At 62.3% G+C, this 55,224-nt stretch carries 57 protein-coding genes, 1 tRNA gene and 2 pseudogenes (1 of these 60 only partly in view); 30 read left to right on the plus strand and 30 right to left on the minus strand.

From position 1 onward, the window contains the following. Positions 1-135: 135 nt before the first annotated feature. Entirely contained in the window at positions 136-531 is a 396-nt protein-coding gene (locus PVW51_RS15050) for a RidA family protein (protein ID WP_274575860.1), read from the minus strand. A gap of 86 nt (positions 532-617) precedes the next feature. On the opposite strand from PVW51_RS15050, the gene PVW51_RS15055 reads away from it, so the two are divergent. Beyond that, positions 618-1,337, plus strand: coding sequence for a helix-turn-helix transcriptional regulator (locus PVW51_RS15055; protein WP_274575861.1), 720 nt, complete (start codon positions 618-620; stop codon positions 1,335-1,337). Positions 1,338-1,360: 23 nt separating this feature from the next. Here the strand turns inward: PVW51_RS15055 and PVW51_RS15060 are convergent, their stop codons facing one another. Beyond that, complete coding sequence (locus PVW51_RS15060; RefSeq protein WP_274575862.1) at positions 1,361-2,146, minus strand: 2-keto-4-pentenoate hydratase; 786 nt, start codon at positions 2,144-2,146, stop codon at positions 1,361-1,363. Beyond that, positions 2,143-2,922 (minus strand): hydroxypyruvate isomerase family protein, encoded by a 780-nt coding sequence (locus PVW51_RS15065; RefSeq protein WP_274575863.1) that lies wholly within the window; start codon positions 2,920-2,922, stop codon positions 2,143-2,145. The genes PVW51_RS15060 and PVW51_RS15065 overlap by 4 nt, the downstream gene beginning before the upstream one ends. 99 nt (positions 2,923-3,021) lie before the next feature. On the opposite strand from PVW51_RS15065, the gene ilvD reads away from it, so the two are divergent. The 8 genes from ilvD to PVW51_RS15105 all read left to right on the plus strand — a co-directional run bounded on the left by ilvD (position 3,022) and on the right by PVW51_RS15105 (position 12,512). Continuing rightward, positions 3,022-4,749, plus strand: coding sequence for a dihydroxy-acid dehydratase (ilvD, locus tag PVW51_RS15070; RefSeq protein WP_274575864.1), 1,728 nt, complete (start codon positions 3,022-3,024; stop codon positions 4,747-4,749). Continuing rightward, the gene (locus PVW51_RS15075) at positions 4,746-5,633 is read left to right on the plus strand and encodes an NAD(P)-dependent oxidoreductase (RefSeq protein WP_274575865.1); all 888 of its coding nucleotides are present in this window, start codon (positions 4,746-4,748) and stop codon (positions 5,631-5,633) included. The genes ilvD and PVW51_RS15075 overlap by 4 nt, the downstream gene beginning before the upstream one ends. A gap of 50 nt (positions 5,634-5,683) precedes the next feature. Then, positions 5,684-6,730 (plus strand): TRAP transporter substrate-binding protein, encoded by a 1,047-nt coding sequence (locus PVW51_RS15080; protein ID WP_269365960.1) that lies wholly within the window; start codon positions 5,684-5,686, stop codon positions 6,728-6,730. A 335-nt stretch (positions 6,731-7,065) separates the two neighbouring features. Continuing rightward, a complete protein-coding gene (locus tag PVW51_RS15085) occupies positions 7,066-7,578 on the plus strand; it encodes a TRAP transporter small permease (RefSeq protein WP_269365958.1) in 513 nt (170 codons plus the stop codon). Next, positions 7,578-8,879, plus strand: coding sequence for a TRAP transporter large permease (locus tag PVW51_RS15090; protein WP_269365956.1), 1,302 nt, complete (start codon positions 7,578-7,580; stop codon positions 8,877-8,879). Before PVW51_RS15085 ends, PVW51_RS15090 begins: the two co-directional genes overlap by 1 nt. Positions 8,880-8,881: 2 nt before the next feature. After that, complete coding sequence (locus tag PVW51_RS15095) at positions 8,882-9,424, plus strand: MarR family winged helix-turn-helix transcriptional regulator (protein WP_274575868.1); 543 nt, start codon at positions 8,882-8,884, stop codon at positions 9,422-9,424. Positions 9,425-9,756: 332 nt separating this feature from the next. Further along, positions 9,757-11,880, plus strand: a complete 2,124-nt coding sequence (locus PVW51_RS15100; RefSeq protein WP_274575870.1) for a PAS domain-containing hybrid sensor histidine kinase/response regulator — start codon at positions 9,757-9,759, stop codon at positions 11,878-11,880. 206 nt (positions 11,881-12,086) lie between these two features. Continuing rightward, a complete protein-coding gene (locus PVW51_RS15105; RefSeq protein ID WP_274575872.1) occupies positions 12,087-12,512 on the plus strand; it encodes a VOC family protein in 426 nt (141 codons plus the stop codon). 335 nt (positions 12,513-12,847) lie between these two features. Here PVW51_RS15105 and PVW51_RS15110 read toward each other — a convergent pair whose 3' ends face one another. Both PVW51_RS15110 and PVW51_RS15115 read right to left on the minus strand, forming a co-directional pair. After that, positions 12,848-14,032, minus strand: coding sequence for an aromatic amino acid transaminase (locus PVW51_RS15110; protein ID WP_274575873.1), 1,185 nt, complete (start codon positions 14,030-14,032; stop codon positions 12,848-12,850). Between the two features lie 74 nt (positions 14,033-14,106). Next, positions 14,107-15,144, minus strand: coding sequence for a zinc-dependent alcohol dehydrogenase family protein (locus tag PVW51_RS15115; protein WP_274575876.1), 1,038 nt, complete (start codon positions 15,142-15,144; stop codon positions 14,107-14,109). Between the two features lie 139 nt (positions 15,145-15,283). On the opposite strand from PVW51_RS15115, the gene PVW51_RS15120 reads away from it, so the two are divergent. The 3 genes from PVW51_RS15120 (at position 15,284) to PVW51_RS15130 (ending at position 17,226) form a co-directional block, all read left to right on the plus strand. Continuing rightward, a complete protein-coding gene (locus PVW51_RS15120) occupies positions 15,284-15,763 on the plus strand; it encodes an Lrp/AsnC family transcriptional regulator (RefSeq protein WP_274575877.1) in 480 nt (159 codons plus the stop codon). 240 nt (positions 15,764-16,003) lie between these two features. Further along, entirely contained in the window at positions 16,004-16,405 is a 402-nt protein-coding gene (locus tag PVW51_RS15125) for an SRPBCC family protein (protein ID WP_274575878.1), read from the plus strand. Next, positions 16,402-17,226, plus strand: a complete 825-nt coding sequence (locus tag PVW51_RS15130; RefSeq protein WP_274575879.1) for an RNA polymerase sigma factor — start codon at positions 16,402-16,404, stop codon at positions 17,224-17,226. The genes PVW51_RS15125 and PVW51_RS15130 overlap by 4 nt, the downstream gene beginning before the upstream one ends. Positions 17,227-17,244: 18 nt before the next feature. Here the strand turns inward: PVW51_RS15130 and PVW51_RS15135 are convergent, their stop codons facing one another. The 3 genes from PVW51_RS15135 to PVW51_RS15145 all read right to left on the minus strand — a co-directional run bounded on the left by PVW51_RS15135 (position 17,245) and on the right by PVW51_RS15145 (position 20,273). Then, positions 17,245-18,753 carry a tripartite tricarboxylate transporter permease gene (locus tag PVW51_RS15135; protein ID WP_274575880.1) on the minus strand — a complete coding sequence of 503 codons (1,509 nt, stop codon included), beginning with the start codon at positions 18,751-18,753 and terminating at the stop codon, positions 17,245-17,247. Next, on the minus strand, positions 18,750-19,232 hold the full coding sequence (locus tag PVW51_RS15140) for a tripartite tricarboxylate transporter TctB family protein (protein WP_274575881.1): 483 nt from the start codon (positions 19,230-19,232) through the stop codon (positions 18,750-18,752). Before PVW51_RS15140 ends, PVW51_RS15135 begins: the two co-directional genes overlap by 4 nt. A 66-nt stretch (positions 19,233-19,298) precedes the next feature. Continuing rightward, a complete protein-coding gene (locus tag PVW51_RS15145) occupies positions 19,299-20,273 on the minus strand; it encodes a Bug family tripartite tricarboxylate transporter substrate binding protein (RefSeq protein ID WP_274575882.1) in 975 nt (324 codons plus the stop codon). Between the two features lie 162 nt (positions 20,274-20,435). On the opposite strand from PVW51_RS15145, the gene PVW51_RS15150 reads away from it, so the two are divergent. The 3 genes from PVW51_RS15150 to PVW51_RS15160 are packed head-to-tail and all read left to right on the plus strand — an operon-like array spanning position 20,436 to position 23,226. Then, the gene (locus PVW51_RS15150; RefSeq protein ID WP_274575883.1) at positions 20,436-21,347 is read left to right on the plus strand and encodes a LysR family transcriptional regulator; all 912 of its coding nucleotides are present in this window, start codon (positions 20,436-20,438) and stop codon (positions 21,345-21,347) included. Next, positions 21,344-22,090 carry a sulfite exporter TauE/SafE family protein gene (locus tag PVW51_RS15155; RefSeq protein ID WP_269365931.1) on the plus strand — a complete coding sequence of 249 codons (747 nt, stop codon included), beginning with the start codon at positions 21,344-21,346 and terminating at the stop codon, positions 22,088-22,090. Before PVW51_RS15150 ends, PVW51_RS15155 begins: the two co-directional genes overlap by 4 nt. Continuing rightward, the gene (locus PVW51_RS15160; protein ID WP_274575885.1) at positions 22,087-23,226 is read left to right on the plus strand and encodes a mandelate racemase/muconate lactonizing enzyme family protein; all 1,140 of its coding nucleotides are present in this window, start codon (positions 22,087-22,089) and stop codon (positions 23,224-23,226) included. The genes PVW51_RS15155 and PVW51_RS15160 overlap by 4 nt, the downstream gene beginning before the upstream one ends. On the opposite strand, the gene PVW51_RS15165 is transcribed toward PVW51_RS15160, so the two are convergent. From PVW51_RS15165 to PVW51_RS15195, 7 genes are read right to left on the minus strand one after another with little or no spacing between them, the layout of a single operon-like run. Continuing rightward, positions 23,223-23,888, minus strand: a complete 666-nt coding sequence (locus tag PVW51_RS15165) for a fumarate hydratase C-terminal domain-containing protein (RefSeq protein ID WP_274575886.1) — start codon at positions 23,886-23,888, stop codon at positions 23,223-23,225. The two genes, PVW51_RS15160 and PVW51_RS15165, sit on opposite strands and share 4 nt — an antisense overlap. A gap of 27 nt (positions 23,889-23,915) precedes the next feature. After that, entirely contained in the window at positions 23,916-24,875 is a 960-nt protein-coding gene (locus PVW51_RS15170; protein WP_269365925.1) for a fumarate hydratase, read from the minus strand. Further along, a complete protein-coding gene (locus PVW51_RS15175; protein ID WP_274575887.1) occupies positions 24,872-25,198 on the minus strand; it encodes a hypothetical protein in 327 nt (108 codons plus the stop codon). Before PVW51_RS15175 ends, PVW51_RS15170 begins: the two co-directional genes overlap by 4 nt. Next, positions 25,198-26,952 carry an L-aspartate oxidase gene (locus PVW51_RS15180; protein WP_274575888.1) on the minus strand — a complete coding sequence of 585 codons (1,755 nt, stop codon included), beginning with the start codon at positions 26,950-26,952 and terminating at the stop codon, positions 25,198-25,200. The genes PVW51_RS15175 and PVW51_RS15180 overlap by 1 nt, the downstream gene beginning before the upstream one ends. Further along, positions 26,952-27,293, minus strand: coding sequence for a succinate dehydrogenase, cytochrome b556 subunit (gene sdhC, locus PVW51_RS15185; RefSeq protein WP_274575889.1), 342 nt, complete (start codon positions 27,291-27,293; stop codon positions 26,952-26,954). The genes PVW51_RS15180 and sdhC overlap by 1 nt, the downstream gene beginning before the upstream one ends. Then, positions 27,290-27,619, minus strand: coding sequence for a succinate dehydrogenase (locus PVW51_RS15190; RefSeq protein ID WP_240312953.1), 330 nt, complete (start codon positions 27,617-27,619; stop codon positions 27,290-27,292). The genes sdhC and PVW51_RS15190 overlap by 4 nt, the downstream gene beginning before the upstream one ends. Continuing rightward, the gene (locus tag PVW51_RS15195) at positions 27,619-28,323 is read right to left on the minus strand and encodes a succinate dehydrogenase/fumarate reductase iron-sulfur subunit (protein WP_274576038.1); all 705 of its coding nucleotides are present in this window, start codon (positions 28,321-28,323) and stop codon (positions 27,619-27,621) included. The genes PVW51_RS15190 and PVW51_RS15195 overlap by 1 nt, the downstream gene beginning before the upstream one ends. A gap of 326 nt (positions 28,324-28,649) precedes the next feature. On the opposite strand from PVW51_RS15195, the gene PVW51_RS15200 reads away from it, so the two are divergent. Continuing rightward, positions 28,650-29,477 (plus strand): nitroreductase family protein, encoded by an 828-nt coding sequence (locus PVW51_RS15200; RefSeq protein WP_274575892.1) that lies wholly within the window; start codon positions 28,650-28,652, stop codon positions 29,475-29,477. Here PVW51_RS15200 and PVW51_RS15205 read toward each other — a convergent pair. Together PVW51_RS15205 and PVW51_RS15210 are read right to left on the minus strand one after the other, a co-directional pair. After that, positions 29,474-31,078, minus strand: a complete 1,605-nt coding sequence (locus PVW51_RS15205) for a thiamine pyrophosphate-binding protein (RefSeq protein ID WP_274575893.1) — start codon at positions 31,076-31,078, stop codon at positions 29,474-29,476. The genes PVW51_RS15200 and PVW51_RS15205 overlap by 4 nt on opposite strands. A gap of 346 nt (positions 31,079-31,424) precedes the next feature. Continuing rightward, positions 31,425-31,790 carry a winged helix-turn-helix transcriptional regulator gene (locus tag PVW51_RS15210; protein WP_274575894.1) on the minus strand — a complete coding sequence of 122 codons (366 nt, stop codon included), beginning with the start codon at positions 31,788-31,790 and terminating at the stop codon, positions 31,425-31,427. 107 nt (positions 31,791-31,897) lie between these two features. Between PVW51_RS15210 and PVW51_RS15215 the strand changes: the two genes are divergently transcribed. Continuing rightward, entirely contained in the window at positions 31,898-32,602 is a 705-nt protein-coding gene (locus PVW51_RS15215) for a glutathione S-transferase family protein (RefSeq protein ID WP_274575895.1), read from the plus strand. A gap of 211 nt (positions 32,603-32,813) precedes the next feature. Here PVW51_RS15215 and PVW51_RS15220 read toward each other — a convergent pair whose 3' ends face one another. The 4 genes from PVW51_RS15220 to PVW51_RS15235 form a co-directional block, all read right to left on the minus strand. Continuing rightward, positions 32,814-33,473, minus strand: coding sequence for a glutathione S-transferase family protein (locus tag PVW51_RS15220; RefSeq protein WP_274575897.1), 660 nt, complete (start codon positions 33,471-33,473; stop codon positions 32,814-32,816). After that, positions 33,470-33,949 (minus strand): SRPBCC family protein, encoded by a 480-nt coding sequence (locus PVW51_RS15225; protein ID WP_274575898.1) that lies wholly within the window; start codon positions 33,947-33,949, stop codon positions 33,470-33,472. Before PVW51_RS15225 ends, PVW51_RS15220 begins: the two co-directional genes overlap by 4 nt. Continuing rightward, positions 33,946-34,323 carry an ArsR/SmtB family transcription factor gene (locus PVW51_RS15230; protein ID WP_274575899.1) on the minus strand — a complete coding sequence of 126 codons (378 nt, stop codon included), beginning with the start codon at positions 34,321-34,323 and terminating at the stop codon, positions 33,946-33,948. The genes PVW51_RS15225 and PVW51_RS15230 overlap by 4 nt, the downstream gene beginning before the upstream one ends. A gap of 958 nt (positions 34,324-35,281) precedes the next feature. Further along, positions 35,282-36,112, minus strand: a complete 831-nt coding sequence (locus tag PVW51_RS15235; protein WP_274575900.1) for an alpha/beta fold hydrolase — start codon at positions 36,110-36,112, stop codon at positions 35,282-35,284. On the opposite strand from PVW51_RS15235, the gene PVW51_RS15240 reads away from it, so the two are divergent. Then, entirely contained in the window at positions 36,107-36,523 is a 417-nt protein-coding gene (locus PVW51_RS15240) for a MerR family transcriptional regulator (RefSeq protein WP_274575901.1), read from the plus strand. The genes PVW51_RS15235 and PVW51_RS15240 overlap by 6 nt on opposite strands. 593 nt (positions 36,524-37,116) lie before the next feature. On the opposite strand, the pseudogene PVW51_RS15245 reads toward PVW51_RS15240, so the two are convergent. From PVW51_RS15245 to PVW51_RS15255, 3 genes and pseudogenes are all read right to left on the minus strand, one after another. Continuing rightward, positions 37,117-38,028 (minus strand): annotated as a pseudogene (locus tag PVW51_RS15245) (IS3 family transposase); the annotation flags it as partial. Then, positions 38,029-39,390: an IS110 family transposase gene (locus PVW51_RS15250; RefSeq protein WP_274575902.1), complete on the minus strand. Its 1,362-nt coding sequence runs from the start codon at positions 39,388-39,390 to the stop codon at positions 38,029-38,031. A gap of 228 nt (positions 39,391-39,618) precedes the next feature. Then, positions 39,619-39,855 (minus strand): annotated as a pseudogene (locus PVW51_RS15255) (transposase); the annotation flags it as partial. On the opposite strand from PVW51_RS15255, the gene PVW51_RS15260 reads away from it, so the two are divergent. Continuing rightward, entirely contained in the window at positions 39,808-40,434 is a 627-nt protein-coding gene (locus PVW51_RS15260) for a poly-gamma-glutamate hydrolase family protein (protein WP_274575903.1), read from the plus strand. The pseudogene PVW51_RS15255 and the gene PVW51_RS15260 overlap by 48 nt on opposite strands. 293 nt (positions 40,435-40,727) lie before the next feature. Here PVW51_RS15260 and PVW51_RS15265 read toward each other — a convergent pair. The 4 genes from PVW51_RS15265 to PVW51_RS15280 all read right to left on the minus strand — a co-directional run bounded on the left by PVW51_RS15265 (position 40,728) and on the right by PVW51_RS15280 (position 44,488). Further along, positions 40,728-40,804 (minus strand) — tRNA-Arg (locus PVW51_RS15265). 76 nt (positions 40,805-40,880) lie between these two features. After that, on the minus strand, positions 40,881-42,266 hold the full coding sequence (locus PVW51_RS15270; protein WP_274575905.1) for a sensor histidine kinase: 1,386 nt from the start codon (positions 42,264-42,266) through the stop codon (positions 40,881-40,883). A gap of 63 nt (positions 42,267-42,329) precedes the next feature. After that, positions 42,330-43,748 carry a dihydrolipoyl dehydrogenase family protein gene (locus PVW51_RS15275; protein ID WP_274575907.1) on the minus strand — a complete coding sequence of 473 codons (1,419 nt, stop codon included), beginning with the start codon at positions 43,746-43,748 and terminating at the stop codon, positions 42,330-42,332. Further along, positions 43,745-44,488 carry a TVP38/TMEM64 family protein gene (locus tag PVW51_RS15280; protein WP_274575908.1) on the minus strand — a complete coding sequence of 248 codons (744 nt, stop codon included), beginning with the start codon at positions 44,486-44,488 and terminating at the stop codon, positions 43,745-43,747. The genes PVW51_RS15275 and PVW51_RS15280 overlap by 4 nt, the downstream gene beginning before the upstream one ends. Before the next feature lie 295 nt (positions 44,489-44,783). Between PVW51_RS15280 and rpmH the strand changes: the two genes are divergently transcribed. The 3 genes from rpmH to yidD are packed head-to-tail and all read left to right on the plus strand — an operon-like array spanning position 44,784 to position 45,608. Then, positions 44,784-44,918 carry a 50S ribosomal protein L34 gene (rpmH, locus tag PVW51_RS15285; protein ID WP_037911188.1) on the plus strand — a complete coding sequence of 45 codons (135 nt, stop codon included), beginning with the start codon at positions 44,784-44,786 and terminating at the stop codon, positions 44,916-44,918. A 22-nt stretch (positions 44,919-44,940) separates the two neighbouring features. Continuing rightward, positions 44,941-45,366 carry a ribonuclease P protein component gene (gene rnpA / locus PVW51_RS15290; RefSeq protein ID WP_269365890.1) on the plus strand — a complete coding sequence of 142 codons (426 nt, stop codon included), beginning with the start codon at positions 44,941-44,943 and terminating at the stop codon, positions 45,364-45,366. Further along, positions 45,363-45,608, plus strand: a complete 246-nt coding sequence (gene yidD, locus PVW51_RS15295) for a membrane protein insertion efficiency factor YidD (RefSeq protein WP_114273580.1) — start codon at positions 45,363-45,365, stop codon at positions 45,606-45,608. The genes rnpA and yidD overlap by 4 nt, the downstream gene beginning before the upstream one ends. 443 nt (positions 45,609-46,051) lie before the next feature. Here yidD and PVW51_RS15300 read toward each other — a convergent pair whose 3' ends face one another. Further along, the gene (locus PVW51_RS15300) at positions 46,052-46,954 is read right to left on the minus strand and encodes an alpha/beta fold hydrolase (RefSeq protein ID WP_274575914.1); all 903 of its coding nucleotides are present in this window, start codon (positions 46,952-46,954) and stop codon (positions 46,052-46,054) included. Positions 46,955-47,085: 131 nt separating this feature from the next. Here PVW51_RS15300 and ttcA point away from each other — a divergent pair, with 131 nt between their 5' ends. From ttcA to PVW51_RS15340, 8 genes are all read left to right on the plus strand, one after another. Beyond that, positions 47,086-47,949: a tRNA 2-thiocytidine(32) synthetase TtcA gene (gene ttcA / locus PVW51_RS15305; RefSeq protein WP_269365887.1), complete on the plus strand. Its 864-nt coding sequence runs from the start codon at positions 47,086-47,088 to the stop codon at positions 47,947-47,949. Between the two features lie 104 nt (positions 47,950-48,053). Beyond that, positions 48,054-49,595, plus strand: a complete 1,542-nt coding sequence (locus PVW51_RS15310) for a putative bifunctional diguanylate cyclase/phosphodiesterase (RefSeq protein ID WP_274575915.1) — start codon at positions 48,054-48,056, stop codon at positions 49,593-49,595. 164 nt (positions 49,596-49,759) lie between these two features. Next, positions 49,760-51,583, plus strand: coding sequence for a membrane protein insertase YidC (gene yidC / locus PVW51_RS15315; RefSeq protein WP_274575916.1), 1,824 nt, complete (start codon positions 49,760-49,762; stop codon positions 51,581-51,583). After that, positions 51,580-52,320, plus strand: a complete 741-nt coding sequence (locus PVW51_RS15320; protein ID WP_274575917.1) for an MOSC domain-containing protein — start codon at positions 51,580-51,582, stop codon at positions 52,318-52,320. Before yidC ends, PVW51_RS15320 begins: the two co-directional genes overlap by 4 nt. After that, entirely contained in the window at positions 52,320-52,970 is a 651-nt protein-coding gene (gene yihA, locus PVW51_RS15325; protein WP_274575918.1) for a ribosome biogenesis GTP-binding protein YihA/YsxC, read from the plus strand. Before PVW51_RS15320 ends, yihA begins: the two co-directional genes overlap by 1 nt. A 28-nt stretch (positions 52,971-52,998) precedes the next feature. After that, positions 52,999-53,862 carry an acetylglutamate kinase gene (gene argB, locus PVW51_RS15330; protein WP_205388138.1) on the plus strand — a complete coding sequence of 288 codons (864 nt, stop codon included), beginning with the start codon at positions 52,999-53,001 and terminating at the stop codon, positions 53,860-53,862. Continuing rightward, positions 53,859-54,512: a ferredoxin gene (locus PVW51_RS15335; protein ID WP_274575920.1), complete on the plus strand. Its 654-nt coding sequence runs from the start codon at positions 53,859-53,861 to the stop codon at positions 54,510-54,512. Before argB ends, PVW51_RS15335 begins: the two co-directional genes overlap by 4 nt. Before the next feature lies 1 nt (position 54,513). Continuing rightward, positions 54,514-55,011, plus strand: a complete 498-nt coding sequence (locus PVW51_RS15340) for a SixA phosphatase family protein (RefSeq protein ID WP_274575921.1) — start codon at positions 54,514-54,516, stop codon at positions 55,009-55,011. Positions 55,012-55,180: 169 nt separating this feature from the next. On the opposite strand, the gene PVW51_RS15345 is transcribed toward PVW51_RS15340, so the two are convergent. Beyond that, positions 55,181-55,224 carry the 3' end of an amino acid ABC transporter ATP-binding protein gene (locus PVW51_RS15345; protein ID WP_269365875.1) on the minus strand. It continues 724 nt past the right edge of the window, so 44 of the gene's 768 nt are visible here — the last part of the coding sequence; its start codon lies beyond the right edge, outside the window; its stop codon occupies positions 55,181-55,183.

Consider the following 55,224-nt stretch of genomic DNA (forward strand, 5'->3'; position numbering starts at 1 on the left):
GGGCCAAGGCTTGTGGCTGGCGTCGTGGAAGAACGATTTCGTTGTTTCGGGGGGAGCGGGTGCAGGAACGTGCTTTTTCAGCAGCCTGAGGCACGCCGACCGGAGTCGGCTGCCTGCCCCTGCCTTCAGACTGCCTCAGGCACAGGCGGTTGCCTCGATCTCGAACAGCAGACCGGGGATGGCCAGACGGGTGACGCCAAGCAGGGTCATCGGCGGGGCGCAGCGGGCGGCGCCGAAGCGCGTGCCCAGCAGATCGAAATGCTTCAGCGCCTCATCCACATCGGTGGTGTAGATGGCCAGTCGCGTGACATGGCCAAGCTCCATGCCTGCGCCGGACAGAACCGCTTGGAGATTGTCCAGCGCCAGACCGATCTGGCCGCGCATGTCGCCCGGATGCCGGGGATTGCCTTCTGCATCCACGGCGGTCTGGCCGGCGCAGATCAGCTGGCGCGATGCGCCTTCGATGATTTCGGCCTGGTTATAGCCCAGTTTCAGGGACCAGTCCCAGGGGTTTACGGCGGTGCGTTGCATGTCGGTTTCTCCGGTTTGATGTCATTGGAGAATCCCTATGTTCAAATGGTGCCAAATTTTGTCACCAAATGTGCTAGGCTGCGGAAATGGATATTCGCAGCCGTCATGACGCCATCATCCGCAGCCTGCGCCGCAGGGGGACCGCGACGGTTGACCAGCTGGCCGGCGAGGCCGGTGTATCGCGCCGCACGGTGCTGCGCGACATCGGTGCCCTGCGCGATCAGGGGTTTGTCATAGATTCGGAACCGGGGCGCGGCGGCGGTCTGCAGCTTGACCCGCAATCCATGCAGACAACCGCGCGGCTGGCGGTGACGGAGGTTTTTGCGCTGCTGATCAGCGTGGCGGCGATGCGGGCGGCGGGGCACCTGCCCTTTTCCGATCTGGCCGATGCGGGGCTGGCAAAGATCGAAAGGACCCTGCCCCGCGACAAGCTGCGCGACCTGCGCCGTTTTCTGGACTGCCTGCATGTGGGCAAGCTGTCCCCGTTGCAGGACCTGTCGGACATGGGCACGATCGACCCCGCATTGCTGCCCGCCTTTGAAACCGCGTTCCTGCAGCGCCGCCATCTGCGGTTCGACTACCGCGATGCCAGGGGAATTGAGACACGCCGCGAGGTCGAACCGCAGGCGATGCTGATCCTGCCGCCGCTGTGGTATCTGGTGTCATGGGATCCCGCACGGGGCGATTTCCGGCATTTCCGGATGGATCGCATCACGGGGCCCGTGCTGGTCGAAGGGACAACGTTTCGCCAGCGGCAGGTGCCGTTCGGGGAGGATGTCTGCCCCTACAGCGCATTGCCGCGGTGAGGTTGGCCGGCCGGCCCGCCCGATCAGCTGAGCGTCAGCGCCGCGGTGCCGAGCCGGGACATCTGGACTTCGATCCGGCCCTTGCCCTTGTGATACCAGATCGGGCTGTGGGTGCCGCAGAACACGACCTGGCCCGCCTCAAGCGCAAAGCCGCGCGCGGCCAGGTGGTTGGCGATCCAGGTCACCGCATCCAGCGGGTCCTGCGGGGCGGCGCCGGTGACGTCATGCACGATCTCCCCGTCGATGTGCAGGGTGGTTTGCAGGTCACCGACGTTCAGGTCTTCGGGCGCGAGGCCCGGTCCGCCGACCACCGCGCCGACGTTGGAGATGTTCTGGGCAATGGCGTCGGGGATATGGGTGTTGGGCATGTCGGTGTGCCGCAGGTCCAGAAGCTCGATCCCCGGCACGAAACGGTCGATGGCACCCATGACCTGCGCGCGGGTGAAGGGGGTGTCTTGCGGGCTGAGACCCGTCTTCATCACGGCGACGATCTCTGGCTCAATGGCGAATTCGGTGTAATCGGCCACCTTCAGGGATGCCTCGCCATCAATACGCTGGCTGGCGAAAATGCGGCCGGTTGCAGGTTCGCTCAGCTTGAAACGTGCCATCAGCTGCTGCGAATTCGCGGCGATCTTCCAGCCCGCAACCGGGCCGCGCACCGTGGGGTCGGACAGGGCTGCGGTCAGCGCGTCCTGAATGGCATAGGCCTGTGCCAATGTGCGCGGCGGGTCCTCGGCATAGGGGTCAAAGGCATTGCCCTTCAGCACATCGTCGAAAATCTTCTGCGTCAGCGTCCGGAGGTCCGTCATGCCATCATCCTTTTGAAATCCGTGATCCATTCAAGCGCGTCGCCGGTGTTTTCCAGAGGCCGGTACTCGGCAGAGACCTCTGCATCGTAGCCGGTGTCGCGCAGGGCCGCAAAGGCGGCGGGAAAGTCGATCATGCCGGTGCCGGGTTCGTGGCGGCCCGGCGTGTCGGCGAATTGCACATGGCCGATCCGCGCGCCTGCGCGGCGGATGGCGGCAGGCAGGTCCGGTTCGGTGATGGCCATATGGTAAAGGTCGAACTGCAGCGCCAGATTGGGGTGGTCAATCTCCTCCAGCAGGTTCAGCGCAGGGTCGAGCCCGGAGAGGAAGAACCCCGGCACATCATCGCGGTTCACCGGTTCGACCATGACCTGCACGCCGATTTCGGCCATGACATCTGCGGTATGGACAAGATTGGCCTTTAACACCGCCAGACATTCCGCATGGGAGGCGCCCTCGGGCGGCCTGCCGGAGAGCACATTGACCTTGCGCACGCCCAGTGCCGCGGCCTGTCCGGCGCAGGTGGCAACGGCGGCGCGGAAGGCGTCCTGTTCACCGGGCAATGCGGCAAGGCCGACGGCGTCACCCGGTCCGCGCGGCACGTTGATCAGGGTGATGGGCATGGCCAGCGCCTGAGATGCCTCCTTCAGGGGTTCAATTTCGGCCAGTTCGGGGAACTGGATTTCGACGCCCTGAAACCCGGCGTCCCGCGCGGCGCGCAGCCTTTCGATCAGTGGAACTTCGCAGAACATCATCGAGATGTTGGATATCAGCTTCATGTGTACCGCCCTGGATTCATTGTTGACAGAAAACGGGATTCGGTGGTTTGGTTCAAGCATAAACCTTCTTTCATGAAACTTTCTTTGGAGGCGGCAACCATGGCATCGTCTGACAAAAAGCCACTTCGTTCGCGAATCACGACGGATGGCATCGACCGCAGCCCGCACCGCGCATTCATGCATGCCATGGGGCTGGACGACGCCGCGATTGCCAGGCCGATGGTGGGGGTCGTCAGCCAGAAGGGTGAAACCACGCCCTGCAACATGACCCATTACCAGCAGGTCGAATATGCCAAGGAAGGCATCGCGATGGCCGGTGGCACGCCGCGCGAATTCACCACGATCTCTGTCTCGGACGGGGTGGGGATGAACCATGAGGGCATGAAGTTCAGCCTGGTCAGCCGCGAGATCATCGCCGACAGCATCGAGGCGGTGATACATGGCCATGCCTATGACGGCATCGTCGGCTATGGCGGCTGCGACAAGACTTTGCCCGGCGTCATCATGGGCATGGTGCGCTGCAATGTGCCCGCTGTCTTTGTCTATGGCGGGTCGGCCCTGCCCGGGCGGTTCCAGGGCCGCGATGTCAGCGTTCTGGACACTTACGAGGCGGTGGGCGCGGTGCAGGCCGGCACGATGACCGAAGATGAGCTGACCCAGCTTGAAGAGGCCTGCAAGCCGACCATCGGTGCCTGTGCGGGCCAGTTCACCGCCAATACGATGGCCATGGTGTCAGAGGCTTTGGGCATGACGGTGCCCAATTCCTCGATGATCCCCGGCGTCTATTCGGAACGCAAGGGCGTGGGCCAGCGTGCGGGCGCGCTGGTGATGGAACTGATCGAACGGGGCGGCCCGCTGCCGCGCGAGATCGTCACGCGCAAGGCGCTTGAAAACGCCTGCGCCATTGTGGCGGCGACCGGCGGATCCACCAATACCGCGCTGCACATTCCGGCGATTGCCCATGAGGCGGGCATCAAGTTTACCGCCGATGACGTTGCCGCGGTGCTGCAGCGGACACCTTTCATCGGCAACCTGCGTCCGGGCGGGAAATACCATGCCAAGGACGTCTATGAGATCGGCGGCGCGCATGTGGTGATCAAGGAGCTGATCGCCCATGGGTTCATGCATGGCGACACGCTGACCGTCACGGGCCGGACCCTGGCCGAAGAGGTCGCCCATGCGCCGGCACCGGATGGTGAGATCATCCGCCCCGTGTCCGACGCCATCATGCAATCGGGCGGCGTGGTTGTCCTGAAGGGGAACCTTTGCCCGGATGGGGCGCTGCTCAAGGTGGCGGGGCTGAAATCGCTGACCTTTACCGGCACGGCGCGCGTGTTCGAGAGCGAGGATGACGCAGTGGAGGCGGTCCATTCGCGCGACTACAAGGCAGGCGAGGTTCTGATCGTGCGGAACGAAGGACCCGTGGGCGGCCCCGGCATGCGCGAGATGCTGGGCCTGACGGCGCTGATCTATGGGCAGGGCATGGGAGAGAAGGTTGCCCTGCTGACCGATGGCCGTTTCTCCGGCGCGACGCGGGGCATGTGCATCGGCCATGCCGCGCCCGAGGCTGCGACCGGCGGCCCGATGGGGCTGGTGCAGAACGGCGACAGCATCACCATCGACGGCAAGGCCGCGACGATCACGCTGCACGTGTCAGAGGATGAACTGGCCCGCCGCCGCGAAGGCTGGACGGCACCGGAAACGCGGCATCGCGCCGGTCTGCTGTCGAAATATGCGGCGACGGTGGGACAGGCCCATGAAGGTGCCGTGACCCATGCGGGCAACGCGCAATGGCCGGAAACCCGCAGGAAAGGAAAGACGACATGACCAAGACGGCAACACTGGGCTATATCGGCACCGGTCTGATGGGGGCCCCCATGGCGGCACGGCTGCTGGCGGCGGGCCATCCGCTGACCGTCTGGAACCGCACGGCGGCCAAGGCGCAGGGGCTTGTGGACAAGGGTGCCGCGATGGGGGAAAGCCCCGCCGATGTGGCCGGCCGCTCCGATATCGTGTTCCTGTGCCTTACCGACACAAATGCCGTGGAAGAGGCCGTTTTTGGCGAAAACGGCGTGGCCAGGGGCGCGCGCAAGGGCAGCGTTCTGGTCGATTTCTCCTCGATCCAGCCGGATGCATCGGTCAGGATGGCGGAGCGGCTGAAATCCGAGACCGGGATGGACTGGATCGACGCGCCGGTTTCGGGCGGTGTGCCGGGGGCCGAGGCGGGCACGCTGGCGATCATGGCCGGTGGCGCGCAAGAGGTCTTTGACCGGGTCGAGAGCACCGTGCTGGACATGGCCGCGCGGTTTACGCTGATGGGGCCTTCGGGGGCCGGGCAGACCACCAAGCTGTGCAACCAGGTCATTGTCGGCTGTACCATGGCGGTGCTGGCCGAGGCCGCGCGCCTTGCCACCAATGCGGGCGTGGATGCCACGCGGCTGCCGGAGGCGCTGGCGGGCGGATTTGCGGACAGCAAGCCCTTGCAGATCTTCCTGCCCCGCATGGTCAATGCGCAGCATGAGCCGCCCCTGGGGCATGTCTATACCATGCTGAAGGATCTGGATTCGGTCTGTGCGCTGGCGCGCTCCTGCACCTCGCCGGTGCCCTTCACCGCCATGGCTGCGGAACAGTTCCGCCTGCTGACCGTGCGCGGCGGCGAGACGGCGGATGCCCTGGAAATCTTCAAACTGAGTGGGCCGAGCAAGCTTTGACAATTTTGACGTAAGCGCGGCGAAGGCCGCAACACACAAGGGAGAGTAAGATGAAACACTTTACGACCTGGACATTGGCGGCGGCCATGACTGTCGCGGCATTGCCCGCATTGGCGCAGGACACCAAGACCATGCGGATCGGGTCCTGGCTGCCGCCGCATCACCTGATCGTTTCGGGTATCCTGCAGCCCTGGGCCACGGCCATCGAAGAGGAAACCGGCGGGTCGCTGAAGTTCGAGATCATGACATCGCCGCTTGGCCCGCCGCCTGCGCAGTTCGACCTGTTGCTGGATCAGGCCTTTGACGTCGGCTATGGCGTGTCCGGCCATAACGCGGGCCGTTTCACCATGACACAGGTCATGGACCTGCCGTTCATGTCGCCCGATCCCTGGGCCGGCTCTGCGGCCTCCTGGCTGACCTACCAGAAGTACGGCGCCGAATATGGCGAGCATGAGGGCGCGCATGTGGTGGGGCTGTTCACCCATTCGAACCCCAACATCAACATGGCAAAGGGCCGGGTCGACACGCTTGCCGATCTGGAGGGCAAGACGATCCGCGTTGGCGGCAATGTCACCGGGCGCATCATGTCCGAACTGGGCGCATCGCCGGTGCAATTGCCCCCGACCGAAGCGCAGACCGCCATGTCGCGCGGTGTGGCCGATGGCATCACCTTCCCGTCTGAATCCATCGACTTTTTCGGCATCACCCCGGTCATCTCCTCGATCACGCGGATTCCCGGCGGGCTTTATACCGATACCTTCTGGGTCGCCTTCAACCAGGACAGCTGGGACAGTCTGAGCGATGAGGAACGCGCCGCGGTCGAGAAACATTCAGGCATGGCCATCGCCATGCTCTCTGGCTTTGCCTGGACCAATGGCGACAAGCATGGCGAAGCGAAGCTGAACGAAAACAATGTGGAATTCGTGACCCTGCCCGAGGCAGATGTCGCCGCCGCGCGCGAAAAGCTGAAGCCGCTGGAGGCCGAATGGCTGGCGCAGGCCTCGGAAAAGGGCTTCGACGGGGATGCGATCCTGCAATATGCGCGGGACATGGTCGAGAACTACCGCACGGACAAAGTGGTGAATGTGGTAAAGTAATGTAAGGCTCTGGACCCATTAATTCTATATGCTCAGTTTGACAGATTTTTTTGCAGACCAGGAACATCTGCGCAGGAATAGTGGTTCTATTCCAAGCAGATGTGACGCAGACTGCGGGAAAATCCGTCAAACCCGAAGGGCGGCGATTTCACTTCATTTCAACGTCTTGGGCCGCTTGCAAATAGAACCACTATTGGCTGCACGCCCCAAACCATTGAAATCTCGTGAAATCACCGCTGAGTATATAGAATTAATGGGTCCAGAGCCTAGGCGGCATTGCAGAAAATGCCGCCTTTTTCATTCCGTCATCCGCGCGCCCCGGAGGGAAGATCACCGTGACAGCCGCCATTACCCTTTTTGACAGATTGTGTCTGGCGCTTGCCTGGCTGTCCGGGCTGATCGCCTTTTTCGTGATGGCGGTCACCTTTACCGGTGTCGTGATGCGGTATGGGTTCCGCAGCCCGCTGATGGGCGGGTTCGAGATGATCGAGATCGGCATGGGGCTGATTGTCTTTACCGCCGTGCCGCTGATGGTGCGCAGGCGGGGCAACATCACCGTGACGATCCTGACGGAGCGGCTGCCCCCGAAGGTGCTGGCGGTTGCCACCTTCCTGTCGGATCTTGTGGGTGCGGCGCTGATGGCCTTTGTGTCCTGGCGGGTCTGGCTGCAGGGTGAGCGGCTGCTGACCTATAACGAGGTCACGATGGAACTGCGGGTGCCCAAGGGGTTGATTGCCCAGGGCATGGCGGTGTTTCTGGCGGTTGCCGCCCTCGCCTTTCTCATCTGTGCCATTGATGTGCTGAGGCGGGCGCGCCCCGCCGTGTCCGAGACGGGCGGTGGTTTCTGATGGCGGTCTGGGAAATCTCCGGTCTGGCCTTTGCCGGGGTCTTTGTGATGATGATGGGCGGCATGCCCATTGCGCTGGCGATGCTGCTGGTCGGCCTGTCGGGCATCTGGATCAATATTTCGGACCGCACCGCCATGGGCATGATCGGCCAGCTGCCGATCAACGCCACGATGTCCTATGAGCTGTCGGTTTTGCCGATGTTCATCCTGATGGGGGTCTTCGTGACACGGGCACGGATGTCGGAGGATCTCTACCGGCTGTGTCACGGGTTCGTGGGGCATATGCGCGGCGGTCTGGCGGCGGCGACGATCCTGGCCTGCGGCGGTTTCTCGGCGCTGAGCGGCTCTTCGCTGGCGACGGCGGCGACGATGGCAAAGGTCGCCGTGCCGGAGATGCGCCGCTATGGCTATGCCGATGGTTTCGCGGCCTCTGCCGTTGCGGCGGGCGGCACCCTGGGCATCCTGATCCCGCCTTCGGTCATCCTTGTGCTTTACGGGATCGCGACCGGGACGGACATCGGTTCGCTGTTCATCGCGGGCATCCTGCCCGGTGTGCTGGCGATCCTGCTTTACCTGGCGGCGATCCGGATTGCCGCGCAGATCGATCCTGCCTGCGCGCCTGCGGCCCCGCGCGCGGACTGGGCCGAACGGCTGCGATACCTGCGCAGCGTCGGGCCCATCCTGCTGCTTTTCATCGGCATCATCGGCGGGCTTTACCAGGGTGTCTTTACCCCGACCGAGGCGGGGGGCGTTGGCGCGACCGGCGCGCTGGCCTTTGCCCTGTGGCGGCGCGCCCTGTCCTGGGAGGGGCTGATCGCCTCGCTGGTGGAAACCGTGACCACCACGGCCAGCCTGTTCCTGGTGCTGATCGGGGCCCTGGTCTTTTCCAACTTCATGAACCTGATCGGCCTGCCTGCCGCCCTGTCGGATCTGATCACCTCGCTGGGCCTTGGCCCGATGGCGGTGATCTTTGCCATCCTCGTGATCTATCTGTTTCTGGGCATGTTCATGGAAAGCCTCTCCATGATCCTGCTGACCATCCCGATATTCTTTCCCATCGTGACACAGATGGGGTTTGATCCGATCTGGTTCGGGATCTTTGCGGTGATGGTGACGGAACTTTCGCTGATCACGCCGCCGGTGGGGCTGAACCTTTTTGTCATCAAATCCGTCATCAGCGACCTGTCGGTCGGTCAGATGTACCGGGGGATCCTGCCATTTGTTCTGGCTGATATTGTCCGCATCATTATCATAATTGCTTTCCCATGGATCGTGATGGTCCTTCCTCTGATGGCGCGGTGAATATGGACAAGAAGACATACGATGCAGCTCCGGGGATCAAGGACGGCGACGTGCTGTCCTATGGGTCGGTACAGGCCCCGGACACCGACACATTGGACCATGGCATTTTGCACGAATTCATCGGTATGTATCTGCGCCGCGCCCATGAGACGGCCTATGAGGATTTCCGGGCGCGTCTGGGCGATGATGCCCTGCATCCGGGTTATTTCACCATCCTGACCCTGATCGTGCGCAACCCGCATATCAGCCAGACCCAGATCGGCACCGCCTCGGCGCGCGACAAATCCAGTGTCACCAAGGCGCTGCGGTGGATGGAAGACGAGGGGATGATCGTGCGGCTCAGATCCGCCAGCGACCGCCGGATTCATCTGAGCGTCGCCACCGAAAAGGGCATCAGGCAGCAGGCCATGATGGAAGCGAAAGCCATCGGGCACCTGCAATCGCTGAATGATGCGATCGGCAGCGAAAGATATGCGACCTTCATCGCCACGCTGAAGGATCTGATCCGCAACCTGGAAAGCGCCGCATCCGCAAGGGGCGACTAGGCAGAACGCCGCCGATCACTGCCACCCATGCCCGGTGCAAGCCGAAGGCGCCGGAAGGGACCCATACCAACATTCGCTGCACTGGATGATCATTTTGGTGGCGGTCGACGTCCATCCAGACCCAAGAACTCAGGCAGGGCTGGCTTGTTGACGAGAATGCAAGAAGTTGAGTCTATGCATGCGCCCATGCGAGGTTCACGACAAACCACCGGGGCCTCGAAGGGGCAATGGCCGGGGTGGTCATTGCATCCATTTGAATGTGTCGGCTTGAAGTTGAAAACAAAAATCTCGACTATGCATAATCCCCGCGCCCTCAAACGAGGCTTGAGAACATGAAATTATCGAATTTGCACAGGCCGTTGCTGCTGCTGGCCGCTGTCTGTGTCATTTTCGCGATGGTGTTGCTCGGCCAGCGTTTTGTCTATTATGAGCGTGCATCCTATACATTGCCGCGCCTGTTTCTGCTGCTTGAACGGTCAATCGGCTATGCCGGGTTCATCCATAATTTCAAGAATCACGTGCTGCGCCCCGACGAGACGGGGTATCTGGACGCGGCCCTGGAAGACTACAACATTGCTGTTGTCGCGATCTCAGAGATTGAAGTTCAGGCCGCGAATTTGGGCATTAAGGAACAGATGACCGACCTGAGGTCGACTTTGGCGACCTATCGCGAAATGCTGGATAGGACCCGCGACATACGGGATCAGCTGACAATTGCCGAGGTCGATGCGCGCGTTCGCGTATCGGATACGGACGCCGCGCGGAGCATCAAAGAATTCGAACGCAAGATTCTGGATGTGATGGCACGCCGACGGGCCATCCTCTATGCCGTGGCCCTTCTGTTTGCATCTTCCGTCGTGGCGGGGGCCCTGGCGGTTGCCGTCGTGCAATCAAGACGGCGCCGTCAGGCCGAAACCGACAAGCTGAAGCTGCAGGAGCAGGAAACATTTCTTCTTCAGGCGGAACGCATCGCCCGGCTCGGGCGCTGGAAATCCGACCTCAAGGGCGACCTCTACTGGTCCGAAGCCGTGGGCCGGATCTGCGGGCTTGAACCCGGAAATTTTCCGACGACGGTCGAAGAGGGCTGGGCCTTTGTCCTGGAGGAGGACCGGGCCAAGCTGCGCGCAGCGGTCGATCTGGCGCAGGCGGAAAAGGGGCAGTTTTCAAACCTGCACCGTATGCGGCGCCCTGACGGGTCGATCGTGAATGTCGTCGACAGCGGAGAGGTCATTCTGGATGCCGGGGGAGAGATCATAGGCATGGCCGGCACGCTGCAGGATGTTTCCATGCTGGTCGATATGGAAAACGAACTTCGCCAGTCGCAAAAGATGGAGGCCATCGGCAATCTCGCGGGTGGCATGGCGCATGATTTCAACAATATCCTCGCCGTCATCCTTGGGAATCTGGAACTGCTGCAGACTGAACCCGATCACGCCGGGCATGCGGATTACATAGAAAACGCGATTGATGCGACGCAGCGCGGTGCCGACCTTACCCGGAACATGCTGGGTTTTGCGCGCCGTTCACATCTGGAACCGACCCTGCTGCAGGCCAATGACATGATCCGCGATGTGTTGAACTGGTCGAACCGGCTTTTGCCCGCGAACATTCAGATCGAGACCTCGCTGCTGGCGAACCTGTGGCGGTTTACCGCCGATGAAAGTCTGGCCAAGAACGCGCTTTTGAACCTGATGCTGAATGCGCGGGATGCCATGCCCGACGGTGGCCGGCTGACGATTGAGACCGCCAATGTCCGCATCGACAATGAATACATCGAGGACCGTGGCGAAGATCTGGTGCCGGGGCGCTATGTGATGATAGCGGTCAGCGATACCGGCGTCGGGATCGGGGAAGAAGATTTGAAACGGGTATTCGAGCCGTTCTTCTCGACCAAGCCGACCGGCCAGGGGACAGGGCTTGGGCTGTCCATGGTTCAGGGCTTCATGAAACAGTCGAACGGGACGGTCCGCATCTATTCGGAGAGGAACACCGGCACGACGCTGAAACTGTATTTCAAAGCGGCCCTGGAGGGTGGCAAGACCAGGGCGGCCGCTGCCCTGCCCCGGGATATGTCGCATCTCGCGGGCAAGCGGATCTTGCTGGTCGAAGACAACGCCGACCTTCTGATCGCGCTTGAGGATATTCTGGTGCGGGCCGGCATCGAGGTCACGACCGCGCCCTCCGGCGACGATGCAATGGCCCTTTGGGAAAAGGACCCGAGTTTTGACCTGATCGCGACAGATATTGTCATGCCGGGGAAGTTGCAGGGCACCCATCTGGCGAAAGCCATTCGGGCGATGGACCCTGACGCCGCCTTCATCTTCATGTCGGGCTATGCCAATGAGGCCATGGTCCACGGCAACGGCTTGCACGCCGATGACATCCGCCTGATGAAACCCGTGCGACAGGTCGATTTGCTGAACGCTGTCGCATCCGTAATCGCGAAGCGGGGTTGAAAACAGGCCCTGCCGTTTGTCGGGAAGCTGACCTGCCCTTCTTGACCGGCGCCGGGGCGCTGTCTATCCTTGACGGGTCTGAAACAGGTCAGGCCCGGGAAGGTTGGCCCGGCCCCCGCGCCCAGCGGGTCCTTCTGCTGATTGTCAGCGGCCCAAGACTATCGAGGCGTCTGCATGGTGCGGGTGCCGATAGGAAAGGGCATGACATGAAACCCGGAATATCCGTTCTCACACTTGGCGTCGCCGATCTCGAACGTTCGCTGGCATTCTACCGCGACGGCCTCGGGCTGCCGACAGAAGGCATCATCGGGCAGGAGTACGATCATGGCGCGGTTGCGTTTTTCGACCTGTCCGGCGGCATGAAGCTGGCCCTGTGGGCGCAGGTCGACATTGCCCATGACACCGGGCTGGCGGTGCAGCCGGTCAGCCCGACAGCCGTCACCATCGGGCATAATGTGGCGCGGCGCGAAGAGGTGGATCAGAACCTTGCGGCCGCGGCACAGGCCGGTGCCAGGATAATCAAACCCGCACAGGACACATTCTATGGCGGCTACGCGGGCTATTTCTGCGACCCTGACGGGCACCTGTGGGAAATCGTCTGGAATCCGCAGATGCTGCCGCCGGAGGGGTAACCGGCCCCGCGCCCCGGTCAGCGCCGATGAAAGCGCCCCCGCCTTAGAGCGCCCGACCTTAAACCCGAGACATGAATACCCTGCCGCGCCTGCGGCGCTCTCGGGACATTCATGTCGCTGGATGCTTCAGGGTAAAGGTCGGACGCTTTAAGCTTGAGTAGCCCATACCCTGCCGCGCTGCGCGCTTTCGGGCCATTGGCGATTTGATTTGTCTCAGGGCAAAGCCGCCTCCTGATGCCGGAACGGTGTATCACCGGGGCATGCTGCCCGGATCTGGTGTGACCTGCAAAAGGTTTAGACCAGATCAGTCGCGGCCCGCGCCGGGGATGCACCGGCTACGCCTGCGCCCTCACCGCATGTACGGCACGGATCAGCCCGCCGATATCACCGGAGCCCAGGCGCGCGACGTTGACCCGGCCGCCTTTGACGACGTGAATGCCATGCTCCGCGGTCAGCGCCTTTTCCTGACCCTCTGTCAGCGGCAGCAGGGAAAACATCCCCGATTGCCGGGCGAAATAGGCCAGCTCCTGCGTGCCGAAATCATTCAGTTCGGTCTCTGCGATAGCGGCACGCACCTGTGCCACGCGGGCGCGCATCTGGTCCAGTTCCTGCAGCCAGAGCGCCTTTAACGCCTGATCCTGCAGGATGGTACGCACCACGGATGGGCCGTGATCGGGGGCATGGGACGCGCCGGCGCGCACGATGGCAGAGACGGCGCGGTGCATGCGGGCGCGGTCGGCTTGCCGGGTTTTCACGAACAACGCCCCGGCGCGGTCGCGGTAGATGCCGAACGTTTTGGAAAGCGTGACGCAGACGATACATTCGGCAAAGCGCGCGGCGACCTGCCGGGCCATGGCGCAATCCGCGTCAAAGCCCTGGGCGAATCCGAGGTAGGCAAGATCGATCCATGGGATGATCCCGCGCGCCTCCAGCAGATCGAGCAGGGCGGCAAACTGCTCTGGCGTCATGTCGGCGCCTGTCGGGTTGTGGCATACGCCCTGCATCAGGAAGACATCGCCGGGCCGGGCGGCATTCAGCCCCGCCAGCATCTGATCAAAGGTAATCTGCCGCGCAATCGGATCGTAATAGGGCACGGCGGCAAAGCGGGCACCGGCTGCGCTCAGGATCGGGACGTAATTGCCGTAGGTCGGCGTTTGCAACCATACGTTGGGCGGTTCAGGCATCTGCGCCAGCAGGTCCGCCATGACCCGCAGGGCCACGGCCCCGCCCGAGGTCTGCGCCGCAACCCAATCCGCACCAAAGGCCGCGCCCAGAATTTCCTGCCCCAGCACCGCGCAATATTCGGCGTCGCCGGTCAGGGCGAGGTAGGATTTTGTCATCTGCGTCTCGACCAGCCGCCGCTCCGCCTCCTTCACGGCGCGCAGAACCGGTGTTTGGCCGTCCTGGTCCTGATAGATCCCAACCGTCAGGTTGAGCTTGTCGCGGCGCGGGTCCTGGGCAAAGTAATCCGCGCCGATCATGATGGGATCGACCGGGTACTCCTCTAGTTTCTCGAACATGCCCCAGACCTTTCGCGCTGCCCTGGCGCGGCGGGCATATTGCCGCCGCCGGTGAAACCAATGCCACCCATGGTTCAGAACCGGGTGATGACCGTGGCACCCACGGATTGAAACTTGTCCATGTTCATCAGGGCCTGCGGTGCCTCGGCAAGGCTGATCCGGTCGCCCACCAGCCGCGCGGGATCCAGCTTGCCGCTGGCCACCATGTCCAGCATCGCGCCGTAGCGGTGCGCCTGCATCCCGTGCGAGCCCAGCAATTCGATCTCCTGCCCCACGATCCTGGGCATGGGAATGGCGGGGGCCGCATGATCGCCCAGCATCAGGCCAACCTGGATGTGTTTGCCCCTTGGCCGCAGGCAGAGGATGGAGTTGGTCATGGTCACGGTATGGCCCAGCGCATCGAGGGAGACATGCGCCCCGCCGCGGGTGATCTCCCGGATTGCCTCGGGGACATCGGCCTCGCCCCCGTTGATCACGGCCACGGCACCCAGCTTTTGCGCCAGGGCCAGCTTGGCCGGGTCGAGGTCCACGCCGATCACATTGGCCCCGGCGGCGGTGGCGATCATCACCGCAGAGAGCCCCACGCCGCCGCAGCCATGCACGGCCACCCATTGGCCCGCCCTGACCTTGCCCTGATCAATCACGGCGCGGAAGGAGGTGGCGAAGCGGCAGCCAAGGCTGGCCGCCGTGGCGAAATCCATCGTTTCGGGCAGCGCCACGAGATTCAGATCGGCCTGATGAATGCCGACATATTCCGCGAAAGAGCCCCAGTGGGTGAAACCCGGCTGTTCCTGATGCAGGCACACCTGCTGATGGCCTGCGTGGCATTCCGGACAGCTGCCGCAGCCGCAGATGAAGGGCACGGTCACCTTGTCCCCCACTTTCCAGTTGGTCACATCCTTGCCCACCGCTTCGACCACGCCGGCCAGTTCGTGGCCCGGCACATGCGGCAGATCGACGTCGCTGTCATGGCCCATCCACCCGTGCCAGTCGCTGCGGCAGACACCTGTGGCCGCGACCTTCAGCACCACGCCATGCGTCTGAGGGCTGGGATCAGCCACCGTGACCAGCCTGGGCGCTTCTTGGAACTTTTCGAACAGGACGGCTTTCATGGCGGGGCTTTCGTTTTGATGTGTGAATCGGGGTGATCATAGCGTTCAGCAGGGAAACAACTTTGCCAATCTTGCAGGATTTCTGGTATTCTTGAGTGAGAACCCCTCTTATCCTACAAGTTTCGAAAGGTTTCTGCCCTTGCCCGAGATTGACGCCGTGAACGCCCATTTGCTGTCCCTGCTGCAAAGCGACGGGCGGATGACCAATGCGAAGCTGTCCGAAAAGCTGGGGATGAGCGAAACGCCCTGCTGGCGGCGGCTGAAACGGCTGGAGGAAAACGGGATCATAGAAGGCTATCAGGCCAACCTGAACCGTCGCAAGCTGGGGCTGGGTGTGATGGCCTTTGTGCAGCTGCGCTGTTCCGAACACGATCAGGCCGCAACGGCGGAATTTCAGCGGATCGTGGAAACGACGCCAAACATCCTTGCCTGTCACAACACCACCGGGGCGGATGATTTCCTGCTGATCGTCGTGGCGCGGGACCTGGATGATTACAGCAGCTTTGTCGACAGCACCCTGCGCCGGCTGCCGGGGGTGACGAGCATTCGTTCGAACCTGTCCTTGAAAGAGATGAAAGCCTCCAGCAAATTGCCGATCATACCGCCTGCCGCCCCCTGATTGTGAAACGTCGGGTAAACCACCGTCGATGTTGCGAAACCCGCTGAGGTGTCGATGTCTACCACGCGGACGCAGCGGTCGTTCCGTTAGTGCGATGCCCAGACCCCAAATGCCTCGCCCGGGTGCCAGGCCGGGCAGGTGATCCTGAAAAAACCTGAATCCGCATGTAACACATCGCTGCTTCGCGCCCTCTTCATATGTATCCGCCGCAGTTTCGCGGCGGCAAACATGGAGATCAAAATGAAAAATTTCGACGTACAATCCATCGGCCTTACCGTTTCCGCCCAAGCGGCATTCGACTATATCTCTCAGCCCGCGAACCTGCCGAAATGGACCAACGCGTTTTCCCGCGCCGATGCCACGACAGCCGTTCTGGTGACCCCGAACGGCGAGGTTCCGATCACCTTGCAGACCGTGACCTCGCGCGAGGCGGGCAATGTCGACTGGCTGATGACCTTTCCCGACGGTTCCGTCGCCTCGGCCTATTCGCGGATCACTGCAAATGGCGCAGATAATTCCATATATACCTTTGTATTGATGGCACCGCCTGTGCCGCTTGAGGCTTTGGAAGGCGCGCTGGAAGCGCAAAAGGGCATTCTGGCAACCGAGTTGGAAAAACTGAAAGGGATTCTTGCCGCATGATCCGCTTTGATCCGGTTGACGTGGAGGCCGCGCGAAAGGGAAGTCGCGCGGCCCTTGAAACACTTGTGAACGCGGCGAAAGCCCCGGTTTTCAATCTGGCCATGCGCATGCTTGCCCATCGGGAGGACGCAGAGGATGCAACACAGGAAATTCTGATCAAGATCATCACGCATCTGGGCGATCTGCGTGACACCGAGCTTGCCGGGGCCTGGGCCTTTCGCGTGGCGACCCGCCATCTTGCCCAATCCGCGCGGCTGGGACGGGTCGAGAGGATGCGCCTGACCTTTGACGATTTCGCCGAAGACCTGCACCTGGCCCAGGGGGACTCCGCGCATCTGGGTCTGACGGAGATGGAACATCAGCTTGCATTGAAGGAAGTGAAGGTGGGCTGCACCCTGGCCCTGTTGGTGTGCCTGTCGCGGCCGTTGCGCATGGCCTATATTCTGGGCGACATCTTCGAGATGACCGATACCGAAGCCAGCGACGTGCTTGATGTTCCGGCCGGAACCTACCGCCAGAGATTGCGGCGCGCCCGGTCTGCGGTCAGCGGTTTCATGAAATCGAATTGCGGCATTCAATCCGCGAAGGCCCCCTGCCGCTGCGAGAACCGCATCGCCCCCGCGCTGGGGATGGGGCGCATCGCAAAGGGTGCCGCGCATCTGGACAGCGATCAGGCCGGGCAGTTGTCGCCGGATGAGATCCGCCGGGACGTGGCGGCGCTTGAGACCGCGCAGCGCTCGATCGCGATCATGCGCTCCAACCCGCAGTTTGCGAGTGCGGTCCCGTCCCTGGTGGAACAATTCCTGGACCGGATTTCATAGACCGCCGCGACAAGTGGCTTACCCGGCGCCGGGCTTGCTGCGCATGTTCCGCGTCGCCCGAATGCCGGCACGGATGATCGCGGCAACGGTGAGCAGGGTCAGGAACCAGAAAAACCAGGTGATCGGACCCCGGAACAGGATTTCAGGGGAATTGCCGGACATCAGCATCGCCTGGCGGAAATTGTTCTCCAGCAGCGGGCCGAGGATAAAGGCGATCAGGAAGGGGGCTGCGGGAATGTCGTTGCGCAGCATCACGTATCCGACCCACCCCATGACGAACATCACCCCGACATCAAAGATGTTGTTGTTCACCGCAAAGACCCCGTAGATGCACAGCACCAGCACACCGGGAAACAGCACACCGCGCGGAATGTCGGCCACGTATTTGAATAGCCTGATTGCCAGCGAGCCGATGAAGAACAGAAAGACCGAACTGACGATCAGCCCGATGAACAGGCCGTAGATCAGATCCTTGTTCAGCACGAACATCATGGGACCGGGCTGCAACCCGTGGATCATGAATGCACCGATGATGATCGCGGTGATGACATCGCCCGGCACCCCAAGTGCCAGCAAGGGGATCAGCGTGGCCCCCGCCACACCGTTGTTGCCGGATTCGGATGCGGCCACGCCTTCCACCTCGCCTTTGCCGAAGTTCGCCTTGTTCGGCGATTTCCGGCGCGCCTCGCTGTAGGAGAGGAAGGCAGCCGGGGCCGCGCCGATCCCCGGAATAGACCCCAGGAAGACACCGATGAAACTGCCGCGCACGATGGTCCGGAAGCAGCGTTTGTATTCACCGAAGGTGACGGAATCATTGCCCAGGCCGCGCGCCTTGCCTTCGTGCGGCTTGGGATCCCATACCATCGACATCACCTCGGGCATCGCGAAAAGCCCGATCAGGACGGCGATGAAATTCAACCCGCCCATCAGGTTCGGATCGCCGAAAGTGAGCCGGTTCGTACCATAGACCAGGTCAAGACCGACAGTCGCCAGCAGCAGCCCCAGCATCGCCGACAGCGCCCCCTTGAGCAGGCTGTTGCCCGACACCCCCGCGATGATCGTCAGCGAGAACAGGATCAGCGTGAAGAATTCCGGCGGGCCGAAGTTGAGCGCGAAGGAGGCGAGCCAGCCCGCAAAGAGGATCAGCGAGAGATTGGAGATCAGATCCGCCGTGCAGGATGCCCAGAGCGCCATGCCGAGCGCCTTTCCCGCCTGCCCCTTTTCGGCCATCGGATAGCCGTCCAGCACAGTGGCGCTGGAGGCGGGCGTACCGGGCGTCTTGATCAGGATCGCGGGAATGCAGCCGCCAAAGATGCCGCCCTTGTAGACACCCAGCAGCAGAAGGATCGCCGGAACCGCCTCCATCGCGAAGGTGAAGGGCAGCGTCAGCGCAACCGCCATCGTGGCCGACATGCCCGGAATCGCCCCGGCGATGGTGCCGATCAACACACCGACAAACAGCGCTGCGAAGGCTTCGAAATTGCCGACCAGCGACAGGCCCGCGGCGATACTGTCGAGAAAACTCATGGCAATCTCACGTAATTGCCCTGCGGGATCGCAACGCTCGCGACATGGGCGAAGAATCCGTAAAGCACCAGTGGCACGGTGATGGCGCAGATGATCGCGGTCCGGGGGTGGGAGGTCCGGATCAGGAATGCCGTTGCTGCGAAAATCAGCATCGAGGTCCAGACCATGCCGAGGCGCGGCAGGGCGAACATGGTCAGCGCCATGATTGCCGCCAGGATGCCCAGCCGCCTGTAACCGCCGGATATGGCCGGCTGTTCCGGCTCATCAGGGTCGGTGGTGAAAAAGCCCGTGACAACCAGACCCAGCCCGATCAGCACGGTCAGCCCGCTGAGGATATAGGGCCAGAACAGCGGCGAAAGCACGATATTGCGCACGTTGCTGGGCGAGGAAACCCATGTCGGTATGACCGCGAACATCAGGATCGCGGCCACGATGATGCTTGCGATACCGATCAGGGATTGTCGCTTGATGCCCTGCATGTCCAACCGAGCCCCGTGCAAAGAAAAGGGCGCACGAATGGCTTCGTGCGCCGGTTCGGTTCAGGTTTACCCTTCGATCCGCATGCCGAGGCGATCCACCAGATCTTTGAACGTGTTGTACTGGGTGCGGATGAATTCATTGGCTTCTTCCGGGCTCATCACGTCGATGATCGAACCGACCGCTTCCATGCGCGAAACGAATTCTTCGTCCCCCGCTGCGGCCTGCATCCATTCGCCCCACTTCGCCGCGACTTCATCCGGCAGGTCCTTGGGACCGGCAATGCCTGTCCAACCCACAAGCTGTTCCAGTTCCGGCTTGCCAAGGTCGGCCGCTGTCGGGGCGTCAAAGCCCACGACCGGCTCCGATGTGGTGACCATCAGCGGCTTGAGCTGGCCGTTGGAGACAAAGCTCGCCAAGGCGGAGGAGTTTGTGCACAGGAAGGTCGCCGTTCCCGCCAGCACGGCTGTCGCCGCGGCACCGCCACCGTCCATCGGGATATGCGTCACCTGGTTGAGCGGGTCCTCGACGCCGAAAGCGTCCATCACCATGACCCCGCCCAGGTGCAGGCCGGAGCCAACGCCGGAGGAGGAAAAGCTGACCCCGCCCTCACGCGCCCTGGCGACAAGATCATCCATCGAATTGATGTCTGAATCGGCGGCAACCGCACAGGCAAAGGGGTTGATCTCGTAGACGGTCACATAGCGGAAATCGTCCAGCGTATAGGGGAGTGTCGCCTTCATCGCCGGGTTGACCGAATGCGAGCCGACGCGGGTGAACAGCATCGTGTAGCCGTCCGGCTTTGCGTTCATCGCGGCGACCGAACCGGTGGCACCACCGGCCCCGGTCACATTCGCCATGATCAGCGGCTTGCCGACAACCTTGCCCAGCGGCTCTGCTATCGTGCGCGCAGAAATGTCTGTCGCACCGCCCGCGCCGAAGGGGATGATCATGTTGACAGGACGCTCAGGATATTCCGCCGCTGCTGCCGTCGCGAGCCCGAAGACGAGGGCGCCGACCGCACCGAATTTTGCAAATTTCATCGTTTCCTCCCAAAAACAAATGGCTGATTTCACTCAGCTCGCTGGGCCGACAATCCTGGCGACCTGACGATCCTTGACAAACTCTATTGGTAAGTCAATTTTGTATAAAGCGGAAACTCATTACAATTTCCGAAAGTATTGCTAACGAAAAGCGTAACTCAGATGTCCATCAGAATGTTTCGCACCCTGATCGCCGTGGCCGATCACGGCACGTTCAGTGCGGCGGGTGAGGCCGTGTTCATCACCCATGCCGCAGTCAGTCAGCAGATGAAGGCGCTGGAGGCGCAATGGGACATTGCCCTGTTCGACCGCACCCGGCGCACGCCGGAACTGACCCCTGTCGGTCGCTCCATCGTTGCCCGTGTCCGGGAGATCGTGGCGGCCTATGACAACCTGCTGCCCTCTGTCCTGGGCGATGACGGGCTGCGGGGAAACCTGTCGCTTGGCAGTGTGCCGACGGGGCTGACCAGTTTGATCCCCTTCGCCATTACATCCATCAAGGCCCGTTTTCCCGAACTGCACATCGGCGTCACGCCCGGCCAGACCAAGGAACTGGTCGTGGAACTGGAACGCGGCATATTGGACGCCGCTGTCGTGACCAAGCCGCATGTGATCCCGCGCAACATGGTCTGGGCCCCGATCGCCGAAGAACCGATGCAGCTTGTGACCTCCCTGAATGTCACCTCCGAAGACCCCTTCGAAATTCTGGCCACACATCCCTACATCCGCTTCACCCGCAAGGCGCTGCTGAGCGACATCATCGACAATTGGCTGCAGATGAACCGCATCGTGGTGAAAGACACGATGGAGCTGGAAAACCTCGAAAACATTTCAAGCATGGTCCATGCCGATCTTGGCGTATCCATCGTGCCGCGCCGGTGCGTTCAGCCGCCCAATCCGCTGCCGCTCAGGTACATCCCCCTTGGCAGCGACGCGCCGGTGCGCGAACTGGGGCTGTTGTCGCTGGCGAACACGGTCAAGCTGCGGGTCCTTCAGGAAGTCGAGGCCGAGCTTCTGAATGCTGTCCGCGTTGGTGTCTTCGATCCCTTTCCGTCCGGTGTTGCAGCACCATGAGCCTGTATTTCTTTGTCATCCTCGCCCTTGGCGCCGCAGCGGGCGGGTTCATGAACGGGCTGGCCGGGTTTGGTACCGCGCTTTTTGCGCTGGGGTTCTGGCTGCAGATCATGCCACCGGCCCAGGCGGTGGCCATCGTCGTGGTCATGTCGGTGGTGGCGGGATTGCAGGGCGTCTGGCTGGTCCGCAGGTCGATCACGGATCACCCGCGCCGGCTGGCGCGTTTCCTGCTGCCTGCGCTGATCGGCGTGCCGCTCGGGGTGGCGATGCTGTCGATGCTCGAACCCGACATGCTTCGCCTGATCATTGCGGGTTTTCTGATCCTTTATGGCGGGTTCTTCACGCTGCGCTCTTCCCTGCCCCGGCTGGAGCGCCCGACCCCGGTGGTCGACGTGCTGGTGGGCTTTTTCGGCGGCATCCTGGGCGGTGCCGCATCCCTTTCCGGTGCCCTGCCGACCATGTGGTGCGCCATGCGCCCCTGGCCAAAGGCCGAGACCCGCGCGGTCCTGCAGCCCTTCAACGTCTGCGTGCTGGCGCTCGCGGCAATCGTGTTTGCCCTCAAGGGGACCTACACGACCCAGACGATCATCTATGGCGCGGTGGCCCTGCCGACGACGATGATCTTCGCTCAGATCGGCATCGCGGTTTTCAAACGCCTTACCGACAACCAGTTCCGCCGCCTGCTGATTGCGATGATGCTGGTGTCCGGGCTGATCCTGATGGCAAGAGTGGTGATGGGATGACCTGCCGTATCGAACGCGTCGAAGTTTTCTGTTACCGGGTTCCCGTGAAAGTGCCCGTCGCAACCTCCTTTGGCGTGATGCGGGACCGACCCGCCGTCTTTGTCAAACTGACAGACAGCACCGGGTGCCATGGCTGGGGCGAAATCTTTGCGAACTGGCCTGCCGCCGCTGCGGAACACCGCGCGCAGCTGCTTGTGCAGGACATCTGCGATCTGGTGGTCGGCGCGAATGTCGCCACCGCCGGCGCGCTGTTCGAAAGCCTGACCGCGCAAACCCACATCCGCGCGTTGCAGTCGGGGGAATGGGGGCCGTTCCGGCAGGTGATCGCCGGGCTGGACATCGCCCTGCATGACATCTTTGCACGCCATCGCGGCCTGCCACTGGCGCAATTCCTCGATGGTCGCGCTGCCGCAGAGGTGCCGACCTATGCCAGCGGCATCGCCATCGGCGCGGCGGCGGAGCTGATCGCCAGTTCCCGCGCGGTGGGTCACAGCGCCTTCAAGGTGAAGATCGGCTTTGACGGCGCGCGCGATATCGACGCCTTGCGCGCCCTTGCGGACGGGCTGGATGATGGCGAGCGTCTGATGGCGGATGTCAACCAGGCCTGGACCGTCACGGAGGCGCTGTCACATGCGGCTGCAATAGATGCGCTGGGGCTGCAATGGCTCGAAGAACCGATCCGCGCCGATCTGCCCGCCGGTGATTGGCAAGCCCTGGCAGACGGCTTTGCCACGCCCCTGGCCGCGGGCGAGAACATCACTGGAAACAGCGGGTTCGAGACCGCCATCGCTGCCGGTCATATCTCTGTGGTGCAGCCGGACATCGTGAAATGGGGCGGGATCAGCGGCTGCGGCGCGGCTGCGCAGCGGACAAGGGATGCCGGGCTGCGCTATTGTCCGCATTTCCTGGGCGGCGGGATCGGCCTGATCGCTTCGGCCCATCTTCTGGCGGCTGTCGGAGGCGACGGCTTGCTGGAGGTGGATGTGAACCCCAACCCCCTCCGCGATGCCTTTGAGGGCGCGCGGCTGCGCGATGACGGCAATTTCACCATCGGCACGGCACCGGGGCTAGGCATTGACGCCTTGCCAGCGGACCTGTCGCAATACCAAACCTTATCGCTTGAGCGGCGGGCTTAGATCACCTCGTCCGACCGATCATCCGTCTCACCATAGCGTTTCAGCGTGGCCGGGCGGGTGCCCTCGTAGATCTTGTCGAAATTCTGCGAGATCTTCGCATTCTCCCGCTCGAACAGGCAATCGCCGTTCTTGTCCGAGGCGACGATGAAGGGCCCCATCTCCTTGCACCTGATGACCCACATGGCCTGGGCAAGGCCCAGTTCCTCGTTCCAGTGGACGGCCTCGACGTTCTCGACCCCGCGACCCAGCAGGGCACCGGTGCCGTAGCCGACCGTGGACAGGTAAATCGCACCATTGGGAACGAAGTAGGACTTGTAGTCCTTCGACGACATCCCGCCCTTGCCGATGATCAGCTTGGCACCCGATTTTTCCATCCATTCCGGCAACCACTTGGAAAAGCGGAAGGACGCGGTGGCGGTTACCGCCCCCATCTCGAAACTGCCGTCGGCGTTGATCCGGGCGGCGGGCGAACAGTGAAAATTCGCCGCCGAATCGCGCGGCAGTTCCATCGGGATGTTGGCCTTTTCCTCCAGCGCGCGTTTGTAGACGCCTTCGCGGGCGGTATACATCAGCCCGTCCAGATAGACGATGTCGCCCAGTTGCAGGTCATCGAGTTCTTCTTGCGTGGGCGTGGTGCTCAGGCGGATCTTACGTGGGCTCATGACGGGCCTCCGATGTCAGGATTTCGGTCATTCCGCAGCCTCCATCGCCGGGGCGTCCCATTCCACCGTTTCGCGGCGCTGATAGTCGGTGAACCAGTCGGGGTCGGTGCGGTATTCCACCCGCCCGTCGGGGAACACGCGGGCAACGGCCCGGCGTGACGACAGGCAGAAGGCGTGAACCGACATCTGCATCCCGCCGGTGTGGCAATAGCCCACCTCGATATTGCAATCGACGACCATGGATTTGCCGACGAAACCCATCGCCCCCATGCCGATGGAATTGCCCAGCTCCTTGAATTCCCGCTCCAGCCGGGCGATTTTCGGATCGGAGTTTTCGCTGCCGACCGTGCGCAGGCAGGCGGCGCGCTTGCCCAGCACCATGCAGGTATCCTTGCAGCCGCCCAGCCCGATGCCGATGATGGCAGGCTGGCAGGCCAGCCCCCGTTTGCCAAAGGCAATGAGGCTGTCGAGGTAGAACCGCCTGATCCCCTCGATCCCGTCGGAGGGGAAAAGCATCCGGTAATCGGTGCCGAACAGCCCGCCCTTGTGGACGGTGATCAGGTCGATCCATTCGCCGCCCGGTTCATAGCCATATTCGATCTCGGGCGCGCCGATGCCGACGTTGTTGTTGTGGTCCGTCCGCCACAGCGGATGGACCCGGTTGGGCCGCAACGGCACGCCGTTGGTCGCATTCGCCGTGGCGCGCCGCAGTGCCGCCTCCAGCGCGATGGGTCCGCCCTCGATCCGGGTGTCGTTGCCCATCTTGACGTACCAGCGCGGCGTACCGGTATCGCCGCACATCGCGCGGCGGTCCTCCTTGGCGGCTTCGTAATTCTCCAGCATCGCCTGCAGCACGAAAGAGGACAGATCGCCGTCCTCCACCTCGGCGGCGGCCTTGAGACCGTCGAGGTAATCCTGCGGGATTTCGATGGCGGCCTTGTCCATCAGGGTTTCCGCGGTCTTCTGGATGATATCGATGGGGATCACTTCACGTCCTCCGGATTTCGGGACAATAGGCCCCATTGTTCTTCGTCACCCGTCCCTGAAAATGCCACTGCACCGGCGCGCATCAATGCCATGCGCAGCTCATTGTCGTCGCGAAAACCGCGGAGGTGATGTTTGATTTTCTTGAGGCTTCGTTTCTTGTAGTTTGGGTTTTCCAAAAGGTGACGGATTGCGGTTTCGATCGAGTAGTCCAGTTTCATCTCTTCGCGCAGCTTCGTCATACTGTTATACGCCGACCATTTCGCGGTTAGAAAGGCGACGGCGGCGCTGCCCAGAACGCTTAAGATCAGAAGCAGGATGTCCATTATTCGGCAGCCTCCACCAGCGATACGGGTTCGTTTTCGGGCAGTATCGTCTCGCCCGGTCTGACAATCGTGAACTGAACGTCCTCGCGGCTGACATCGAGCGTGCCGCCTGTCTGCCGCGCCACGGTGAAATAGCTGCTTTCCATCGCGCCGCTGTCGGGAAAGTCCTCGCGGAAATGTGCGCCGCGCGAGTTTTCCCGCGCCAGACCTGCTTTCGCGATGACCTCCGACACTTCGCAGAGCGAGGCCATGTTCAGCCAGTCATGCCAGGTCAGGTTGAAGGCCAGGTTGTCACCGGCCACGCCGGCCTGCAACAGTTCGTCGTGGATATCCGCGATCCGGGTCAATCCGCGCGCCAGGCCGGTTTGCGTGCGCATGACGCCCACGTCCTCCCACATTGCGTCCTGCAACTTGTCGCGCAAGGGCTGGATCGGGGCGACCTTGTTCGACAGGGGCCGCAGCGCGCGGGCGATTTCTGCCTCCAGCACCGTCTCGTCCGGGTCACGGAGCGCGCCCATGCGCCGGATGTCCGCCCCCATCACATCACCCGCAACGCCACCGTAGACCGTGGAATTTGCCACGCCGTTGCCACCGAGGCGGTTGGAACCATGCGCGCCCCCCGCGTCCTCGCCCGCGACGTAAAGCCCCTCCATCGCCGTGCGCGTGTCGGGGTCGACCACGACGCCGCCCATGAAGTAATGCGCGGTCGGCACCACCTCCACCTTGCCGGCGGCCAGATCGAAACCGCTGTCGGCGCAGCGCTTGACCATACCGGGAAATTTCGCGCGCACGTTGTCCGGGCCAAGGTGCGACATGGAGATATAGACGCCGCCGTGTTCGCTGGTGTTCGACTTGCGCATCTCGGCAAAGATGCCACGGCTGACCACATCGCGCGTGGCCCGCTCGCCCTTTGGGTCGTAGTCGAACATGAAGCGGTTCTCGGCCCCGTTGAGCAATTGCCCCCCCGCCCCGCGCAGCCCTTCTTCCAGCACCGTGCCAGTCATCTTGGTGTGGTCCCCGGCCAGCAGGCCGGTGGGGTGGAATTGCACCATCTCCATGTCCCGCAGGGGCAGGCCCAGGCGCAGGGCCATGGCAAGACCGTCCATCGTCTTGTCGCCGCTGGGGGTGTGGTACTTGTACATGGTCGGCCCGCCGCCGGTGCCCATCATCACGGTCTTGGCCCGCACGAAGCGGAACCTGCCGCTGCGCATGTCGATCATCAGAACCCCGGCCAGCGCGCTGCCGTCCGCTGTCGGGACAAGACCAATTGCCCGATGTTCCTGCAACTTCTCCACCGGGCGCGACAGGACCTGCTCCATCAGCCGGTTGATGATCTCGATCCCCGTGAGGTCGCCCTTGTGCACGGTGCGGTCCGCCGTCTGCCCGGCAAAGGCCTTCTGGTGCAGCGACCCGTCCGGGTTGCGGTCGAAAAAACAACCGATCTCGTTCTCCAGTTCGCGGATCCGCACCACCGCCTGTTCGCAGAGCTTCCAGGCCATATCCTGATTGGGCAGCCATTTGCCGCCGTTGATCGTGTCCATGAAGTGCCGCTCAACGGTATCGCCACCGCCCAGCGCCACGTTGTAGCCGCCCTGCACCATGCGGGTGCATCCGCATTTCCCGATCAGGCCCTTCACCGCGATTGTGATCTTCGTCCCCGGCGGGGCGCTTTGCTGGGCGTGCAGGGCGGCGAACATGCCCGCGCCGCCCGTGCCCAGGATGAGGATATCGGTATCATGTCTCTCGATCTGCATCAGATGGCCCTCATCAGGAAAACGCCCGCAATCAGCGTCGACGCGGCAACCGCACCGGCGGCGGCGGTCTTCTGGCCCGATGTCCAGGGCAGCCATTCCAGCGCCATCAGGCGCAGGCCGCCGAACAGATGCGCGGCCAGCAGGAAGACCAGGCCGAATTCGGCGAATTTGACGATGCCCATCTCGCTCCAGCGCAGGAACCCGTCGAGGTGTTCCGGCTGGTTCAGCGCATAGGACAGCACCCAGAAATGCACCGGCAGGAACAATGCCAGCGCCACACCGGACAGGCGGTGCAACAGGTAGGCGGCCCAAAGGGTATGGTTCCGGTAGCCGCGCCTCATCTCGCCGTCACCCCGTGAACAGCCAGCATGCCAAGGACCAGCAGCAGGGCGAAAATGGCCCAGGCCGCCGCATTCAGGGTGCCGCCCCGCAGGCCCATCCATTCCGACAATACCGTGCGCAGGCCAATCGCCCCATGCACGGACACGGCGGCGACAAATGTGCCATAGACCGCGAACCAAAGGATGCTGCCCTTTGTGCGGCCAAGGATTTCGGCGGCGGACAGCCCCCCCTGGATGGCATAGATCATCACACCGATATGCAGCAGCACCAGCGGTGCCATGATCAGCGCCGAAATCCGCTGCGCCATATAAAGACCAAGCGTCATCAGGAGCGCCTCTTGAAGAAATTGCGTGCGGTTTCGCGCTTCAGGCCGGCGATGGCGTTCATCGGGTTCAACGCGTTCGGGCAATGCACCGCGCAGCTGCCCTGGCTGTGGCAATTGTGGCAACCGCCAACACCCGACACCGCGTCCAGCACCGCCTGTTTGTCCGCGTTCTTGCTGTCGTTGTAGACGCTCCAGGCCCGTTGCAATGCGGCGGGGCCGAGGAAATCGGGATTGTTCGCCACCGTGTCGCAGGCGGCATAGCAGACCGAACAATTGATGCATTCGATGCCCGCCGCACTCTCGACCCGCGCGGCCTCCGCAGGGTCGAGTGCCTCGATCGGGTCGTTGCGGGTCAGGGTCGGGTGGTGGACCCCTTCCGCCGCGACCCATTTGTCGAAGAAAGGGTCCATATCGGTGGCCAGATCCTTGATCACCGGCAGGTTGCGCAGCGGCGCGATTTCCATGTGGCCGTCCACCAGCACCTTCTTGACATGGGTCCGGCAGGTCCAGCGCGGCGTGCCGTTCACCATCATTGCGCAGGATCCGCACATGCCGACACGACAGGCGTAGCGATAGCTCAGGGTCGGGTCGGCGTATTGCTGGATCCAGGCAACCACATCGAGCACGGTCTGGTTGTCCTCGACCTTCACTTCAAAGGGCTGAAAGGACCCCACGGCGTCGCCGCGCCAGACCGAGACAGACATATGGGTTTCATTGGCCAAGCGTCTCTCCATCGGTTCCAGGGTGGTTCCGCGGCAATATAGATGATTGTTTTTCTAACAAAAAGGAATAAAGACTTACCCGTTTCTTAAGATTTGATTACATTAACGCAGCCTTTTCAATTGCTTGCCGGCCGCTATGATCGCCCCGGAAGTCCAGGGAGGAACCGCATGCTGACGCTGTACGACACCGGGGAAACGGCCGCATCGCCCGTCCATATGGCTGCGGTCGGCGGCGGCCTTTCCGGGCATAATGGCGCAGCGCGCGCTGATGGCGGCGCACCCTGCTGTGCAACCGGTGCTGACGTCTCATGAGTGACCACCTCTCTGCCCTCCTCGCCGCGCGCTTTTCCGATGCGCCGCAGGTCGCTGCGGACCTGGCGCAGGTTTCATCCCTGCAGGCCATTGCCGGACGGGGCTCTTGCCGGTCATTCGAACCTGATCCTCTCCCTCTCGAAACGCTCAGAACGCTCGGCGCAATCGCCCTCGCCTCGCCGTCGAAAAGCGACCTGCAACAGCGCGACATCGTGATCGTCGATGATGCGGAACAGAAGTCACGGCTGCTGGATCTTGTCTCTGACCAGGCGTGGACGGCGCAGGTGCCCTCCCTTGTGGTCTTCTGTGCCAACAACCGCCGCCAGCGTCACCTGCATGAGATGCAGGGGCTCGACTTTGCCAACGATCATCTCGACGCGTTCTTCAACGCCAGTGTGGATGCGGGCATCGCGCTGGCAAGTTTCGTCATCGCAGCGGAGGCGGCGGGCCTCGGCTGCTGCCCGATCAGCACGATCCGCAACCGCGCGGCAGAGGCAAGCGATATTCTGGGGCTGCCGGACCATGTGTTTCCCGTTGCCGCGCTGGCCATCGGCCAACCCGCTGCTGCCCCCCGGATCAGCCCCCGCCTGCCCCTGCGGGCGACGCTTCACCTGGACCGTTTCAGCGAGACGACAACCGCAGACATCGCGGCCTACGACGCGGAGCGCGCCGCCGGGCAACCCTATGCAAATCAGCGCCGCACCGACCTTTACGGCACCAGCGACAGCTACACATGGTCAATGGACAAGGCCCGTCAATACAGCCTGCCGGAACGGAAAGGCTTCGCGCAGTTCATCCGCGGCAAGGGTTTCCGCCTTGATTAATGCGCAGCGCCGCTCGGGGCGGGCAGGCCTTCGATCAGCACGTTGACACAAGCGGGTTTGCCGCTTTGCACCGCGCGCGCCAATGCCTCGTCAAGCCCGGCAAGCTCTGTCACATATTCCCCGTGCGCGCCAAGCCCCCTGGCGGCCAGATCATAGCGCGCCCTGCTGAGCCCGCAGCCGATCAGCCGTTCGGGGCCGTATTCGCGCAGCTGGATCTGATGTTCGGCGTTCCAGCGTTCGTCATTGCCGATCACCGCGACAAACGGCAGCCCAGCGCGCGCTGCCGTCTCGAACTCGGCAAAATGGAAACCAACCGTGCCGTCCCCCATCAGCGCAAAGATCGCGGCATCCGGCGCCGCAGCGCGGGCGCCCAGAGCATAGCACAGCCCGCCCCCGATCGCCCCGGAAATCCCGTTGATCACCCGGCGCTCCGCCCGCGTGGCGGCCTGCGCCCACTGGCCGAACTCACCACCATCACAGATCAGCACGGCCTGCGCCGCCCTGTCGATCTGCCGCTGCACGGCGGCGCATAATTGCGCAGGGGTGATCCGCGCCGAAGGCACCATGTCGGCGGTGCTGAACCCGCGCCGTCCCAGATGCGCCGCCACATCGGCCCGCCACTGGTCGTGCCCTCCCTGCCCGGCCTCGATCAGAACACCGAGACTGTCCCGGGGATCAGCGGCGAAACAGGCGGCCAGCCGATTGCCAAGATTGCGATGCGCCCGGTCCCGCTCTTCCGTGCCGGCCTGAACAACCATCCAGCGGCAATCGGCATGGAACGCCGCCGCGCCGCCAAACCCGAGGGTAAAGTCGATCCGCTTGCCCAGGGCAACGACAAGGTCGGCCTGCCCCAGCGCCTTGCCGATGTCGCCAAGCGCCGGGTCCTTCAGGCCGCGCGGGCTTTCCATCACCACAACGGGCGCGCCAAGGGCCGCTTCCAGCGCCTCCAGCCTGCCCGGATTGCGTGTGGCATTCATCGCCGGGCCGCAGATGATCAGGGGCCGCGCCGCTCCGGCGACGGCCGCCGCAATCGCCGCCGCATCGGAGGCCGACAAACCCATCGGTTCTTTCGTGACCGCGCGGGGCACATCGACATCGCCCACATCCGCCTCGATCAGGTCAAAGGGCAGCGCCATATGCACCGGTCCCGACCGCCCCGAAAGCGCGACCCGCAAGGCACGCGCCGTCTCAACGCCGAAGTCCGCCGCGCGGGTCGGACGGAACGACAGCTTGGTCACCGGCGCTGTCATCGGCACCTGGTCAAGCTCCTGGAAAGCGCCTTTGCCATCCTGACCGATGGGAGAATCGCCGGTCAGCAGCAGCACCGGCGTCTCTGATTCAGAGCAGGTGAACAGCGGCCCCAGCGCATTTGCCGCCCCTGCCCCCGCGGTCACCAGGACCACGCCCACGGTTCCGGTCAGCTGCGCATAGGCCTCCGCCATGAACACCGCCGCTGCCTCGTGACGGGTATGGACAATCTCTATCCCGGCATCGAAACAGGCGTCGAAGATCGGCATGATCTGGTTCCCCGACAGCGCGAAGATGCGGGTGATGCCGGCGGATGCCAGCGTTCTTACCAATAGATCTGCACCGCGCATCATGTTCTCTCCCCCCGTGATCAATGCCGCCGCGACCTGAACCTATCCTTCCCGCCCCGTCCATCCCCTTTGTGGCAGCCCCTGCCGCAAGGGCCCCTGAGGGCATGAAGAACTTACAAAGTCCCGATCACCCCAAAAACGCCTTCGACAGCGGGTGGTGGAGAAATTGCACCGTGACACTGGTGCTATGGCAGCTTCGGCCTTGGCAAGCTGCGCTGAATGGAGGGGCACCCGGGCTCAAGCTCCGATATCGGCCATGCGCGACTGAACCGGTCGCACTGCGGCCCCGGCATGGTACGGGCCACATGCAGCACCGATGAACGACAGCGCGGGAGTGCCTGATCGTTGCTCACCGGGCGGTTCGCGCCGCGTTGTTCGCATCAGTCATGTTCCGAGGTGCGTCTCGATTTTCGAGGTCTTCCCACCAACTTCCCAACGCGTCGATCAGCGGCACCAGATCATGTCCGTCGGCAGTCAGATCATATTCCACCCGCAGCGGGTAGCCGCTGAATTCCCTGCGCTGAACGATCCCCGCATCCTCCAACTTCCTCAGCTCCAGTGCCAGCATCTTATGGGAAATCGTCGGGTTGTCGCGGCGCAGATCGCTGAACCTCCTGGTGCCCGTCTTCAAGTAATAGATGAGCAGCGTTGGCCACCGGCCGCTCAGGATTTGCATGACCTCTTCGATCGGGCATCGCGACACAAGATTTTTCATTGGGACCTCATGGTTACAAAAAGGTGCGTAATTTACCCCGGAGTACATGGCGGTATGTTTCGGGTTCGCTGCGCAGCGTGATGACATGAGATTACGGAGTATAAATCATGGAACCGATTCTACTTTATGGCTTCCCGTCTGGAAGCTCCATGGGGCTTGTCGCAGCTCTTGAATGGCTGGCGAAACCCTACCGTCTTTGCCGTGTCGATATGTTCGGTGAGATGCGCGACCCATCCTATCTGCGCATCAATCCTCGGGTTGAGACGCCGGTCCTCATCACCGACAACGGCGACGTACTGACTGAAACGCTGGCGATTGCATCATGGCTGGAAGCCAGGGATTCCAGGCGCAGCATCAGTTTTGACCCGCTGTCGCGAGAAGCCGACCGGATGCATCAGTTGATGGCTTTCATCAACACCGGCTTTACAGGATCTTTCGGACCGCTTTGGGCGGCCATGGAAATGGCTGACATGAATCAGGCGGTACGATCTGCACTCAGCGAGTGGGGTCGGGACGGTGTTTTCGAACGTCACGACAAGCTCGAAGAGATGATCGGGGGCAGCAGGTTCCTGATCGCGGATCACCCTACGCTGGCTGACGCCCTCTTGGTCGGTGTCGCACGTTGGCTCGATTTCCACGAACTGGCTGACAAAGGCCGCTGGCCAAAACTTGCGGCTGTTCGCGCGCGAATTGAAGCGCATCCGGCTGTCATCTACGCGACCGCTCTTGAGAACGGGGATATGAACCCGGGGAGCGGCGCCTGTCTGGGCCACATCAATCTCACCGAGGTCATTGAGCGGTTTGGTAGCTAAACGCCACGAGCGCGGGCTGAGAAACGTCATCAGCCCGCGCTCAACACCGGCGCCACGCAACCGCGACGCGAGGGTGGCGAATTTGCTGAATCATGCCAGTGGACCGCGCCAGGCAATTCCGACCCAAATGCCAGGCATCTCTGGCCCAAACCAGACTTTGGGCGTGGTATGGGTCAAGGACGGGTGAGCGGACGGAGCGGACATTCGAGCCCTAATCTCGGTCAGGTGCTCCTAATGGGAAGAAGGATCGAAAGGGACGCGCCTCGTCGACGACGCGGGCCACCGAGGGGCGGGACAGAAGCCGTGCCCGGTAGGCGGCGAGCGCGGAGCAACGCTCTGGAATCGGATGAACCCAGTCACCATAGAAAAGCGCCGGAGCAGCTGCGCAATCGGCAATCGTGAAACGACCACAGGTCGCCCATTCCGTGTCTTGCAGACGTGGTTCCATCCAATCATAGCAGCGGTCTATAAGCACATGCGCATCGGCAACGCCACGGGGATCACGCTCATCTTCGCCACGCAGGGCGTCACCGACGATCCGTTGCGTCTGCGCATGGATATAGTCATCGAACACATCCGCGATCATGCGAGCCTCCAGCGCTTCGCGGACATCCTCGGGAACCATCGGCGGCGCGTCGCCGTGAAACAGGTCGAGATATTCGACCACAGCGTTGCTTTGAGTGACTTCCCGGTCGCCATCGACCAGCGCCGGAAACTGCCCGGTGGGGGAAAGGGCGGCCATGCGAGCGGCGTTCTCCGGGTGATCGGGGTCGACCATTCGGAAGTCGAAGGCGACGCCGCGCTCGTATAGAGCGATCAGCGGTTTCCAGACAAAGGAGGCAAAGGGATGCCCATAGAGCGCAAGGGTCATTGAAGAATCTCCAGCGATTGAAGCGTGGCCTCGATCATGTCGAACTGGATTCCGGTGCCGTGACGGCGGTCTGCGGTGCCGTCCTTTCCATCCAGGAACACAATCTGTTCGGTGTAGGAGACGCGGGTCTTGTCGCCGTCTGCGTCAAGTTCCAGGCTCGACAGCGTCACGGAATGAAAGCTGCCGGAATGGTGAAGGTCGTAGTCATACACAAGCCGTTTGGCCGGTTCGATGACATGGAAACGTGCCTCGAACAGTGTTTCCAGACCGCTTTCGTTGAAACGCCCCTGCAGGACTTCCTGACCACCGGCGCGAAAATCCATCGAACGGCGCATCAGGGTCCATTTTTCGGCCGGGCCGGTGAACCACTGCGCCTTGATCTGCGGATCGGACCATGCGCTGAACACGCGGTCTGGCGGTGCCGCCCACAGTCGTTTCAGTGTAAATGTCCCATGGAATAAGCGATTTTCGGTCATGTCTCATTTCCCTTGGCGGATTGGCCTGAACCGGCAGCCATGTCTGTTGTTTCGTTGCTTTCGAGCAATTCTCCGAGCCGGTCAAAATGCCCTTCCCAAAGCTGGCGACGTTCGCTCAACCAGATTTCGACGCGCAAGACAGCTTCGCTGGAAATCCGGCATTCGCGGACCCGGCCGCGTTTTTCCGTTACAACCAGTCCACTTGCCTCCAGCACCTGAACGTGCTGATGGATCGCGGAAAGGGATGTGTCGTAGGGCTTGGCCAGGTCACTTACGGAGGCCGATCCGCGTGAAAGATGATCAAGGATCCCGCGCCGCGTTGCGTCAGAAAGTGCGTGGAACGCCATATCAAGTTGTTTGGAATGCTCAACCATACGCTTAAGTTATAGCGCGCCTGACAAAAGTCAAGTGTCCACTTAAGTGTTGATCCGTTGAAACCGCCCCTCAAAGCAGACCTTCACTGCAGTTTTCACGAATGACCGCTGCCCCTGCCCCATCCTTCGGCGGTCACGCCGCGATCCGGGTCAGCGATGTGACGTAAAAGCCAATTTCGTCTGACGTCTTACAGGGGGTGTCGAATGCCGCGCATTTCCGACTCTTTCCGGCGAATTTTCCGAATCTTGTCAGTGAGCCGTGCCAAGCAATTCCGACCCAAATGCCAAGCACTTCCGACCCAGACAGGACCTTCTGCACCAAGCGCGCGAAGGTTCGCTATGCGCGGGAATCGGGAATGGTTCCCGGAAAGGCTGCCCTCACGTCTCCTGACGCTTCCGGCCCTCTCCGGACATTCGCCAAGCTGGCTCCGCTGCAGCGCGGCTTCCCCATACCGGACCTTCATGGCGCCGCGCAGCATAGTCCAGGGCGCCAAGGTCGGCAGAGCGGACATTGCTGCCATCAAACATGAGCACCCAGGCCCGGAACAAGCCGAAGGCGCCGGGCCATCGCCTGCCCGCCCCTCGGGTAGGCGATTTGGTGAGGCTGTCTGTGTCCCCGATGAGATTCATCAAGGTTGAGAAATAAAGTGGCATGAGCCTAGGTCAGTATCGCCCACCCCGGGCAGGCGCTGGCCCGGCTTGCGCTTCGCGTCACTCTAGGCTCGAAGCGGACATGCGGCAACGCGGCGCGCCAGACGGCTGACGGCAACTGTGACACCGTCGCTTTCGGCCCTGAGCCGCCGGTCGAGAGCCAACATACGCTGCAGTGCGGCTTCCCCGAAGCGAACGTTCGTGGGCTGCGCAGCAAAATCCGGGGACGAATGTCGCTGATGCGGGACAAAGCTGCCGCTGCCATTCTCATCGAAAAAGCATGTAACGGCAGCTTTGGCGGTGACATCTAGACTGCCAAATGGCCTTGTATGAGGTTCCCGACCGCCTCTGGCGTTTCCATCAGCGCAAGATGTGGCCCTTCAACCCAGGCCAAAACTGCGCCCTCGATACCATTCGCGAGTGCCTCCGACGCGGCCGGATCGACCATCTGGTCAAAGCGATTGCCGATGACAAGGGTGCGGGCCTTCACCGCGCCGAGGTCGCCCGAAACATCCACCCGCAGGTCCAGTTCGGACTGTCTTGCGATCCCGTCCCAGTTGCTACCCGCGACCATATCACTGACGACCGCCTCAAGATCGCCTATTCCTGACAGAAAATCCCGACTGAACCCGGTCAGCAGCATGAGCCGGGCCAGCGCATCCGGGTCAGTGCGCGCCAAATGCGCCCAGTGTTGGAACTGCAACTGCGACCGCGGGTCGGCGCCCGTGACAAAGCCGCCGATAAGAACGAGCCTCTCCACCCGCTCCGGATGAAGAGCGGCCAGTCGTGTCGCAACCGCCGCGCCCAGCGAAAAACCGACCAGATCGAAGGTACCAAACCCGGCGTGATCCGCCGCGCCGATGACCTGCGCGACAAGGCGATCAAGTGTCAGCACCCCGGTCGGATCCTGGGTAAGCCCGGAGCCGGCATAATCGGGTCGTAGAACCCGCCTGTCCGCGAGACAGGGCATCAGCCCATTGAAATTCGCGGCACCATCGCCGCCGGTGCCATGGATGAGCAGAATCGGCCTGCCGGATCCATCCTCGCGATATCCGATCACTGCGCCGTCATGGTTGAATTTTTCTATTTTCGACATCGTTTTACTCTCCGACTTGATGTGTCGGGAAGGGTGATGCACTATGACAGCGCTGTCAGGGTCAAGCGAAAAAAGGAAAGCAAGGTGCAGATTGGCGAGATTTCAGACCGCAGCGGCATCAGTGTCAGGATGTTGCGGTTCTACGAGGCCGAGGGGCTCTTGCGCCCGAACCGGACCGTCAGCGGCTATCGGGATTATTCCGATGCCGATCTTGATCAGGCAAGTCATATCCGGCAGCTGGCCGATGCCGGGTTGACTGTCGAAGCGATGCACGACCTCTTGCCCTGCATAATAAGCCCTGAGCCGACCTTTCATCCCTGCGACCGTCTGCGGGCCAGGCTGCAGGGCGAAGTCGCCAAGCTTGATCGCAAGCTCGCGGATATCGCGCAGTCGCGCGCACAGATCGCTTCCTATCTGGCGGGTCTGCCGGAAGACCGGATGAGCGATGGCTGACCTCCGCTTCGCGGATGTGTCAAGGGCTGTTGTTCCGGCCAATGCGCAGCCGACCGGTGAGACTGGCGCAACGTACCGGAACTGAAAGCCGCTGCCTGAACACCATGCAGAAAGCGTCGTGACGGACTCAAAGCCGCCTTGCGGCAGCGCGGAGAGCCTGTATTGCGGCCAGCGTCACCGTATCGACCTGTTCGGCCCTGACCCGACCTTCCCCGAGTGTCCAAGTTCTGCAGCACAACATATTCATTTCAGACATTCGAATTGGCAGAGGCACAGTAAAGATAGAAACTGTCGGGCTACGAGCTCGGGCTATCTAAACGGGACCAACAACGTCTCCGGGCTAATTGAATGCGAATTTTTGAGCCTCTTTAAGTACGGCATGAACTTCTTCTATGAGCTTGGCATCGCGCTCCCATTGCCCAGCCGGTCCACCAGTGAACTTTTCGCCATGGAAGTAACTATTTCTCGCGCGACAGACACCATTTATTATGAGTTGCGCGACATTTGAGAGCGGGACTGGATTAGGCGGATCCCACTGCATGTCTGCCAGAAGGCGGCGCGGTGGCTCCCCAACTTGAGGTGCCCCTAGTTTCCTAGACACTTGCCTCGTTCAGTTTCAGCTGTCTGATCTCGAAATCAACGGGCGACAGTATGCCGTTGTTCGTGTGCTTCCGCTTCGGGTTATAGAACATCTCAATGTACTCGAACACGTCCTGTCTGGCAGCATCGCGGGTCGGGTAGGTGCGGCGGCGGATACGCTCCCGCTTCAGCAGCTGGAAGAAGCTCTCGGCGACGGCGTTGTCGTGGCAGTTTCCGCGTCGGCTCATGCTAGGTTCCAGGTTATGCTGGCGCAGGAATGTCTGCCACTCCCGGCTGGTGAACTGCGAACCTTGGTCGGAGTGCACCGTGACCCGGTGCGTCGGCTTGCGCCTCCACACGGCCATAAGCAGGGCCTGCAAGGCCAGGTCCGTTGTCAGGCGGGACTGGGCGGACCAGCCGACAACCCGACGCGAGAACAGATCGATGACGACGCACAGGTACAGCCAGCCTTCATGGGTCTTGATGTAGGTGATGTCGGTCACCCAGACCTGATCGGGTTGGGGTACATCGAAGCGCTGCTCCAGCCTGTTCTCGGCGACCACGGCAGGCCTGCCGCCATATCGGCCGGGTCGACGCTTGTAGCCCACCTGAGCGGCTATCCCGGCCAGCGACGCCAGTCGGGCAACACGGTTCTCCGAGATGAGTTCACCTTGGTCGCGCAGATCGTCGGTCAGCTTGCGATAGCCATAGACCTTGCCGCTATCGGCCCAGGCCTTTCGGATCAACTCCGTCTGACGCGCATCCTCCTGCGCATGGTGACTTAACGGTTCCTTAAGCCATGCATAGAAGCCGCTGAAATGGACCCGCAGCACCCGGCACATGGCCCGGACGCCAAACTCTTCGCGATGCGCCCGGATGAAGGCGTACTTCATTGGGACTCGCGCGCGAAGTACGCCGTTGCCTTCCTAAGAAACACCTGCGGTCTCTGGGATGGGCGCCAATGCGTAACCCATTATTTTGGCGCGCCGCTGGAGGTTTGAGAGCACGCGTTGCCGATGTCGTTCGTCATAGGCCGCGGCACCCTGATCCTGATATGTCATGCCATGGCGGATGGCGTTGTAGAACAAGACTGCGATCTTGCGCGCCGTGGCCGTCACCGCCTTTTGCTTGCCTATGCGCGATGACAGTCGCCGGTAAAACGCACCCAAGGCCGTGTCGCTTTTGCCAATCGTTACGGCAGCCAAGCGCAAGAGCGCGGCCGCACGACTGGAGGACCGTCGTGTCCGCGAGGATAGCAACTTGCCCCCGGAGATTTTATTGCCCGGGGCCAGACAGAGCCAGGACGTGAAGTGCTTGGCACTCTTCCAGGCGCGCAGGTCTGTGCCGCATTCGGCCACCAGCTTCAGGGCCAACGATGGTCCAAGGCCATGGATCTGCGTTAGGTCTGTGCCCAACACACCGTAGAGTGCGGCCCGAACATCGAAAGACGGCGCATTGTGCTGCTTGCCCTTGATCCGCGCCTTTGGCAGTGGGGCCAGATCATCGTCCGCCCGGACCGTCAGGGCTGCAACCGCTGCTTCCAGCCTACGGTCGCACGTCTCGATCTGTGCCTTGTAGAAGTCGTAAAGCTCCAGCGACTGTGTGAGGGCAAAAACATGCTCCTCGCGGTCGTTGCCGACCAGCGAAGCCTTGATCGTGTCCACAGAGGATTTGCAGCGGACATCCCGGAACGCGGCGAGGGCCTCCGGATCACGCTCGCCACCGATAATGGCACGGATGATCCGCAAGCCGGTCGCACCAGTGATGTCGGAGACGACATGATGCAGTTGCAGGTTCATCTCCATCAGTGCCTTCTGCATGTGCTGGATATGGGCGGCGGCATACTCAGTGAGCCGTTCCCGTTGGCGAACATAGGCGCGCAGAGTGGCGATCTCAGCTTCGGGGCGGAAGCTCCCACGTAGCAAGCCATAGGAATGCAGCTGGCGCAGCCATCCGGCATCACTGACATCGGTTTTGCGAACCGGCACATTCTTGGCATAGCGGGCATTCACCAGAATGACCTCGAAGCCATGTGCCTCCAGGATCTCGAAGGCCGGTATCCAGTAAACGCCGGTCGACTCCATGGCCACGCTGGTGACACCGCACGATTGGAGCCAGGCAGCGAGATCGTGCAGATCCTGGGTAAATGTCCCGAAGGCTCGCACTGGCATGATGTCGGTGTCAGGGTTCACAGCCGCCATGTGCATCGTCGAGCCGATGTCGATCGCGGCTGCATTGGCATTGACCATCTTCAGGTCCGGGTGGTCACCGGATTTGCGCTTCGTCATGACATCTCCTCCGTTCAGGGCGAAGGGCGTGGGCCATGCAAGTTCGTCATCTTCCTAACCGGGATCGCCGCGATGGCGGCGTCACCACTCTCAAGTGCGCATCGGCCCATGTGCCACGTTTTTTAACGGGGTCCAGCCCACCAATAAGCCATCGGCAACTGCCCTTCGGGCGCAGCATAGCACAGGCTGTTTATACCGCGCACAGGCGGGCAGCGGCCCGGAACGGTTTTTTAGGATATCGCGCTCCTCGGTGACCCGAGCGAGTTCGCGCTTCAGACGCCGGTTCTCCGCCTCGTGGTCCACGACCGCCTTCTGCGTCGGTTCCCCGAACAGCTTCAGCCATTTGTAGAGAGAGTACGTGCTGGCGCCCAATCGCCGGGATACCTCCCGCACCGGATACCCGCGCACCGTGATCTGATGCACCGCATCGCGCTTGAACTCGTCGCTATAGTTGCTTGTCCCCATGTTGATCTCCTCGCCTCAAAGTTAGGCGGCAAAGCGTCTACAAATCTAGGGGCACCTCACATCCGGGTGTTGGATCGTGGCTCAGAGACAGTCATTCTGGCACCGCATGGCGGATGGATAGAGCCTGATACATCTGAGATCGCCAAGGCAATTGCTGGCTCGGATATCTCGTTCTACGCCTTCGAGGCTCTACGGAATGGGCCACACGGCCATTTCCACATAACTTCCCATCGTTTCGACGAACCTGAAGCCGTCTCACTTGTCGGCAGATGTTGGACGGCCGTTGCTATCCATGGAAGGCGCAACGAAGGGGCTGACGCGGTTTGGTTGGGTGGTCGCGCCACTAAACTACGTGACGCTGTCGGAGACTCTCTGCGCGCTGCAGGATTCAAGGCTGAGCTCAACGAAAGGCTACCAGGTTTGGAAGGAACAAATATCTGCAACCGAACGCGCGCGGGAGAGGGTGTGCAGCTCGAGATTTCACGGCGCTTGCGTAGCCAGTTGGTGGCCGATGCTAACCTTCTCCAGTCCTTCTGCGAAGCCGTTCGAATTTCCGTTCTACCAGCGTCCGCCATCTGAGCACTGCCTATACGGCAGTTTCAACAGATGTCTTTTTCTACGGACCGCGTTGCAGCATCAGAGGGAGGCGATCAATGACAGGCTCGGGCGTTCGCGCCTTAGCCGGTCCCGCTGCGGTCCCAGCAGGTATAGATGCTTTTTGCGCATCGCTGTTCTGAAGATCTAGCGAAGCATCACGTAAAAAGTGGAACGAACCGGATACTCGCGGTTCATCCACAATCATCCGGTTCGCGGTGATTGGGTCAGTTTATGACGTAGAAGCCAATTTCGTCTGACGTCTTACAGGGGGGTAGTGGCGGACCGAGGAGGATTCGAACCCCCGACCCCTTGATTCGTAGTCAAGTACTCTATCCAGCTGAGCTATCGGTCCACTGTCGGGCGGTTTAGTGGCCCGCGCGGGGGTTTGCAAGCCCCAGTTTTGACCTGTGGCGGATTTCCTGGCGGTGTCAGACGGCGGCGTCGCCCTTGGGCAGGCAGACCGCAAAACATGTGCCGGTTTCATCGCTGCTCAACAGGGACAATTGCCCGCCGTGGCCGCGCACCAGTTCCGCCGCGATGGCCAGGCCCAGTCCGGTGCCGTCCTTGCGGGTGCCGCCCTGGAACGGCTTGTACAGAAATGTGCGCGCCTTGGGCGGCAGGCCGGGGCCGGTATCGGCCACCTCAATGTTCCAGCTGGTCTCGTTTTCGGATGCCCGCAGGGTGATTTCGCCCCCCGTCCCGGCCGACATCAGCGCCTGCCGGGCATTGCGGGTCAGGTTGCTGAGCACACGGTAGAGATGTTCGGGGTCTGCGCGCACCTTCAGGCCGGGGGCGACATCGGCAACAAAGCTGATCTGCGTGCTCTGGGTCGCCAGGCGTTCGTTCTCGATCACCTCTTCGACCAGTTCGGCAAGCGGCACCATGGTCAGGGTCGGCCCCGGTTCTTCCGCCTTGCCGAAGGCCAGGGTGCTTTCGCACAGATGGACCGCGCGGGTGATCGACCCCACCAGCTTGGGCGCCAGCCGTTTGACCGCCGGATCCTCCGAGGTTTCGATGCGATCGGTAAAGAGCTGCGCGGTGGTCAGGATATTGCGCAGGTCGTGGCTGATCTTGCTCACCGCCGCGCCGAGCTGCGCCAGCCTGTCCTTCTGCTTCAGCGCCTGGGTCAGCTCCGTCTGCAGGGTGCGCAGGGCGACTTCGGCTTCGCGTAACTCGGTCACGCCCGCCTTGGGTTCGATGATGCGGCGGGCGTCCTCGGGGGCTTCGGCATAGCGCTGGATATGACCCACCACGCGTTTCACGGGTTTGAGGAACATCGCCCGGATGGTCAGGAAGAGCAGGGTCGCGGTGATTGCCGAAATCACTGCCGAGAGAATCAGGATGCGCAGGCCATAGTCGATCATCGCCATGCGCAGCGGTGCGGTTTCCATCGTGATCTCGATCAGCAGCCCCGCATCCCGGACCGGTGCCCCGATGACACGGATCACTTCGTTTTCACGTCGGAAAAGGCGCATCACCGCATCCCGGATCAATGTCATCGCGGTGGCATTGCGCAGATCGAAGGTCTGCGAGATCGCCTGCGGCATCTCGGAAGACAACATGAGCTGGCGCACCGCGTCACGGCGCAGGACTACGTTGAACACCTCTGCCGTTTCCAGCAGTTCCGCCTCAAGCGCGGGGTCCAGCATATCGTCCGCCAGAAGCGCCAGCGAGGCGATCTGCGCCCGCTCCAGCCGCTGCAGCATGTAATCCTCGCGGAACCGCGCGATGGAGGGCACGAAGATCAGCACTTCGGCCACCATGACAAAAACACTTGTCAGGATCAGCAGGCGGCCGGACAGGGAATTCAGCATGCCTGCGTCACCCCCATGGGACGGCGGGCGGGCTGTCGCGCCCCGGCGCGCAGGCCCCCGTTGTCACGGCACACATCGCTGAACAAACCGCACCACCCGCTTTACAAGATCGCTTTCGAACAGGCGCGGGCTGAAATAGGCCCCCGCCGCACGTTTGTTGACTTCACCGATTGTCGGATAAGGAGCCACCATGGCTGCAATCTGGCCCATTTTCATGCCGTTTGCCAGAGCCAGCGCCCAAAGGCCGATCAGTTCTCCCGCCTGATGGCCGACAATGGAGGCGCCCAGGGGCCTGCCCTTGACCACCATGACCTTGATGAACCCTTTGGTCTTGCGCTCCGCCAGGGCGCGGTCGTTGTGTTCATAGTGGAACCGGACCACCTCCAGCCTGTCGCCGTGTTTTTCCCGCGCCTCGGCCTCGGTCAACCCGACCTGTGCCAGTTCCGGGTCGGTATAGGTCGCCCAGGGAATATGGGAAGTCTTTGCCCGGGACGGCAGGCCAAACAGCATGGATCTGATGATCACCCCGGCATGATAGCCTGCCACATGGGTGAATTGCAGCCCGCCGGCCACATCCCCGATGGCATAGACCTTGCGGTTGGTGGTGCGCAGCGATGCATCCACCTTGATCCCGTTTTTGGCCGGCTCGATCCCGGCCTTGTCGAGATCCAGCTTGTCGGTATTGGCCTTGCGCCCCACCGCGATCAGCAGGTGAGAGCCCCTGAAGATCCGGCCATCCTTGGCCTCGACCTCGATCTTGCCCGCCGTGCCGCGCACTTCGGCGGCGGTGGCGTTTTCCTCGATCACCACGCCCTCGTCGCGCAGGCTGTCCAGCACGACGCGGGCGGTTTCCGGGTCGTCCTTGCCCAGCGCCTTCATCCCTTCGATCACGGTGACCTTGCAGCCCAGACGCAGATGGGCCTGAGCCATTTCCATCCCGATGGGGCCCCCGCCGATGATCAGCAGATGGTCCGGTTTCTCGCGCAGCTTGAACAGGGTTTCATTGGTCTCATAGGGGACCGTATCGAGACCCGGAATCGGCGGCACCAGCGGCGATGATCCGGTGGCGATCACGATGCGCCGGGCCTTGATCACCGTATCGCCTGCCTGCACCTCGTCGCGGGAAATGAAGCGCCCATAGGCGCGGATCACCTTGACGCCCAGGCCTTCGAAGCGTTCCTGGCTGTCCACCGGGGCGATCTGCGCGATCACATCGGCGACGTGATCCTTGGCGGCGGCGTAGTCCACGGTGCCGGGGGCGTTGGCCACACCATATGGCGCCGCGTGACGCTGCGCATGGGCCGCCTTGCCGCTGGCGATCAGCGCCTTGGAGGGCACGCAGCCGTAATTCAGGCAATCGCCGCCCATTTCATGGCCTTCCAGCAGGACCACATCTGCCCCCATCTGGACCGCACCCGCCGCGACGGACAGGCCGCCGGAGCCTGCGCCGATAATCAGAATGTCCGTCTTGATCCGGTTCATTTCAATACATCCTTCCGGCCCGTGGCCCATTTGAGTGCGGCGGGCAGCAGGGACAATGCGCAGAGCCCGAGGATGGGGAACAAGATATGCGGCTCGAAGATGATGCCAAGGTCCGGCGTTTCCCCGCGCGCGAAAACCGCGCCGAGCCCTGCGCCGACGGAGGTATAGACAACAGCCCCCGGCATGATCCCGAAGAAGGTGGAGACCACAAAGCGATACAGCGGCACCGCCAGCAGGGCCGGGATCAGATTGGCGACAAAGAAGGGCACCGCAGGCACAAGGCGGATGAAGAACAGCATCGACCATTGGTTTTCGTCCAGGCCCTTGCCGATCCTGGACACCAGCCCCTCGGAAGCCTCCAGCCGCGCCTTGAGCACCTGCCCCAGCCCCATGCGCGCGGCAAGGAAGATCAGGGTCGCGCCGATGGTGGCGGCTGTCACGTTGAACCCGGTCCCCAGGACGGTGCCGAACAGGAAGCCCCCGGTCAGGGTGGCGATCGTGGCCCCCGGCAGGGAAAAGGCGACAATCGCCACATAGGCGGCCATGAACAGCAGCGCGGTTACCAGGTAATTGCTGTCCCGGAAGGCGATCAGCGCCTCGCGGTTGTCGCGCAGCGTGTCGAAGCTCAGGTAATCGCGCAGCGTGAAGGCACCGATCACCGCCGCGACGGCAATCGCGATCAGGGGCACAATGCGCGCCCGCTGCGATCCGGTGTGTTTTCCGTCGGCCCTGTCCGCCATTTCCGTCTCTCCGCCGCAACCGGCCTATCTGCCTGCCTCACAGATGATCCGGAACCCGGCCCGCGCCTAGCCCTATCACGGCCCCTTGAACCAAGGTGTGCTTTTCGGGGGTCTTTCGTGAAAGATCGGCCTGAAATGAAATATATACCAGCCGCGACGGATAAATTGTTGCAAGAGAGGGGGGAAAACCCGCTTGCAGGGTTTGACTTGCCCGCGCATCCTGACTAGAGAGCGGGTCTGAATTGACGTGACGGGCCGAATCTGCGCCCCGAATGACCTATTGGAGATCGACGCGATGAAACGCACCTATCAACCTTCGAACCTTGTCCGCAAGCGTCGTCACGGGTTTCGTGCGCGCATGGCCACCAAAGCGGGCCGCAAGATCATCAACGCACGCCGCGCCCAGGGCCGGAAGTCGCTGAGCGCGTAAACCGCGCAGCGCCTTGCAAAGCATGACACCGCCGGAGGCCCCCGTGGATGGCAGCACTGCCAATCCGGGGAACAATCCTCCGGCGGTTTCTTTGCGTCTGCAGGTGCTGAAGAACCGCGCCGATTTTCTGCGCGCCTCCCGCGCCAGCCATGTCGCGATGCCCGGTTTCGTTGTGCAGATGCGACGGCGCAAGCCGGATGAAACAGCCGATCCGGATGTCATTCGCGTGGGGTTTACCTGCTCCAAGAAGGTCGGCAATGCCGTGGCCCGCAACCGGGCAAAACGACGCCTGCGGGAAATCGCGCGTCTGTCCCTGCCAGCGATGGGGCAGCGGGGACATGATTATGTGCTGATCGGCCGGCGCGGGGCCACCGCCACCCTGCCCTTTGCGCAAATGCAGTCCGACTTCGCCCGCGCCCTGGGCAAGCTGCACCGGCCGCCCGCGTGACCGCCCTTGCCCGCATCCTGGCGCTGCCGGTGCGCGCCTATCGGCTGGTTTTCAGCCCCTGGGTCGGGTTCAACTGCCGCTATCAGCCAACCTGCAGCGCCTATGCATTGGAAGCGCTCGAAACCCATGGGGGGCTGAAGGGCAGCTGGCTGGCACTGCGCCGGATCTTGCGCTGTCACCCCTGGGGGCGCAGCGGCTATGATCCCGTGCCGCCCATGTCGCAGGACCACGGGCCGCACTGAGGTCTGAGCCTGCCACCTGCCGCCATGCCAACGGGATCGGGAGAGGTTCGCCGCTTACTGCCGACGACATGCGGCCTGCCCCACCTGCTGAGCCGTGCGGCCCCCCGTGACACCCTCCGGTGGAGACATGTCAAAAATGACATGTCATCATTTGCAGGACTGTCGGTATGAACTGACGCTGACGCACGGGGGCAAACGGCATCTGTAGCGCGCCGCAGTACCCCCGCGCCTGCCCCATCCGCTCAACACGCTGGAATATATTGTTTAAAGCGTCCCGCTTTTAACCTGATACACCCAATATCGCCAATGTCCCGAGAGCGCGAAGCGCGGCAGGGTATCGGCGATTCAAGGTTAAGGCGGGGCGCCCTAAATGGCCTCCGGCTGGCTCAAATTCACCAAAAAGCCGTTCCAGGACTGCAGCCCTACGCAGCCTCACACGCCCCTCATGCCTTCAACACCGCGTCCCCGTTGGTGATCAGCCGGGTCGGCATATCCGCCGCCGCCGTTCCCGCAATCGTCAGCGCCACATCCTTGAAAAATCCATCATCGCCGAAATAGAAACGATGCGAAATCTGCGCGCCCTTCTGGGGAAAGGCCGCATAACGCTGTGTGGCATCGACATCGACCTGATCCTTTTCCACCAGATCAGGCAGCCCTTTGCGCCCCGCGCGCCTCTGGCCCCCGTTGATGAAATCCCCCGACAACTGCAGCACCGCATCATTGCCGTTGTAGTAATTCGTCAGGCGGTTCGACCGACGGTCCATCACCAGACTGCCCCATGCGCCCTTGCGCATCCATTCCACATCCACATCCGCCGCCGCAAAAATCGCCTGATCCACATCCCATTTGCGCGCGCCCGGCGCATCACCGACACCGGAGAACCCGCGCAAGGTCAGGTAGGCGCCCATCGAATGGGCCAGCACATGCAGCTTGAACCGGGGGTTTTCATTCAGGAAAAGACCGATCGTCTCCGTCACCAGGTAGGGCGCAACCTTTTTGGCGTCATTGCGGTCGGAATCATACGCCAGCACATTCCCGTCGCTGGGCCAGTCAAAGCCGACCACCGCACCGCGATAGCCATGTTTGCGCAACCCCTGCTCAAGTGCCGCCAGCCGCTGCAACATGGTTGTCTGCGAGGTATTGAACCCGTGGACGAAAAACAGGATCTCGCGGCTCTGCGACGCGCGCAGGACCTCCCGGTGCCAATCCGCGCGCGAAATGATGCCCCCCTTGCTCACCGCCCCCGCAGAGCTGGTGATCTGTACATAACGGGTCAGTGCCGCAGCATTATTGGTGAATCTGTTCGTCTGGGCGTTATAGGTCCGCCGGCTTGCAAAAAGCGTCATGTCTCAAATTCCTTTATCAATAGGGTCGGCAATAAGTGGTAGCCTAGCATGTTTTCGCCTTTAGCGCGAAACCTTCCTCCGCCGCGCATCGCGTCCTTGATCGCCTTTGGGCAATGGATTACTGCGATCACATGCTCGACCAACCCGAAGAAATCCACGCGCTGTTTCAGGGTGCGCCCCAGACGACGGAGTTCAGGAAACTCCGCAAGCGGATCGTGCGCGCCACGCGCGAGGCGATAGAGCAATATGGCATGATCGCCCCCGGCGCGCAGGAACCCGACGCCCCCCGCGCCCGCTGGCTGGTCTGCCTGTCGGGCGGCAAGGACAGCTATACCCTGCTGGCGGTTCTGCACGAGCTGCAGTGGCGCGGGCTGTTGCCCGTCGACCTGCTGGCCTGCAACCTCGATCAGGGCCAGCCCGGCTTTCCCGCAACGGTCCTGCCCGCCTTTCTGGAAAAGATGGGCGTCCCGCATAGGATCGAATACCAGGACACCTATTCCATCGTGATGGACAAGGTTCCGGCAAACCGCACCTTCTGCGCGCTGTGTTCGCGGCTGCGCCGCGGCCACCTCTACCGGATCGCGCGCGAGGAAGGCTGTTCCGCCGTGGTGCTGGGACATCACCGCGACGACATCCTGGAAACCTTCTTCATGAACCTGTTTCACGGCGGGCGCCTGGCCACGATGCCGCCCAAGCTGGTGAACGAACAGGGCGATCTTTTCCTCTACCGCCCCCTCGCCCATGTGGCCGAGGCCGATTGCGAGAAATTCAGCGCCGCGATGCAATACCCGATCATCCCCTGCGACCTTTGCGGCTCGCAGGACGGGTTGCAACGCCAGCAGGTCAAGCAGATCCTCGACGGCTGGGAAAAAAACAGCCCCGGTCGGCGCCAGGTCATGTTCCGGGCGCTGATGAACGCGCGCCCCTCGCATCTGCTGGACCCCAAATTGTTCGATTTTGCCGGCCTGTCGCTTGATCCGCAGACTTTTAGCTAAAAGAACGCCACATTTTCCGGCAACATTAACCCCCGGCTCATTCCGCGCAGGCTAAGCTCCTGCAGATGCAGCGGACGCATCTTACGACGAGCGGGGAAGTACCTATGGCGCGACGGCGGGCCAGGACACTGGCAAGATGGCAAAATCATCTCACTTCCGCGCTGAACTGGCCCGGCGCTCTGGTCCTGTTGCCGACCCTGACCCTGGCCGTCTACATGGCTGCCGGCGAAACCGGGCTGATCTGGTTTTCGCTTTCCATGCCGGGGCTTTATCTGATTTTCGGACAGGGTGCCTTGCGGTTTCGGGCCTCTGATCCCGCGGTGCCGGGCATTCTGACCCGTCAGGCCTTTTCCGAGATCGTCAGCCAGACCCTGAAACAGGCCAATGCCGAAGACAGATTTGCCGTCATCTATGCCATCGCATTAAGTGAATTCGACGCGCTTGCAGACCGATACGGTCAGGCCGCCGCCGACACGGTTGTCCTGCGCACCTGTGAACGGCTGATCGCCACATTGCGCGATGTGGACAGTGTTGCGCAGCTGGGCGACGCCCGGTTCGGCATCTGCACGGCCCCGCTGCGCCATCTTGATCTGGAAACCTGCATTCAAATGGCGTCCCGCCTGCAGACCGCACTGGAAGAACCCGTGGCCATCAACGGCGTCAATATCTACGTCTCTGCCAGTGTCGGATTCTGCCAGCATACGCGCGCGCCCGACAGCGGTGGCGACGCCTGGATGCACGCCGCCCTCACCGCCCTGCGCGAAGCGCAACACCGGGGGCCTTCCGCGATCCGGGCATTTTCCGATCAGATGCGCATCGCCATCGAAACCCGCGAAGAGATCCGCGATGACGTGGTCAAGGCACTGGATTCCGGCCAGATCCAGCCCTGGTTTCAACCCCAGATCTCCACCGACACCGGAGAGATCACCGGGTTCGAGGCGCTGGCCCGCTGGCATCATCCGCAGCGGGGCATCCTGCTGCCCAAGGATTTCCTGCCCGCCATCGAAAGCGCCGGTCTGCTGGAACGGCTGACCGAGGTCATGATGTACCACACCTTTGCCGCGCTCAAGGCATGGGACGGTGCGGATGCGCATGTGCCCCAGGTCGGCGTGAATTTCACAAGTTCGGAACTGCGCAATCCCCGTCTGACCGACAAGGTGAGATGGGAGCTCGACCGGTTCGATCTGACCCCGGACCGGCTTGCCGTCGAAGTGCTTGAGACAGTGGTCGCCTGCACGCCGGATGACCTGATTACCCGCAATATCAACGCGCTGGGCGCGATGGGGTGCCGCATTGATCTGGATGATTTCGGCACCGGCCATGCGGCGATCACCTCGATCCGGCGGTTTTCGGTCAGCCGGATCAAGATCGACCGCTCCTTCGTGATGAAGGCCGACCGCGACCCGGAACAGCAACGCATGATCAGCGCGATCCTGACCATGGCCGAAAGGCTGGAGGTGGAGACCCTGGCGGAGGGCGTCGAAACCGTGGGCGAACACGTTCTGCTGGCGCAACTGGGTTGCGACCATGTGCAGGGCTATGGCATCGGGCGGCCCATGCCATTCGACCAGACCCTGGACTGGATCAGCCGCCATACCGCCAAACTGGCCGACACCCCCCGTTTCATGGATGGCAAGAGCGGCTGACCGCCTCGGGCGGCACGGGGCCCTGCCGCCCTGTCAAACCAGCCTGTGGGGCCTGCGTCGGATCATCGCGCAGACCGGAGGTTTTGCCCGAATCCGCTTGACCTCTGGGCCTCAACTCTGTTCAACCCACCCAGATCAAAAGCATCCCGAAGGTGGCGGTCCCCATGGACGAACAGAACAAGAATCTCATTCTCGCGACGGCACTCAGTTTCATCGTGATCCTTGCGTGGTTCGTCCTGTTTCCACCACCTGAACCGGACCCCGCGCTCGACAGCACGACACCGGCGACCCAGCAGACCGCTGACGGAACCGTGCCCGTGGCACCCGCCGATCCCGCAACCGCACCAATTTCGGGCGGGGACGACACCACATCGACCGTTTCGCTTGCCGATGCGCCACGCGTCAACATCGAGACACCGCGCCTGACCGGCTCCATCTCGCTGGTTGGCGGCCGGATCGACGATCTGAAACTCAAGGATTACCGCACCACGCTGGACGCCGATGCGCCCATCGTCACATTGCTGTCCCCCCAGGGCACGACAGACGCCTATTATGCCCTGCAAGGCTGGGCTGCCGGCACCGGCATCGACCCGACATCGGTCCCCGGCCCCGACACGGAATGGTCGCTTGCCGAAGGCGACACGCTTGGCGTCGATTCCCCGGTGACCCTGACCTGGGACAACGGCGCGGGCCAGGTCTTTACCCGCACCATCGCGGTGGATGACAACTACATGTTCACACTGGGCCAGGGGGTCACCAACAATGGCGAGGCCCCGATTTCCCTCGCCCCCTACGGCATGATCGTCCAGCACACCCAGCCCGATGATCTGCAGAAATTCTTCATCCTGCATGAAGGTGCCGTATCCATCGCCGATGGTGAATTGATCGAAACCGACTGGGACGACATCTCGGAAGCGGATGCAAACGCGAAATGGGGCCGCCAGGCCATCGTCAAGGAAGATGTGACCACGGGCTGGATCGGCTTTACCGACCACTTCTGGCAGGCGATCCTGATCCCCGATCAGGGCCAGCCCTTTGACGAGGCGCTGACCTATGACGCGCGTTCCGACGTCTATCGCGCCGTCACCCGCCAGCCCACCCAGACCGTGGCAGCGGGTGCCTCGGCCAGCATGAAAACCCAGTTGTTTGCCGGTGCAAAGGAATGGGCGATCCTGCGCGACTACGAAGCCGCCGGCGTGCCGAAATTCATCGACAGCATTGATTGGGGCTGGTTCTTTTTCCTGACCAAACCGATCTTCTGGCTGCTGCACGAGCTGAACAAGCTGATCGGCAACATGGGCATCGCGATCATCGGGCTGACCCTGCTGATCAAGGCGATCCTGTTCCCGCTGGCCTATAAATCCTACGTCTCCATGGCCAAGATGAAAGAGCTTCAGCCGCAGATGGAGAAGCTGAAAAAAGACGCGGGCGACGACCGCCAGAAAATGCAGCAGGGCATGATGGAGCTTTACCGCAAGGAAAAGGTGAATCCGGCCGCGGGCTGCCTGCCGATCCTGTTGCAGATTCCGATCTTCTTTTCGCTCTACAAGGTGATCTTTGTCACCATCGAGCTGCGCCATGCGGCGTTCTTCGGCCCCTTCCAGGACCTCAGCGCGCCTGACCCGACCTCGCTGTTCAACTTCTTCGGCCTGCTGCCCTGGGGCGCACCCGAGGCAGGCACGATCATGGCGCTGATCTTTATCGGTATCCTGCCGCTGCTGCTGGGCATCTCGATGTTCCTGCAACAAAAGCTGAACCCGGCGCCCACCGACCCCACGCAACAGATGATCTTTGCCTGGATGCCCTGGGTCTTCATGTTCATGCTGGGCAGTTTTGCAAGCGGGCTGGTGGTCTACTGGATCGCGAACAACACCATCACCTTTACCCAGCAATACCTGATCATGCGCAGTCAGGGCTACAAGCCTGACCTCATGGGGAACATCCTGGGGTCGTTCCGGCGCAAGCCAAAGCCGGACGCCAAGAAATGACAACGCTGGTTCAACTTTTCCGCCATCCTCTCAAGAGCCACGGCCGCGAAGAGTTGCAGAGCGTGACCCTGACCGCCGGGCAGGCGATGCCCTTCGACCGGCTCTGGGCCGTGGCGCATGACCACTCCAGGGCGGATGGGTCGGAATGGGCGCGATGCGTGAATTTCAGCATCGGCACCAAGGCCCCGAAACTGGCCGCGATCAATGCCGTGCTGGCGGAGGATGGCAAGACGCTGACCCTGTCGCATCCGGAACGGCCCGATCTGACCTTCCAGCCCGACAGCGAAGCTGCGCGGCTGATCGAATGGGTGCTGCCGCTGGTCCCGCAGGACCGCGCCCTGCCCGACCGGATTCTGCGCCTGGCGGAGCGTGGTTTCACCGACACCCCGTTCCCCTCGGTCAGCCTGTGCAACCTGGCGTCTCACCGGGCCGTCGCGGACAAGGCAGGCGTGGCGCTTTCCAATCTGCGCTGGCGTGGCAACATCTGGTTCGACACGGGCACCGCATGGGACGAATTCGACTGGATCGGCAAGGACGTGGCCATTGGCGGCGCGCTTTTGCGGGTGCGTGAACCGATCCGCCGCTGCCTGCATACCGCCGCCAACCCCGAAACCGGAGAACGCGACGTGGACACGCTGGGCATCCTCAATGCCTGGGACCACCAGGATTTCGGCGTCTACGCCGAGGTGATCCAGTCGGGCCAGGTGGCAATCGGCGATGCGATCGAGGTGAAATGATGCAGCTTCCCTTCCCCATCGCAGCAGAACCCGAACCGCAGACCCTGGAAACGGGCCGCCTGCTCTTTGCCGGGGAAACACTGTTTGTCAAAGGCGTGGTGGCGATGGATGGCCTGCCGCCCGCCGACCGGATGGAGGTCTGCTTTGCCGGGCGCTCCAACGTCGGCAAATCGACCCTGATCAACGCGCTGACCGGGACCAAGGCGCTGGCTCGCGCCTCCAACACGCCGGGCCGGACGCAGGAAATCAACTATTTCACAGCCGGTGACTCGCATTACCTCGTCGATCTGCCGGGCTATGGCTATGCCAATGCGCCGCTTCCGGTGGTCGAAAAATGGCAACGTCTGCTGAAACAATACCTCAGCGGCCGCCAGACCCTGCGCCGCGCCTTTGTGCTGATCGACGCACGCCATGGGGTGAAAAAGGTGGATGAGGAAATCCTCTCCCTGCTCGACAGTGCCGCCGTCACCTTTCAGGCGGTTCTGACCAAGGCCGACAAGGTCAAGGAAAAGGAACGCGAAAAGGTGCTGGATCAGGTCCGCGGCGCGCTGGCGAAACATCCCGCTGCCTATCCCGAAATCATCGTCACATCGTCGGAAAAGGGCTGGGGCATCCCCACGCTTCGTGCCATCATCGCGACGCTGGAATAATCCCGCCGCCGTTCCCGGAACCCAAGGCATGAGAAAACAAGACATGAACCGCGACTGGATCGCCACCGCCAAAACCCTCAGCCAGGCCCTGCCCTATATGCAGCGCTATGCCGATGCCACCGTCGTGATCAAGCTGGGCGGCCACGCCATGGGCAGTGACGAGGCGATGGATGAATTCGCCCGCGATGTCACCCTGATGCGGCAGGTCGGGGTCAACCCGGTGATCGTGCATGGTGGCGGGCCGATGATCAACGCCATGCTCAAGCGGCTGAACATCCAGTCCGAATTCGTCGACGGCCAAAGGGTCACCGACGAGGCGACGATGGAAGTTGTCGAAATGGTTCTCTCCGGCCTGGTGAATGCGCGCATCGTGCAGGCGATTTCCGAACAGGGCGGCCGCGCCGTGGGCCTGTCGGGCAAGGATTCCGGCCTGATCGTCTGCGAACACGAGGACCCGCGTCTGGGTCTGGTGGGCAGGCCGACCCGCGTGAACCCGCGCATCCTGCGCGACATGGCGGACAAGGGGATCATCCCGGTGATCGCGCCCCTGGGCATGGGCGACGGGGGCGAGACCTTCAACATCAACGGCGATACCGCCGCCGGGGCCATTGCCGCCGCGCTCAAGGCCGACCGGCTTTTGCTGCTGACCGATGTGGCCGGTGTCAAGAATGCCGAGGGTGAAGTGCTGACCGAGCTGACCGCGGCGCAGATCCGCGAAATGGTCGCCGATGGCACCATCGCCGGGGGCATGATCCCAAAGACCGTTACCGCCCTGGATGCGCTGGAGGGTGGCGTGCGTGCCGCCGTCATCCTGGACGGACGCGCACCCAACGCCTGCCTGCTGGAGCTTTTTACCGAACACGGTGCGGGCAGCATCATCCGGCAGGGATGACTTTCGCGGCGCTTCAGAAAAGCGCCCGCGCGCGTCACCTGAGCATCCTTGGCGGCTTTCACCCCGACGCCGGTGACGATGTCCCGCAAGCCTGCCGAACCATCCTGTTGCTTGGCCCCGATGAGCCTGCATTCTGGCCCGCGTACCAAGACAGCCCCGAGGCCCTGGACGGCGCCCCCGACCCGATGGACCGCTGGTCGCGCCGGGTGATCGGCGCCTGGGCGGAAACGCTTGGGGCGCAGGCGCTTTACCCTTTTGGCGGACCGCCCTTTCTGCCGTTCTACAGCTGGGCCCTGCGCAGCGGGCGGGTCCATGCCGCGCCGGTGCAATTCCTGGTCCATGACACGGCGGGGCTGATGGTCTCTTTCCGGGGTGCGCTGGCCCTGCAGGCGCATATAGACCTGCCCGACAGCCCGCCCTCGCCCTGCCAGACTTGCGCCGCAACGCCCTGCGTCACCGCCTGCCCCGTTGCCGCGCTGACGCCGGCGGGCTACGACGTACCGGCGTGCAAGGCATATCTGGATACGGCGGCCGGACAGGACTGTCTCACCGGGGGCTGCCGGGTGCGCAGGGCCTGCCCGGTCTCTCAGCGTTTTGGCCGCCTGCCTGCGCAATCCGAATATCACATGCGCCAATTCAAAGGGGCCTGACATGAAACGCCTGATCCTGATGCGCCACGCAAAATCCGACTGGTCGGGGGAAGCCCTGATCGACCACGACCGCACCCTGAACGACCGGGGCCGGGCGAATGCGCCCGCGCTTGGCAATTGGTTGCGGGATCAGGCCTTTGTGCCGGACGAGGTGTTATGTTCATCGGCGGTGCGGACACAGGAGACTCTGGCGGGATTGAACCTGCCCGGCGGGATCAAGACCACGATCACCCGCAAGCTCTACCTCGCATCGCTGGACCAGATCCTGAGCCTGTTGCAGCGGGCAACAGGCAATTCGGTACTGGTGCTGGGGCATAATCCCGGAGTCGGCATGTGTGCCGATGAAATCCTTGCCACCGCGCCGGATCATCCGCAGTTCATCGGCTTTCCAACCGGTGCGACGCTGGTCGCGGATTTCGATCAGGACATGTGGTCGCTCGTGGGCTGGGGCAAGGGCCATCCCGCCGCCTTTGTCGTGCCACGCGACCTTTCGCACTAAGGGCGCACCGCCTTACACTTGAACCGCCGATACCCTGCCGCGCTTCGCGCTCTCGGGACATCGGCGATACTGAGAGTATCAGGTTAAAGGCGGGACGCTGTAAGGGCGCCTGCTGATCGCAGACGCCCTTTGAAGCATCATGCAGGTCGGGCGGCTGCCCTTCCCGTGGTCAATGACCGAGGATCTGGCTCAGGAACAACTGGGTCCGCGGCG

It is taken from the genome of Sulfitobacter sp. PR48, assembly GCF_028807335.1.
In the GTDB taxonomy this organism is placed as follows: Bacteria; Pseudomonadota; Alphaproteobacteria; order Rhodobacterales; family Rhodobacteraceae; genus Sulfitobacter.

Bases quoted from the DNA above. Each gene is read 5' to 3' on its own strand.
- PVW51_RS15050 (WP_274575860.1), bottom strand. From the start codon at position 531: ATGCAACGCACCGCCGTAAACCCCTGGGACTGGTCCCTGAAACTGGGC.
- PVW51_RS15055 (WP_274575861.1), top strand. From the start codon at position 618: ATGGATATTCGCAGCCGTCATGACGCCATCATCCGCAGCCTGCGCCGC.
- PVW51_RS15060 (WP_274575862.1), bottom strand. From the start codon at position 2,146: ATGACGGACCTCCGGACGCTGACGCAGAAGATTTTCGACGATGTGCTG.
- PVW51_RS15065 (WP_274575863.1), bottom strand. From the start codon at position 2,922: ATGAAGCTGATATCCAACATCTCGATGATGTTCTGCGAAGTTCCACTG.
- ilvD (WP_274575864.1), top strand. From the start codon at position 3,022: ATGGCATCGTCTGACAAAAAGCCACTTCGTTCGCGAATCACGACGGAT.
- PVW51_RS15075 (WP_274575865.1), top strand. From the start codon at position 4,746: ATGACCAAGACGGCAACACTGGGCTATATCGGCACCGGTCTGATGGGG.
- PVW51_RS15080 (WP_269365960.1), top strand. From the start codon at position 5,684: ATGAAACACTTTACGACCTGGACATTGGCGGCGGCCATGACTGTCGCG.
- PVW51_RS15090 (WP_269365956.1), top strand. From the start codon at position 7,578: ATGGCGGTCTGGGAAATCTCCGGTCTGGCCTTTGCCGGGGTCTTTGTG.
- PVW51_RS15095 (WP_274575868.1), top strand. From the start codon at position 8,882: ATGGACAAGAAGACATACGATGCAGCTCCGGGGATCAAGGACGGCGAC.
- PVW51_RS15100 (WP_274575870.1), top strand. From the start codon at position 9,757: ATGAAATTATCGAATTTGCACAGGCCGTTGCTGCTGCTGGCCGCTGTC.
- PVW51_RS15105 (WP_274575872.1), top strand. From the start codon at position 12,087: ATGAAACCCGGAATATCCGTTCTCACACTTGGCGTCGCCGATCTCGAA.
- PVW51_RS15110 (WP_274575873.1), bottom strand. From the start codon at position 14,032: ATGTTCGAGAAACTAGAGGAGTACCCGGTCGATCCCATCATGATCGGC.
- PVW51_RS15115 (WP_274575876.1), bottom strand. From the start codon at position 15,144: ATGAAAGCCGTCCTGTTCGAAAAGTTCCAAGAAGCGCCCAGGCTGGTC.
- PVW51_RS15125 (WP_274575878.1), top strand. From the start codon at position 16,004: ATGAAAAATTTCGACGTACAATCCATCGGCCTTACCGTTTCCGCCCAA.
- PVW51_RS15130 (WP_274575879.1), top strand. From the start codon at position 16,402: ATGATCCGCTTTGATCCGGTTGACGTGGAGGCCGCGCGAAAGGGAAGT.
- PVW51_RS15135 (WP_274575880.1), bottom strand. From the start codon at position 18,753: ATGAGTTTTCTCGACAGTATCGCCGCGGGCCTGTCGCTGGTCGGCAAT.
- PVW51_RS15140 (WP_274575881.1), bottom strand. From the start codon at position 19,232: ATGCAGGGCATCAAGCGACAATCCCTGATCGGTATCGCAAGCATCATC.
- PVW51_RS15145 (WP_274575882.1), bottom strand. From the start codon at position 20,273: ATGAAATTTGCAAAATTCGGTGCGGTCGGCGCCCTCGTCTTCGGGCTC.
- PVW51_RS15150 (WP_274575883.1), top strand. From the start codon at position 20,436: ATGTCCATCAGAATGTTTCGCACCCTGATCGCCGTGGCCGATCACGGC.
- PVW51_RS15155 (WP_269365931.1), top strand. From the start codon at position 21,344: ATGAGCCTGTATTTCTTTGTCATCCTCGCCCTTGGCGCCGCAGCGGGC.
- PVW51_RS15160 (WP_274575885.1), top strand. From the start codon at position 22,087: ATGACCTGCCGTATCGAACGCGTCGAAGTTTTCTGTTACCGGGTTCCC.
- PVW51_RS15165 (WP_274575886.1), bottom strand. From the start codon at position 23,888: ATGAGCCCACGTAAGATCCGCCTGAGCACCACGCCCACGCAAGAAGAA.
- PVW51_RS15175 (WP_274575887.1), bottom strand. From the start codon at position 25,198: ATGGACATCCTGCTTCTGATCTTAAGCGTTCTGGGCAGCGCCGCCGTC.
- PVW51_RS15180 (WP_274575888.1), bottom strand. From the start codon at position 26,952: ATGCAGATCGAGAGACATGATACCGATATCCTCATCCTGGGCACGGGC.
- sdhC (WP_274575889.1), bottom strand. From the start codon at position 27,293: ATGAGGCGCGGCTACCGGAACCATACCCTTTGGGCCGCCTACCTGTTG.
- PVW51_RS15190 (WP_240312953.1), bottom strand. From the start codon at position 27,619: ATGACGCTTGGTCTTTATATGGCGCAGCGGATTTCGGCGCTGATCATG.
- PVW51_RS15195 (WP_274576038.1), bottom strand. From the start codon at position 28,323: ATGTCTGTCTCGGTCTGGCGCGGCGACGCCGTGGGGTCCTTTCAGCCC.
- PVW51_RS15200 (WP_274575892.1), top strand. From the start codon at position 28,650: ATGAGTGACCACCTCTCTGCCCTCCTCGCCGCGCGCTTTTCCGATGCG.
- PVW51_RS15205 (WP_274575893.1), bottom strand. From the start codon at position 31,078: ATGATGCGCGGTGCAGATCTATTGGTAAGAACGCTGGCATCCGCCGGC.
- PVW51_RS15210 (WP_274575894.1), bottom strand. From the start codon at position 31,790: ATGAAAAATCTTGTGTCGCGATGCCCGATCGAAGAGGTCATGCAAATC.
- PVW51_RS15215 (WP_274575895.1), top strand. From the start codon at position 31,898: ATGGAACCGATTCTACTTTATGGCTTCCCGTCTGGAAGCTCCATGGGG.
- PVW51_RS15220 (WP_274575897.1), bottom strand. From the start codon at position 33,473: ATGACCCTTGCGCTCTATGGGCATCCCTTTGCCTCCTTTGTCTGGAAA.
- PVW51_RS15225 (WP_274575898.1), bottom strand. From the start codon at position 33,949: ATGACCGAAAATCGCTTATTCCATGGGACATTTACACTGAAACGACTG.
- PVW51_RS15230 (WP_274575899.1), bottom strand. From the start codon at position 34,323: ATGGTTGAGCATTCCAAACAACTTGATATGGCGTTCCACGCACTTTCT.
- PVW51_RS15240 (WP_274575901.1), top strand. From the start codon at position 36,107: ATGCACTATGACAGCGCTGTCAGGGTCAAGCGAAAAAAGGAAAGCAAG.
- PVW51_RS15250 (WP_274575902.1), bottom strand. From the start codon at position 39,390: ATGACGAAGCGCAAATCCGGTGACCACCCGGACCTGAAGATGGTCAAT.
- PVW51_RS15260 (WP_274575903.1), top strand. From the start codon at position 39,808: ATGCACCGCATCGCGCTTGAACTCGTCGCTATAGTTGCTTGTCCCCAT.
- PVW51_RS15270 (WP_274575905.1), bottom strand. From the start codon at position 42,266: ATGCTGAATTCCCTGTCCGGCCGCCTGCTGATCCTGACAAGTGTTTTT.
- PVW51_RS15275 (WP_274575907.1), bottom strand. From the start codon at position 43,748: ATGAACCGGATCAAGACGGACATTCTGATTATCGGCGCAGGCTCCGGC.
- PVW51_RS15280 (WP_274575908.1), bottom strand. From the start codon at position 44,488: ATGGCGGACAGGGCCGACGGAAAACACACCGGATCGCAGCGGGCGCGC.
- rpmH (WP_037911188.1), top strand. From the start codon at position 44,784: ATGAAACGCACCTATCAACCTTCGAACCTTGTCCGCAAGCGTCGTCAC.
- rnpA (WP_269365890.1), top strand. From the start codon at position 44,941: ATGACACCGCCGGAGGCCCCCGTGGATGGCAGCACTGCCAATCCGGGG.
- PVW51_RS15300 (WP_274575914.1), bottom strand. From the start codon at position 46,954: ATGACGCTTTTTGCAAGCCGGCGGACCTATAACGCCCAGACGAACAGA.
- ttcA (WP_269365887.1), top strand. From the start codon at position 47,086: ATGCTCGACCAACCCGAAGAAATCCACGCGCTGTTTCAGGGTGCGCCC.
- PVW51_RS15310 (WP_274575915.1), top strand. From the start codon at position 48,054: ATGGCGCGACGGCGGGCCAGGACACTGGCAAGATGGCAAAATCATCTC.
- yidC (WP_274575916.1), top strand. From the start codon at position 49,760: ATGGACGAACAGAACAAGAATCTCATTCTCGCGACGGCACTCAGTTTC.
- PVW51_RS15320 (WP_274575917.1), top strand. From the start codon at position 51,580: ATGACAACGCTGGTTCAACTTTTCCGCCATCCTCTCAAGAGCCACGGC.
- yihA (WP_274575918.1), top strand. From the start codon at position 52,320: ATGCAGCTTCCCTTCCCCATCGCAGCAGAACCCGAACCGCAGACCCTG.
- argB (WP_205388138.1), top strand. From the start codon at position 52,999: ATGAGAAAACAAGACATGAACCGCGACTGGATCGCCACCGCCAAAACC.
- PVW51_RS15335 (WP_274575920.1), top strand. From the start codon at position 53,859: ATGACTTTCGCGGCGCTTCAGAAAAGCGCCCGCGCGCGTCACCTGAGC.
- PVW51_RS15340 (WP_274575921.1), top strand. From the start codon at position 54,514: ATGAAACGCCTGATCCTGATGCGCCACGCAAAATCCGACTGGTCGGGG.